Source organism: Amycolatopsis tucumanensis (assembly GCF_021654135.1).
GTDB lineage: Bacteria > Actinomycetota > Actinomycetes > Mycobacteriales > Pseudonocardiaceae > Amycolatopsis_E > Amycolatopsis_E tucumanensis.
This window is the reverse complement of sequence record NZ_JAKGSD010000008.1, coordinates 1-55,488: the sequence shown is the minus strand read 5'-3', so window position 1 is coordinate 55,488 and position 55,488 is coordinate 1. Positions and strand designations below refer to the sequence as shown.

Genomic DNA, 55,488 nt, shown 5'->3' with positions numbered 1-55,488 from the left:
GCGTGGGGCAACCGCGACCACGACGAGTCGGTCCGCATGATCCACACGGCGCTCGACGCGGGCATCAACTTCGTGGACACCGCCGACATGTACTCCGACGGCGAGAGCGAGGTGATCGTCGGCAAGGCGCTCAAGGGGCGCCGCGACGACGTCGTCCTCGCGACCAAGGGGCACTTCTACGGCCTGAACAGGCCCGGCAGCAGCTCCCGCCGCTGGCTGACCCGGGCGCTGGACGACAGCCTGCGCCGGCTCGGCGTCGACCACGTCGACCTCTACCAGGTGCACCGCCCCGACCCCAACACCGACATCGACGAGACCCTGTCGGCGCTCTCGGACTTCGTGCGGGCGGGCAAGGTGCGCGCGATCGGGTCGTCGGTCTTCCCGCCCGAGCAGATCGTCGAGGCGCAGTGGGTCGCGGAGCGGCGCGGGCACGTGCGGTTCCGCACCGAGCAGCCGCCGTACTCGATCCTCAACCGGGGCATCGAGGCGCACGTCCTGCCGACCGCGCAGCGCTACGGCATGGGGGTGCTGACCTGGGGACCGCTGTCCGCGGGCTGGCTGTCCGGTAGGTACTCCACACCGTCCGATGTGGACTTGCAGGCCGGCCGGGTCGCGCTGCAGAACCACAAGTTCGACCCGGCCCTGCCCGGGAACGCGGCGAAACTGGCGGCCACCAACGAGCTGAAGAAGGTCGCCGCCGACCTGGGCCGCCCGCTCACGCACCTGGCGCTCGCGTTCGTGCGGTCGCACCCGGCGGTCACCTCGGCGATCATCGGCCCGCGCACGCCGGAGCAGCTCGCCGACCTGCTGGCAGGCGCGGACCTCGTGCTCGACGACGACGTGCTGGACCGGATCGACGAGATCGTCCCACCGGGCGTCGACCTCAACCCCATCGACCCGGACTACACCCCGCCCGCGCTCACGGACAAGTCGCTGCGCCGGCGCTGATCCCTGGTGGAGGCCACCCGCGGCGGGTGGCCTCCACCCGATCACTTGCCGCCGCGCGCCATCCGGAGCACGTCGAGGGCCTCGTCGAGCTGGGCCTCGGTGAGCTTGCCCTGCTCGATGTAGCCGCGCTCGACGACGACGTCGCGGATCGTCTTCAGCTCCTTGAGCGCCTGCTTCGCGACCGCGGCCGCCTCTTCGTAGCCGATGTACTTGTTCAGCGGCGTCACGATCGACGGCGAGCCCTCGGCGTAGGCCTTGGTGCGCTCCTCGTTGACGGTGATCCCGGCGATCACCTTGTCGGCCAGCAGGCGGGACACCGCGGCCAGCAGGCGCGCCGACTCCAGCACGTTGCGCGCGATCACCGGCAGGTTCACGTTGAGCTGGAAGTTGCCCTGCGAACCGGCGTAGGCCACCGCCGCGTCGTTGCCGATCACCTGCGCGACCACCTGCAGCGTCGCCTCCGGGATCACCGGGTTGACCTTGCCCGGCATGATCGACGAACCCGGCTGCAGGTCCGGCAGCTGCAGCTCGGCCAGGCCGGTGCGCGGACCGGAGCCGAGCCACCGCAGGTCGTTGGCGATCTTGGCCAGTGACACGGCGACCGTGCGCAGGTGCCCGGAGGTCTCGACCACGCTGTCCTGGCTGGCCTGCGCCTCGAAGTGGTTGCGTGCCTCGGTCAGCGGCAGGCCGGTCACCTTCGCCAGCTCCTCCGCCACCGCGGCGCCGAAGCCCTCCGGCGCGTTCAGGCCGGACCCGACCGCGGTGCCGCCGATGGGCAGCTCGCCCAGCCTGCCGAGCCCGGACTCCAGTCGCTCGATGCCGAACCGGACCTGCGCCGCCCACGCCCCGGCCTCCTGGCCCAGCGTGATCGGCACGGCGTCCATCAGGTGGGTGCGGCCGGACTTGACGATGTCCTGCCACTCCGCGGCGCGGCCCTCGATGGTCTCGGCGAGGTGCTGCAACGCCGGGATCACGTCGGTCAGCACCGCTTCGGTGGCGGCGATGTGGATCGTCGTCGGGAACGTGTCGTTCGACGACTGCGAGGCGTTGACGTGGTCGTTCGGGTGCACGTCGCTGCCCAGCGCGCGGCTCGCCAGGGTCGCGATGACCTCGTTGGCGTTCATGTTCGACGAGGTCCCGGACCCGGTCTGGAACACGTCGATGGGGAAGTGCGCGTCGTGCCTGCCCTCGGCCACCTCGTCGGCCGCCGCCGCGATCGCGTTCGCCAGGTCGCCCTCCAGCACGCCGAACCGGGCGTTGACCCGCGCCGCCGCGGCTTTCAGCAGGCCGAGCGCGCGGATCTGGGCGCGCTCGAGGCCCCGGCCGGAGATCGGGAAGTTCTCGACGGCGCGCTGGGTCTGTGCCCGGTACAGCGCGTCGACGGGCACCTTCACCTCGCCCATCGTGTCGTGTTCGATCCGGTATTCAGGTTCAGCCATAACCCGAGTCTGGCCCTTCCGCCGGGCGCTCGCTCCGTGTGTTTGCGCACCCGGAATGGTTAGATCGGTGGTGACTTGGATCACGGCGGAAGGGCGGCGGCCCATGGCTCTGTCAGTGGACGTCCTGATCGTCGGCGCGGGCCCGACCGGCCTGTTCGCCGCGTACTACGCCGGGTTCCGCGGGTTGTCGACGGCGGTCGTCGACTCGCTGCCGGAAGCCGGCGGGCAGGTCACCGCGATGTACCCGGAGAAGTTGATCTACGACGTCGGCGGGTTCCCCGCCGTGCGCGGCCGCGACCTGGTCAAGGGGCTGGTCGAACAGGCCGCGCCGTGGAACCCGGCCTACCTGCTCGGGCGCAAGGCCGAGGAGCTGCGCCGCGGTGACGACGGTCTGGACGTGGTGCTCGACGGCGGTGAGGTCGTGCACGCCAGGGCCGTGCTGATCACCGCGGGCATCGGCGAGTTCACGCCGCGGCCGTTACCGGCCGGGGACGGCTGGCTCGGCCGGGGGATGGTCCACTTCGTGCCCTCGCTGGACGCGCACGCGGGGCAGGACGTCGTGGTCGTCGGCGGCGGCGACTCGGCGTTCGACTGGGTGCTGGCGCTGCACCCGCTCGCGTCGAGCGTCACGCTGGTGCACCGGCGCGCCAGGTTCCGGGCCGCGGAGTCGATCGTCAACCAGGCCCGTGAACTGGGGGTGCGGATCATCACCGACGCCGAGGTCACCGCCCTGCGCGAGGGGCCGGATGGCGCGCTCGCCGAGGTCGAGGTGCAGGTCAAGGGCGAGGAGCCGGTGGTGCTGCCCGCGCAGGCGGTGGTGGCCGCGCTCGGGTTCACCGCCGACCTCGGGCCCATCGAGAACTGGGGGCTGGACATCCACCAGCGCGCCATCCGGGTCGACTCGACCATGGCGACCGGCGTGGAACGGGTCTTCGCGGCCGGTGACGTGGCCGCTTACCCGGGCAAGGTCAAGCTGATCGCCACCGGGTTCGGCGAAGCCGCAACCGCGATCAACAACATCGCCGTCACCCTCGATCCGGAAGCGCACCTGTTCCCGGGGCACTCCAGCAACCTGTGAGTCAGGCGGGTGGCGGTGGTGTGGAGGTCGTCGTCGGGCTGGGGGAGGGGGACGGCGTGGGAGTCGGGGTTGGCGTGGGGCTGGGCGCCGGGGTCGGCGTTGGGCTGGGTGCCGGGGGCGGTGGTGGCGCGGTCTGCTCGGTGATCCACTGCGTGTACGCCAGCGCCGAGGTGTAGATCGACGGCGCGGTCGTGCAGGCCGGATCGTTGTTGCCGGAACGGCTGGTCAGGCCCAGCAGCAGCCACCGGTCACCGGCCCGGACCAGCTCCGGGCCACCCGAATCGCCGTAGCAGGCGCCGGCCGTGCCACCGGGCGAATCGGTGCACAGCTCGGTCGCCGGATCGATGGCCGCGCAGCGGGCCGCGTCGACCAGCGTCGTGTCCAGCTGCTGGAGGTCGATCGGCGCGGCGCCGCAACCCGGAGTCGGGCAGAGCTGGCCCCAGCCCAGCAGCCGCACCGACGTGCCCACCGCGGCCGACGTGCCGAGCCCGACCGGCGCGGCCTGCACCGGGGCGGCCAGGTGGACCAGGGCGATGTCCCCGCCCGGCCCGCTCGGGTTGTAGTTCGGGTGGGTGATGACCCGGTCCGGCTTCGCGACCTCACCGCCCTGCGTGCGGTCGTTGCTGCCGATCCGTGCGGTGAAGGTGCCCGCGGGCTGGTCGTGGACGCAGTGCGCCGCGGTCAGCAGCCACTGCGGCGAGATCAGGGACGCACCGCAGAAGTGTCTCCCCGCGGTCGTCTGCAGCGACGCGACGAAGGAGTAGGTCTGGTCGGCGGACACGCCGCCGACCAGGTCCGGCCGGGCCGCCGCCGACTGCACCACCCCGGTGACGGCGACCAGGCAGGCGGCGGCGATCAGCAGGAGGCGTTTCACGGCAGCGGTGGCACCACATCGTCGTCGGGGGCATCGGTCAGGACACCGTCGAAGTCGACGGAGGAGTACGCGCGGAGCTTGGTCAGGCGGTGGTAGCCGTCGATCAGCCGCACCGTGCCCGACTTGGAGCGCATCACGATCGACTGGGTCGTCGCGCCGCCGGAGCGGTAGTGCACGCCGCGCAGCAGGTCGCCGTCGGTGACGCCGGTCGCGCAGAAGAACACGTTGTCGCCGCGCACCAGGTCGTCGGTGGTGAGCACGCGGTCCAGGTCGTGCCCGGCGCCGATCGCCTTCTCGCGCTCGGCGTCGTCCTTCGGCCACAACCGGCCCTGCAGCTCGCCGCCGAGGCACTTCATCGCGCAGGCGGTGATGATGCCCTCCGGCGTGCCGCCGATGCCGAACAGCATGTCGACACCGGTGGTCGGGCGGGCCGCGGCGATCGCGCCCGCCACGTCACCGTCGGAGATGAACCGGATCCGGGCGCCCGCCTCGCGGACCTCCTTGACCAGCTGCTCGTGCCGCGGGCGGTCCAGGATGCACACCGTCACGTCGGAGACCTCGGTGTGCTTGGCCTTCGCGACCCGGCGGATGTTCTCCGCGACCGGCGCGGACAGGTCCACCACGCCCGCGGCCTCCGGGCCGACGGCCAGCTTCTCCATGTAGAAGACGGCCGACGGGTCGAACATCGCGCCCCGCTCGGCGACCGCGAGCACAGCCAGCGCGTTCGGCATGCCCTTGGACATCAGGGTCGTGCCGTCGATCGGGTCCACGGCGACGTCGCAGGCCGGGCCGTCCCCGTTGCCCACCTCTTCGCCGTTGTAGAGCATCGGGGCTTCGTCCTTCTCGCCCTCGCCGATGACGACCACACCGCGCATCGACACGGTCGAGATGAGCTGGCGCATCGCGTCGACGGCCGCGCCGTCGCCCGCGTTCTTGTCGCCCTTGCCGACCCAGCGGCCCGCCGCCATGGCGGCTGCCTCGGTGACGCGCACCAGTTCCATCGCGAGGTTGCGATCCGGCGCTTCTTTGCGTCTGGTCGAGCTCGGGGACTGGGTGCCGCTGGTCATTGCTGCCCTCCAGGGTCGTGCTGGCGCGGGTAACGATTCTCTCAGACTCGCGCGGGCTCGCAGGGCAGCGTCGTGATGGCGAATGTCACCCTTCGTCGCTGGTTTCGTCCTCGACGGACTTGAGCGCGTCCTCGATCCGCTCGCGCGCGCCTTCCAGGTGACGCTCGCACAGCTTGGCGAGGTGCTCGCCCTTCTCCCACAGCGCCAGCGACTGCTCCAGGGACAAACCGCCCGCCTCCAGCTCGCGGACGACCTCGATCAGCTGGTCGCGGGCCTGTTCATAGCCGAGTTCTTCGGTCACCGGGTTGTGCTCCTCGCGGGTCGACGAGCGCACACTACCGCGCTCGCCATCGCGTGGTCGTAACCGGCGAACGCCGTGGCGAACTCCTGGCCGTCACCCTCGGTGATCGCCAGTTCGATCGACCCCTGCGCCTGCGCGACCCGCCTGCGGTGCGGCGCGCCCTCGTTGAACCACCACTTCACGCCCACGAAGGCCGAGGTCGCTTCCGACAGCTGACGCAGGCGCGCGTCCAGATCCCAGCGGCCCGGCACCGCGCACCCGGCCAGCAGCGACGCCCAGCAGGCGCCGGCCGCGGCCTCGGCGGCGCCCGCCCGGTCGAGAACGGCCTGCGCCCCGGCCCGGGCCGCGGCGTCCGTGGTGAGCGGGAGGAACGTCGCCCGAGCGGAACGCAGCACTTCCTACTCCCCTGGTTCGGTGGACTTCGCGACCGCGTGCACCGCTCCGTCGACGACGCGCACGCGCAGCGGAGTTCCGTCCGCTACTTCAGAGATGTGCCGGAGTACCTGGAGGTTGCCTGCGTCGTCCCGGTATTGCACGACCGCGTACCCGCGTTCGAGGGTCGCGGCCGGTCCGAGCGCGGTCAGCTTGCCGCGCGCGCCGGAGATGGCGGCCTGCTCGTGCGAGACCAGGTTGAGCACCGCGCGGCGGCCGCGTTCCCGGTGCAGCTCGACCTCGTCGGCGCGCCGGTTGATCGGGCCGAGCGGATCGGCCAGCACGGGGCGGCTGCGCAGCTGGTCGAGCAGGCGGCACTGGGTGTCCACCCAGCCGTGCAGCGCGCGGCGGGCCCGGTCGCGCATCTGCCGGACCCGCTCGGTCTCCTCCTTGACGTCCGGCACGACGCGCTTGCCCGCGTCGGTCGGGGTCGAGCAGCGCACGTCGGCGACGTGGTCGAGCAGCGGCGTGTCCGGTTCGTGGCCGATCGCGCTGACCACCGGGGTCCGCGCGGCGGCGACCGCGCGGCACAGGGTCTCGTCGGAGAACGGCAGCAGGTCCTCGACGCTGCCGCCACCCCGCGCGATGACGATGACCTCGACGGACGGGTCGGCGTCGAGCATCTTCAGCGCCTTGACGATCTGCGGCACCGCCTGCACGCCCTGCACGGCGGTGTTGACCACCTGGAACGGCGCGGCCGGCCACCGGGCGTGCGCGTTGACCAGCACGTCCCGTTCGGCGGCCGACGCGCGGCCGGTGATCAGGCCGATGCCCTTGGGCAGGAACGGGAGGCGGCGCTTGCGTTCTTTGGCGAACAGGCCCTCGGCGGCGAGGAGGCGGCGCAGCCGTTCGATGCGGGCGAGCAGCTCACCGATGCCGACCGCGCGGATCTCGGTCGCGCGCAGCGAGATCGTGCCGCGGCCCAGGTAGAACGTCGGTTTGGCGTAGACGACGACGCTGGCGCCGTCCCGCAGCGGCGGTTCGATGCCGCGCAGCAGGCCGGTCGGGCAGGTGACGGTCATGGAGACGTCGGCGGCCGGGTCGCGCAGGGTGAGGAACGCGGTCTGGGTGCCGGGGCGGGCGTTGATCTGCGTGACCTGGCCCTCGACCCAGACCGAGCCGAGCCGGTTGATCCACTCGGCGATCTTGCGCGCGACGGTGCGGACCGGCCACGGGTTCTCCGCGGAGGTGGGTTCGGCGCTCACTCCGCCTCGGTGTCCCCGGTGGCGTTGGCGCGCTGCACGTTGGTGATGCGGCGGGCCAGCATGCCGACGAACTGCGCGCGGTTCTCGTGGGCGCGCTCGTACTCCAGCAGCTCTTCGAGCTCTTCGAGGGAGAAGCGGCGCAGGCGGGCGCGCAGCTGCGGCAGGGTGAGCTCGTCGTAGTTGGACAGGCCGAGCGGACCCTCGCCGGTGCCGGCCGGGCTATCGAACTCGCCCTCGACGTGCTCCTCGCCCAGCGCGCGTTCCTCCTGTTCCCAGGGGCTGTCGCCGACGTCGGCGAGCACCGCGTCCGGGCGGTGGCCGTTGCGGTCGGCGCGCGGCTGTTCGGTCGGCTGGTCGGCGGGCAGGTCCTCGTCGAAGGTGGCCCAGCTCGGGGCGTCCTCGACGGGGCGCAGCGAGGCGAGGGCGTCGTCGCCGCGGATGGCCAGCTCGGTGACGTGCTGCTGCATCCGCATGGAGAACTGGAGCACGCCGGAGATCACCGTGACGGGCAGGCCGAGCAGGGTCTTCGGCAGGTCGCGGGCGCGTTCGGCGGCGGTGACGGCCAGGCCCGCCGCGACGCGGAGGGGAAGCGGGAGTGGCTTCATGGGTACAGCGTGCCGCACCTTGACGGTTCAGCCCAACCGGCGCGGCGTGGCGACGTGACGGGATGCACACAATTCGGGCGAGGGGTGCCCGGTGGGGGCGGGGTTCGCCTGCCGCGCGGCCCGTACCCTGGACGTATGACTGCTGTCTCCGAGCCCGTCAAGCGTGTGTTGCTGGCCAAGCCGCGTGGCTACTGCGCCGGCGTCGACCGCGCCGTGGTCGCCGTGGAGAAGGCCCTGGAGCTGTACGGGCCCCCGGTGTACGTGCGCAAGGAGATCGTGCACAACCGGCACGTGGTCGAGTCGCTGCGGGAGCGCGGGGTCATCTTCGTCGAGGAGACGTCGGAGGTGCCCGAGGGCGAGCTCGTCGTGTTCTCGGCGCACGGGGTGTCACCGGCCGTGCGCGCGGAGGCGGAGGAGCGCAACCTGCGCACCATCGACGCGACGTGCCCGCTGGTGACGAAGGTGCACAAGGAGGTCAACCGGTTCGCGCGTGAGGACTACGACATCCTGCTGATCGGCCACGAGGGCCACGAGGAGGTCGAGGGCACCGCCGGCGAGGCGCCGACGCACGTGCAGCTGGTGGACACGGCCGAGGACGCGGCGAAGGTCGAGGTGCGGGACCCGTCGAAGGTCGTGTGGCTGTCGCAGACCACGCTGAGCGTCGACGAGACGATGGAGCGTGTCGACCAGCTGAAGGGCCGCTTCCCGAACCTGGCGGACCCGCCCAGCGACGACATTTGCTATGCCACGTCCAACCGCCAGACCGCGGTGAAGGCGATGGCGGCGGAGTGCGACCTCGTGCTGGTGGTCGGGTCGAAGAACTCGTCGAACTCCCAGCGCCTGGTGGAGGTCGCGAAGCAGGCCGGCGCCAGGGACGCGCACCTGATCGACTTCGCCCGCGAGGTCGACGAGAAGTGGCTGGAAGGCGTGACGACGGTCGGCGTGACGAGTGGCGCGTCGGTGCCGGACGTGCTGGTGATGGACCTGCTGGCGTGGCTGTCCGAGCGCGGCTGGGGCGAAGTGCAAGAAGTGACGACCGCGAATGAGAAGATCGCCTTCGCGCTCCCCCGAGAGCTGCGAAGCGTCTGACCACGCCGGCCGGTGGTGCCGGTCGGATTCGGCGGGCGGCGGTTGGTCGGTTCCGGGACAAGCCCTGTCCTGGAACTGCCTCTTGCCCTGCGCCCGCAACCCTGAACCGCCGAGGTTGTTGAAGGCGGCTAGGTCCCTGCCCAGCTCGGCGCGCTGCGTCTGGCCGAACTCTGCGCACCGGTTGCTCCGGTACTGACTTCACAGCGCTGCGGCACCGATTCCACAGCCCCGACGCCAATCCCGCTGAAGTCCGCGCTAGTCCCGCTGCAGCCCACGCTTGTCCCCGCTGCAGCCTCGACGTCCGTCGGCCCCACGGCCCAGGCGCTCGTCCTACCGGAGCCCGGCGCGGTCGCCTCAACGTCAGCACGCCGTGATCTGGCGCTTCGCAGGAGCCCGGCCCCCCTGGGTCAGTCGGCCGATTGCGGTCTCGGGTCTGGAGCCCGGCGCGCTGCCGCAGCCGCCAGCCGCGCGCTCCGATTTCAGGTGCCGTCTCCGTAGCCCGGTTCCTTGCTTTAGCCCGCGCGCTCCGGTTTCACGAGTGGTCGTGTCTTGAGCCCGGCCCGCTGCCTCAGCAGACAGACCGCACTCTCAGGCGTCGTCGTTCCTGAGCCGGCAGACCGCCCGCTCAGGCGTCGTCGTTCCAGGGGCGGCGGCGTGGGGGGGTTCCGCGGCGGCCTTCGGGGGCTCGGCGCGGGTCCAGGCGTGGGTCACCGCCTCGTGGGGGGACGCGGCGGGGGCGGTCGGCAGCCGGGCCGCCGGTGCGTGGTTCGCCGCCGCGGCGGTCGGCTTCCTCCGGCGGCACACCGCGCTGCCGCGGGCGCCGTCCCGGAGGCGGCGTCTTGCCGCCGCGGGCCTCACGGCGCGGGTCGTCCCGGAGGCCCGGGTCCCGGCGTGGGTCGTCCTCCGCCGGACGTCGCGCGCCACCGTCCGCACCGCGCCGACCGCGCCGAGGCGCGTCGTCCGCGGCGCGACGCGGGTCGTCGTCGACCGGGCGTCGTCCAGGACGTCGCCCCGCCACACCACGCCCGGCCGCGACCGCACCCGCGGCAGCGCCGTCACCACCCGGACGGTCCTCCGAGCCGGCACGGTCCTCCGCGGGACGACGCCGACGCGGCGCATCACCCCGCGGCGCACCGCCGCGAACCTCGCCGCCGGGCCGCTTCGGGTCCGTGGGCCGCTTGCCGTCGCCGGCCTTGGGCTTCGCGTCCGGGTCGCGCTCGCGGTAGATCCGGACGATGCCCAGCACCAGGGTGCAGCCCGTCGTGATCGCCATCGTCGGGAAACCGTTGATCAGCGGCGTGCCGACCGCCAGCACCTTCGTCAGCATGTCGCTGTTGTCCGGCAACCCGGAGACCAGCAGCACGACCCCGGGCACGGTGATCCCCAGAATCAGCGGGGGCTGCACCATCGGCCCGAACAGACTGCGCCGTTGCACACCGCACACCGCGCCCACCGCGCCGACGAAGTACGCGCCCTGGAACAGCCAGCCGAGCTTGTTCTGCGTCTGCATGTCGATGACCGCGCCGATCACCGCCAGCCCGAAGGCGAGGAGCACGGCACCCCACCACGGCAGGCCCCGGCGTTCACCGACGATGGGACGCTGATCCCACGGCACGGGGATGTCGTCGGCGTCGGAATCGCTCCGGCGATCGGGAATGGCGGTCACGAGGCAACACCGTAACCTGTAGCCGGCCCCACTGGCTCCCCATCCCGGCGAGGATGCGGTTCAGACCACTGGCGCGCCCCCACGGGAACCCGTCGTGATCAGGGGTTTCGGCTCGTCCGGCCGTGTTGGCAACGTGCCGGTAACGCGAATTTTTCGCTAGCTCGCGGCTATCTCGTCCCCCCTTCGGATGGGCGCCACCTCGGTCGGGCTGGCGGCCGCGTCCGACAGTGGCGCCACGGCTGCCCGGAACCCTTCGAGCGCCTCCATCTCCCGCCGGCGCGCCGACAGGAACCGCTGCAGGTGGGTGCTGCTGAGGTTGAGAGCCTCGACAGCGTTGCCCGCTGCCCGGTGCGCGGCCGCCGCGCCGGCCCGCACCCGCTCGATGTCGTCCACCACCGCCCGGTCGCTCGCGGCGAACAGCGCGGCCGACGCCACCACCGCGAACCCGGTCGGTCCGCACAGGAACACTCGCCGGTCGAGCATCCAGCGCAGCAGTTCGGGATCGGTGTCCAGCGCCGCCACGACGGCCGCGTCGGACGGCACGAACATCACCGTGCCGTAGATCGCGTCGGCCCAGCGCTGGTACCCCTTGCCCGCGAGCTCCGCGGCCCGGGAGCGGAGGTTGCGCACGTGGACCCGCAACGCGTCCATCCGCTCGTCCGGATCGTCGGTTTCGACCGCTTCCGCCCAGCAGGCCAGGCTCGCCTTCGCGTCGACCGGCACGGCCCGGTCGCCACCGACCCGCAGCACCATGTCGGGTTTGGCCGATCCACCGCCACCCAGGTCCGTCTGCAGTGTGTAGTGCAGCCCCTCGCGCAATCCCAGCGCCCGCGCGGTCTCCGCCAGTACCTGCTCGCCCAGCTCGCCCCTGCCGGTGATCGAGGCGAAGGCCACTTCGTACCTGCGCAGCGCGGCCTGCTGCTGATCCACGCGTGACCGCTCGGCTTCGACCTGGCGGGCCGCCGCGTCCGCGCGGCGCATGCTGTCGCCGTAGAGCCGCCACAGCAGAGCGACCGCCACGACCAGGACCAAAGCGATCGCGACGGCTGCCGTGCTGATCACGGTGGAGGCCACTGCCGCCCTCCTTTCTTGATCGTCGAGAACGTGACCGCATCATGACGGAGGGCACCGACAAAAACGGGGCCCGGCCGCGCGGATCCACTCCGAACACACGTTCGGGTGAAGCATCGCGGTGTGTCTGCGGGATTCTGTCGGACCCCCCTCCTAACTTGGGCCACGTGAGACTCCTGCACACCTCCGACTGGCACGTCGGACGCACCTTCCACGGGCTGGACCTGCTCGCCGAGCAGGACGCCGTGCTCGCGCACCTCGCGGACGTGGTGGCCGCCGAGGGGGTGGACGTCGTCCTCGTGTCGGGCGACATCTACGACCGCGCCGTGCCGTCCGCCGAGGCGGTGCAGGTCGCCAACCGCGCCCTGAGCCGCCTGCGGCACGCCGGCGCGCACATCGTCCTGACCTCCGGCAACCACGACTCGGCCCCGCGGCTGGGCGCGTTCGGCGAGTTCGCCGCCGCGGGCGGTCTGCACCTGCGGACCACGATCGACCGGATCGCCGACCCGGTCCTGCTCGACGACGAGCACGGGCCGGTCGCGCTCTACGGGATCCCTTACCTGGAGCCGGAACCGGCGCGGCACGCGCTCGGCGTTACGGGCGCGCGCGGGCACACGGGCGTGCTCACCGAAGCGATGCGCCGCATCCGCGCCGATCTCGCGGATCGCGCGCCGGGAACCCGCTCGGTCGTGCTCGCGCACGCGTTCGTGACCGGCGGCGCGCCGACCGAATCGGAGCGGTCCATCGCGATCGGCGGTGTGGAACAGGTTCCCGGCGCGGTCTTCGACGGCGCGGACTACGTCGCGTTGGGACACTTGCACGGCCCGCAGACGCTCGCCGAGCACCTGCGGTACTCGGGCAGCCCGGTCGCCTACTCGTTCTCCGAGGCGCAGCAACGGAAATCGGTGTGGATCGTGGACCTCGACGCGTCCGGCCTCGCCGGCGTGCGGCGGCACGAGCTGCCGGTTCCGCGCCGGCTCGCGAAGATCACCGGCAGGCTCGCGGACCTGCTCGCCGACCCGGCGCACGACGAGCTGGCCGAGTGCTACCTGTCGGTCACGCTCACCGACCCCGTCCGTCCGGTGGACGCGATGCGGTTGCTGCGGGAGCGGTTCCCGCACGCCGTGCATCTGGAGTGGCAGCCGGAGAACGGTAAGACGTCCGCCGCGTTGCGGTACGCCGCGGCGGTGCGGGGCCGGTCCGACGAGGAGATCGCGCACGGTTTCCTCGACGACTGCCGTGGCGCGCCGCCGAACGAGCGTGAAGCCGCGCTGCTCCGGACGGCCCTGGAGAAGGCGGACAGGGAGGACGCGGCATGAGACTGCACCGGCTGGAGGTGGCGGCCTTCGGACCGTACCGGTCCCGCGAGGTCGTCGACTTCGACGCGCTCGGCGCAGACGGGCTCTTCCTGCTGCACGGCGACACGGGCGCGGGCAAGACGACGCTGCTGGACGCGGTGGCGTTCGCGTTGTTCGGCACGGTTCCCGGTGCGCGCGGTCAGGTCAAGCGCCTGCGCTGCGACCTGGCGGATCCGGACGAGCCGACCGAGGTCGTGCTCGAACTGACCGTGCAGGGGCAGCGGCTGCGGTTGCAGCGCAGCCCCGAGTACCAGCGTCCGAAGCGGCGTGGCGAGGGAACGACGACGCAGCAGGCGAAGGCGGTGCTCCGGTGGGTCGGTCCGCCGCCCGCCGGCCAGCCCCCCGAGGGCCTGACGCGGATCGACGAGGTCGGCCGCACGGTCCAGCGCCTGCTCGGGATGAGCGCGGAGCAGTTCTTCCAGGTCGTGCTGTTGCCGCAGGGCGAGTTCGCCCGCTTCCTGCGCGCGGACACCGACGAGCGCGAGAAGCTGCTGGAGCGGCTTTTCGGCACCAAGCGGTTCGCCGAGGTCGAGGGCTGGCTCCGGGAGCGGCGGGCGGACCGGCGGCGCGAACTCGACCAGCAGCGCCAGGACCTGCGCGAGTGGACGGCGCGGTTCGCCCAGGTGGCCGGGGAGGACGTGCCTGAAGAGGACGTCGCGGGCTGGGTCGCGCGCACCGGCGAGCGGATCCGCTCCAGTGTGGAGCAGGCCCGCGAGGACGAGAAACGTGCCAGGGCGGCGCGTGAATCGGCTGACGAGCTGCTGGCCGAGCGGCTGTCGGCGGCGGAACGCGTGCGCCGGGTCCGGGAGGCGCACCGGCGGCTCGCGGCACTGGCCGAGCAGGAAGAGGAACGGCAGCGCTGGGCCGCCGAGCTCGAGGCGGCGAGGCGCGCGGCGGCAGTGGTGGGTGTCGCGGCACAGGCGGACCGGTGCGCGACGCAGCTGGACGAAGCCCGCGTGGCCGAGGAGCGCAAGGCAGCCGCCCTCGTGGCGACCGGTTTCACGGACGCGCAGGCGGACACCGCGGAGTTGCGCAAGCTGTCCGGGAAGCTGCGCGAGGAGGCCGGTGCGCTCGCCGGGCTGGTGGCCGAGGCCGAGCAGCAGGTGCGCGATCGACGGGACATCGAGCGCTACGCCGAGGCCGCGAGCGAGGCCAGGGCCCGCGTCCAGGTGCTCGGGGAGAAGCTGGCGGGCATCCCGGAGCGCGTGCGGGACCTGCGGGGGCGGCTCGACGTCGCGATCGACGCCGAGGCGAAGCTCGGTGAGGTCCGCAAGCGCGAGTCCGAACTGGTCGCCGCGGTCCGGGACGCGGAACGCCTGCCCGCGGCCGAGCGCGTCGTGGCGGATGCCGGAGCGGCGGCGCGCGAGGCCATCGACCAGCACCAGGAGGCGCGTGAACGGTTCCTCGAACTGCGGAGGTGGCGGCTCGACGGGATGGCGGCCGAGCTCGCGTCCCGGTTGACGTCCGGCTCGCCGTGCCCGGTGTGTGGTTCCTCTGACCACCCGGCTCCGGCCATGGCGGCGCCCGAAGCTGTTTCACCGGAGCAGGAGCAGGCGGCCGAAGAGGCGGAGAGCCGGGCGGAGCGGCGCCGGAAGGCGGCGGAGGCGGCCAAGCACGAAGCCGAAACGAAGCTCGCGGCGTTGCGTGAGCGTCTGCGGGGCCGGGACGGCGCACAGCTGACCGAGGAACTTTCCTTGCTGCGCAGGGAGATCGCGGGTCTCGACGCGCTGGCGAAACAGCGGGCGCCGCTCGCGAAGCAGGTGCAGGCGGCCGAGACCGAGCAACGGGAACTGGAAGAGAAGCGCGCTGCCGAACTGCAGGCGGCCACGGCCGCCGAGACCCAGCACCGGGCGCTGACCGAGCGCGTCGCCGAACGCGCCCGGCGCCTGGAGGAAGCGCGAGGTGAGCACCCCGACGTCGCCGCCCGGCGCGCGCACCTGACGGGAATCGTGCGAGCGCTGGACGCCCTCGCCGAGGCGCGGTCCGCGGCTGCGAGCGCCGCTGAGCAGCTCGAGCGTCAGCGCGCTGAGGTTCGGGAAGCGCTGTGGAGAGCCGGTTTCGAGACCGTGGAGGAGATGCGGGCCGCCGCGCGTGACGAGGCGACGGTCCGTGATCTGGAGAAACGGCTGGCTGACGCCGGGAAGGCAGAGGCAGCGGCGCGGGCCACGCTGAACGAGCCCGAGCTGTTCGGGGTCGGGCCGGACGACGAGGTGGACGTCGAGTCGGCGAGGGCGAAGGCCCAGGCGGCGCGGGAACGAGCCGAGGCCGCGGTGGCTGTGCTGCGGTCGGCGGCCGCCCAAGCCGACGCCCTGGGCACGCTGGCCGAGCGGCTGGCGGCCGCGACCGAGCGGCTGCGGCCGCTGGAAGAGGAGTTCGCCGAGCTCGACGCGCTGACCGACGTGGTCAACGGGCGCGGGCAGAACGCGCGGAAGATGTCGCTGCGGTCGTACGTGCTGGCGGCCCGGCTGGAAGAGGTGGCCATCGCCGCGACGGCGCGGTTGCAGACGATGAGCCAGGGCCGCTACTCGTTCGTGCATTCCGATGCGGCCGGATCGCACGGCACGAGGGGCGGCCTGGGACTGGACGTGCTGGACGACTTCTCCGGCACGGTCCGTCCGGCGAAGACGCTGTCCGGCGGGGAGTCGTTCCTCGCGTCACTCGCGCTGGCCCTCGGGCTGGCCGACGTGGTCGCGGCGGAGACCGGCGGCTCGCTGCTGGACACGTTGTTCGTCGACGAGGGCTTCGGGACGCTCGACTCCGAAACCCTCGACGTAGTGATGAACATCCTCGACGAGTTGCGGGCCGGAGGCCGAGTGGTCGGCCTGGTGTCCCACGTGGAGGAGCTGCGGCAGCGGATCCCGACCCGGTTGCGGGTGCGCAAGTCCCGCACCGGGTCGAGTTTGGAGCTGCAGATGGCGTGAACTTCAGGAGCGGTACGGGGTTTCGTGGTCGAGCAGCCAGCGCTTGACGTCCACGCCCCAGCGGAAGCCGCCCAGCGCGCCACCGATGCGGAGCACCCGGTGGCAGGGCACGAACAGCGCCGCGGCGTTGCGGGCGCAGGCCGAGGCCGCGGCGCGGATGGCGGCGGGGCGGCCGGCGAGGGTGGCGTACTCGGTGTAGGTGACCGGCTTGCCGGCGGGCACCGTGCGCAGCACGTCCCACGCGTGCTGCAGGAACTCGCCGGACCGCTGGCGCACGGGGATGTCGTCGATCGCGTCCAGTTCGCCGTCGTGGTAGCGGCGGATCGCGGTGCTCACCGCGCCGAGGTCGCGCTTCTCGCGGAGGTCGGACGGGCGCAGTGAGGGGGAGATCTGGGGAGTCAGTTCGCCGAGTTCGGCGGTCCAGCCGGAGGCCAGGACGGCGCCGTCGCTCGCGACGATGGCGGTGAACGGTCCGATCCGGGTGTCGGTCGTGGACCAGTGGGCGATGCTCATGTCGGTTCTCCTTGACGGGGTTCAGGCTTGGCTCGAGCGCCACAGGTACATGCCGGCGTAGGACCGCCAAGGTCGCCACGCCTGTGCGCGTTCGGTGAGTGCGGGGATGTCGTCGGCGATGCTGAGGGCGGCCGCGCCCTTGCGGAGGACGAGGTCGCCGGTGAGCAGCACGTCGGGAGCGCCGAGGACGCGCATCAGCACGTAGTCGGCGGTCCACGGGCCGATGCCGGTGAGGGCGAGGAGTTCGGCTCGCAGCTCGGCGGGGTCGCGTCCGACGTGCACGTCGACGTCTCCGGAGGCGAGTGCGGCGGCGGCGCCGAGGATGGCGTCGGTCCGGCGCTTCGGGCCCCGCAGCACCTCGTGACCTCGCTCGGCCACCGTCTCGGCGGTGGGGAACAGCAGGAGGTCGGGCTGCCACGGGACCGGCTCGCCGAGCGCGGCGGTGAGCCGGCCGGCGGCGGTGCGCGCGGCGGCGACGGAGACCTGCTGGCCGAGCATGGCGCGTAGCACCAGCTCGAAGCCGTCGGCGGCGCCGGGGACGCGGATGCCCGGGGTCGCGGCGACCGCCGGGGCCAGTGCCGGGTCGGTGGCGAGCACGCGCGCGACGGCCTCGGGGTCGGCGTCCAGGTCCAGCAGGCGCCGGGCCCGGGTGACCGCCGCGCCGAGGTCGCGGACGTCGGCGAGCCGGAGGTCGCAGCGCACGTGCCCGTCCTGCGGCGTCAGCGTCACCGTCGCGGCGCCGTGCGGGAGCCGGAGGGTGCGGGCGTAGCTGTGCTCGTCGACGGACTCCACACCGGGCACGGCCCGGGCGGCGAAGAAGCCGAGGAGCCCGGCGGCGTCGAACGGCGGCCGGAACGGCAGCCGCAGGGACAGCCGGGTCCCGGCCGTGCCCGCTTCGGGCTCGGCGGCGCCGGCGCGGCGGCGTGCTGCGGCGGCGGCCGTGCGCAGCTGCGACGGGGTGCGGGCGAAGACCTCGCGGATGGTGTCGTTGAACTGCCGCACGCTGGCGAAGCCGGCCGCGAACGCGACGTCGGCCAGCGGCAGCTCGGACAGCTCGATGAGCAGCCGCGCCGAGTGGGCCCGGTGCGCGCGGGCCAGTGCCAGCGGTCCCGCGCCGAGTTCGGCGGTGAGGACCCGGCCGAGCTGCCGCTCGGAGTAGCCGAGGCGGCGGGCCAGGCCGGGCACGCCCTCGCGCTCGACGACGCCGTCGGCGATCAGCCGCATGGCCCGTGCGGCCAGGTCGGCGCGCACGTTCCACTCGGGTGAGCCGGGCACGGCGTCGGGCAGGCAGCGGCGGCAGGCGCGGAAGCCGGCGGCCTGCGCCGCGGCGGCGGTCGGGTAGAACCGCACGTTCTCCTGCCGCGGGGTGAGCGCCGGGCAGGACGGCCGGCAGTAGATGCCGGTCGTGCGCACGGCCGTGATGAACTGGCCGTCGAAGCGGGCGTCGCGCGAGGCGACGGCGCGGTAGCACCGCTCGTTGTCGCGCCAGAGCGCCTGCTCGGCCGGTGCGGCGATCGCTGTCATGGGTTCGATCCTGCCAGCAGGTCAGGCGCCTGACTGGCGGAATTCCGACATGGCCGTGAACGGGCGGCCGGGCCGGGTGGTGGGCCCGCCCCGTAGACTTCGGGCCGTGAGTCTGACCCTCGGTATCGTCGGCCTGCCCAACGTCGGCAAGTCGACCCTGTTCAACGCGCTGACCCGCAACGACGTGCTCGCCGCGAACTACCCGTTCGCCACCATTGAGCCGAACGTCGGCGTCGTGCCGCTGCCCGACGAGCGTCTGGACAAGCTCGCCGAGATGTTCAGCTCCGCCCGCACCGTGCCGGCCACGGTGTCCTTTGTGGACATCGCAGGCATCGTCAAGGGCGCGTCCGAGGGTGCCGGCCTCGGCAACAAGTTCCTCGCGAACATCCGTGAGGCCAACGCGATCTGCCAGGTCATCCGCGTGTTCGACGACCCGGACGTGGTGCACGTCGACGGCCGGGTGGACCCGTCGTCGGACATCGAGACGATCAACACCGAGCTGATCCTCGCCGACCTGCAGACGCTGGAGAAGGCGCTGCCGCGGCTGGAGAAGGAAGCCCGGACGAAGAAGGAGAACCGGCCCGCGCTGGAAGCCGCGCAGAAGGCGAAGGACATCCTGGACAGCGGACGGACATTGTTCTCCGCGCAGAAGGAGGTCGACACCGCGCTGCTGCGTGAGCTGAGCCTGCTCACCCTGAAGCCGTTCCTGTACGTCTTCAACGCCGACGAGGGTGTGCTGACCGACCAGGCGAAGCGCGAGGAGCTGACGAAGCTGGTCGCCCCCGCCGACGCCGTGTTCCTGGACGCGAAGGTCGAGGCCGAGCTGCTCGAACTCGACGACGAGGAGTCGGTGCGCGAGCTGCTGGAGTCGGTCGGCCAGACCGAGCCCGGCCTGCACGCGCTGGCCCGCGCCGGGTTCCACACGCTCGGGCTGCAGACCTACCTCACGGCGGGCCCGAAGGAGTCCCGCGCGTGGACGATCCCGCAGGGCGCCACCGCGCCCCAGGCCGCGGGCGTCATCCACACCGACTTCGAGCGGGGCTTCATCAAGGCGGAGGTCGTGTCCTACGACGACCTCGTCGAAGCCGGCTCGATGGCCGCCGCGCGCTCCGCCGGCAAGGTCCGGATGGAAGGCAAGGACTACATCATGGCCGACGGCGACGTGGTGGAGTTCCGCTTCAACGTCTGACCCGGCCTACGGCGCCGATCGCTCCGGCGGGGCCGACACCCGGTGGTCGGGGGTCGGCGTGTCTCGCAGGAGGGCCGGCATCCGGGCGTCGGCGAGTTTGAACAGTGCCGCGAACGCCGGGGCGAGCACCACGACGAGCCCGCGTTGCGGATGGCTGCTCCGAGGCCCAGGTCCGTCACGTCCCAGGAACGGGTACGGGTACCAGTCGGTGAAGGCGCCCTGCGTGAAGATGTAGACGAGCCACGCCAAGGGCCACACGAAGGCGCCCGCGACCGTCGACCACGAGATCCGCGGGCGCGGCCCGAACAGCAGCCACGCCGCGATCGTCGCCCACGGGGAGATGTAGTGGAAGCCGACGGTCGCGGCCAGGGCGGCTCCGGTGAGGTGCACCTGGGGCGCCAGCATGATCGCGAAAACCAGCCCGGTGATGAGGATCCCCAGTAGCGCGTCCAGCCGCACCACGCGCCAGACCGGGCCGTCGAAGGTGGGGCGCCACACGAGCACCAGCGCGGCGGCGAGCACGAGCAGGTTGCTCTCGATGGTGAAGTAGCTGAAGAGCCGCCACAGGCGGACCCCGAGGCGGAGCGCCTCCCCGGTCTGGCCGGAGTTCGCGTCGGCGCCGCCGGTGAAGATCAGCGCCAGCTGGACGGCGAGCGAGGCGATCACGACGAGCGCGACGGGCCCGTGCCACCAGCGGGACACGGTCCAGGACGTTCGAGCCGCGGGAATCAGGTGACCGAAAGTAGCTCCTGGGTCCACGGAGCGCGAGCTCATGGCGCCGGGCCGCGGTCTCCGGGCGCGGCGGGGTGGGGTGGGGCGGCGCGAGGGCCGTGGGGGGTGTGGGGCTGGTGGGCGGTGCGCGGGCTGGCGGGCGGTGCGCGGGCTGGCGGGCCGGTGAGCCGTTGGGGGTGTCAGGGGCTGGTGGGCGGTGCGCGGGCCGGTGAGCCGTGGGCGATGTGTCGGCTGGCGGGCTGGTGGGCTGTGGGGGTTCCAGGGGTTGGTGGATGGTGTGCCGGCTGGCGGACCGGTGGGCCGGGGGGTGTCAGGGGCTGGTGGATGGTGTGCCGGCTGACGGGCCGGCGGGCTGTGGGGGTGTCAGGGGCTGGCGGGCCGGTGGGCCGTGGGGTTCCAGGGGCTGGTGGGCGGTGCGCCGGCTGGTGGGCGGTGCGCGCGCCGCAGGGCGGGTGGACCATGAGCGGTGGGGCGTGCTGAGGTGGCAGGGCGCCTGCTCAGGGCACAGCGGAGCCCGCCGCCGGCGGCTGGGCGACACCGAAAGAACAAGAGAACGCCCAGGCCGGGGAAGCCTGGGCGTTCTCTCGTGAACTGCGGGCGTCGAGCCCGTAACCCGCGCCGATCAGCAGGTCACGTTCACCGATCCGCTCGACTCGAACGACACGTGCACGTGGTCGTAGTGGTTGGCCGTGGCGTCGCCGCGGTCTTCCATCGTCGACCAGCCGCTGCCGTCGTTGTAGCGCTGCCTCCAGATCACGTACTTGACGTTGAACTCGGACTGGTTGGCCAGCAGGTAGTCGGCGATGGCGTTGCCCGTGGACGTGTCCACCATGAAGTCCAGCGCGAGGCCACTGGGGTGGTCGCTCGTGCCGGAGCGGCCCGCTCGGCCGCCGATGTCGTCCACGCCGAACTTCGCGGCGATGTGGTTGCCCACCTTCGCCACGTGCGGCAATGTGCCCTCGAGCACCGACGAGCAGGCGTTCGCCGCCTTGGTCGTCGTCTTCGGGGTCGTCTTCGTGGACTTCGGCGTCGACTTCGAAGTGGTCGACGGCGGGGGCGCCACCGGCGGCGTCGTCGTCACCGGCGGGGGAGGCGGTGGCGGCGTCGTCGTGCTGCTCGACGTGCTCGTCGGGGCCGAGGTCGTCGGCAGCGGCTTCATCTGCGCCGCCATGCTGGCCGTGTCCTGCCTGCTGAAGTTGCCGGTCAGCCAGACCGCGAAGCCCAGCACGAACGCCGCGGCCAGGCCGATCGCCAGGGGGACTCTCAGCGATTTCGCTTTGGATCTATGTCGACCCACCATTCGGAAGATCACCATTTTCGGGGAGGGGACTTTTCGGCCGTTCGGGGGATGGCCGCCCGTGACATTACGAATAGGACACGGAAAAGTCACCAACGAGTGGTCATGGACACAGATCAACTGCGCGTGAAAAAGGCCCGCCGGGGTACCGGCGGGCCTTTGACCTGCTGGAACTCAGCCCAGCGCGGCGAGCACGAGAACGGCGAGCAGGGTGATCACGGTGGCCAGAGCGGTGACCCAGGCGCGCTGGGCCGGCGACAGGGCGGGCGTGGTGTTCATGGCGGCGAACCTCGGGGTGAGCAGGGACTTCCGCGCGTGACAGCGCCCGCGACACCCCTGTCGTTACAGACCGGCGGCCGACGTGACCGAAATCACTCCTGCGGTCCCCGATGTCGCGCCGTGTACCAGAACACGGCCCCCGCCGCGGCGATCATCAACCCGAACGCCAGCGTCCCGACCACCACCGCGCGCGTCTCGCCCGGCGGTTCGACGGCGGTGGACGTGACCGCCGAAGCGGTCCCGGCGAGCACTCCCAGCAACAAGGCGACGGCGGCCGCCACGGCGGCCAGTCGCGTGACAACCTTCCTCATGGTGCGTTCCCTCCACCAGGGGCAACGCACGGGACCGGCCGCGAAGTTGCCGGTCCGGCCTAGATCACAGCGCGTCGATCGTGCCGTCGATCTGTTCGGCGAGCGACACGTCCTTCGCGGTGATCCCGCCCGCCGAATGGGTGCTGCACCGGAACGTCACGGTGCGCCACCGGATGTCCATGTCCGGGTGGTGGTTCACGCCCTCGGCGATCTCGGCGACGCGGTTGACCATCGCGATGGCCTGCGGAAAGTCGGCGAGTTCGGCCGTGCGCTCCAGCGCGTCGCCCGCGCGCTGCCAGTACGGCAGCTTGTTGAGGGCCTCGGAGATCTCGGTTTCGCTCAGTAGTTCCGCCATGTGCTCCATGGTGGTACGGCGGCGGGTACGCTGCACGGTTGCCACGGGAGTCCGGGTCCACCGGGCTGAGAGGCGGGTTCGCCCCGCGACCGTTCGCACCTGATCCGGATCATGCCGGCGCAGGGAGGGCCCCGACCTTTCTCGCCGGAACGAGCGAGGAGTGGTCATGAGATTCCGCACGGGCGTCCTGGTCGGCCTTGTCGCCGCCCTGACCGCGGGCTGCACGCTGGCCGGCAACGACGCGGAGGACGGCCCGGCCGCGGTCACGCTCGTCACCCACGACTCGTTCGCCGCGCCGCAGCAGGTGCTCGACGCCTTCCGGCAGCAGACCGGCATCACGATCAACGTCGTGAAGAAGGGCGACGCGGGCGCGCTCACCAACACCCTGGTGCTCACGAAGGCCAACCCGATCGGCGACGCGGCGTTCGGCGTCGACTCGACCTTCGCCTCGCGCGCGCTCACCGAAGGCGTCTTCGCGCCCTACACCAGCCCCGAGGCCGATCGCGGCCCGCAGCGCTACGCCGTGGACTCCGAGCACCGCCTGTCCGCCGTCGACGTGGGCGACGTCTGCGTCAACATCGACACCACCTGGTTCGCCGAGCGCGGCATCCCGGAGCCCGCGACCTACGACGACCTGGTCAAGCCGGAGTACAAGGACCTGCTGGTCGTGGAGAACCCGGCCACCAGCTCCCCCGGACTGGCGTTCCTGCTCGGCACCATCGCCCGCTACGGCGAGCAGAACTGGCAGGCCTACTGGACCCAGCTGAAGGACAACGGCATGCGTGCCGTCGCCGGCTGGGAGGAGGCCTACGGCCAGGACTTCTCCGGCTCCTCCGGCAAGGGGCCGCGGCCGATCGTGGTGTCCTACGCGTCCTCGCCCGCCGCGGAGATCGGCGAGGACGGCAAGCCGCGCACGAAGGCGCTGCTGGACACCTGCTTCCGCCAGGTCGAGTACGCCGGTGTGCTGGCCGGCTCGCCCAACGCGGCCAACGCGCAGAAGGTGATCGACTTCCTGCTGTCCCAGCAGTTCCAGGCCACAGTGGCGGAGAACATGTACGTCTACCCGGCGCGGGAGGGCGTGGCGTTGCCCACGGCGTGGACGACGGCCGCCCCGCTGCCGCCGAACCCGGCGAGCCTGCCCGCCGAGACGGTGCAGGCCGGGCGCGAGCGGTGGATCGAGCAGTGGCGCTCCTTGCTCGGCCAGTGAGCCGTGCCGGGCTCGGGCTGGCGGCACTGGCCGTGCTGCCGCTCGGGTTCCTGGTCGTCTTCTTCGCCTGGCCGGTCGGCGCGATCCTGCGGCTGGGCTTCGTCGACGGCGAGGTGCTCGCCGCGCTGGCCGAGGGCGAGACGTGGCGGCTGGCCTGGTTCACGGTCGCGCAGGCCGCCGGTTCGACCCTGATCGCCGTGGTCGCCGGCCTGCCGGTCGCGTTCCTGCTGGCGCGCGTGCGGCTGCCCGGGGTGGCGGTCGTCCGGACGCTGGTGCTCGTCCCGTTCGTGCTGCCCACCGTGGTGGTGGGCCTGGCGTTCCGGGCGCTGTGGACCGACGGCGGCTGGCTGTCCATCGTGCTGGCCAACGCGTTCTTCAACGTCGCCGTCGTCGGCCGCACGGTCGCCGGCCTGTGGGCGTTGCTGGACTCGCGGGCCGAGGACGCCGCCCGCGCGCTGGGCGCGTCCCGCTGGCGCGCGTTCCGCTCGGTGACGCTGCCCGCGCTGATGCCGGCGATCACGTCCGCGGCCGCCGTCGTGTTCCTGTTCTGCGCCACCAGTTTCGGCGTGGTGCTGATCCTCGGCGGCGCGCGGTACCGCACGCTGGAGACCGAGATCTACCTGCGCACCGAGAACCTGCTCGACCTGACCGGCGCGGCGGCGCTGTCGCTGGTGCAGATCGCCGCCGTGCTGGGCGCGCTGCTGCTCGGCGCAGCCGCTCGCCGCCGCCGGGAGAGCGCATTGCGGCTGCGGTCGCGCCGGGAGACCGCGCGCCGCCCGGTCGGCGGGGAGTGGGCCGTGGTCGGCGCGGCGGTGGTCGTGCTCGGCCTGCTGCTGACCCCGATCGTCGCGTTGCTGGTGCGCTCGGTGTCCACCGCGGACGGCTGGAGCCTGGCCGGTTACCGGGCGCTGTCCAGCACCGGCAACGACGGCACGCTCCAGGTGTCCGGCTGGGACGCGGCGCTGAACTCGCTGCGCACCGCGACCGACGCGACGGTGCTGGCGATGGTCATCGGGGTGTCGGCGTCGGTGCTGCTGGTCGCGTTGCGCCGGTCGCCGGGACGGCTCGCGCGCGGCGTCGGCGAGTCGATGGACGCCGCGCTGATGCTGCCGCTCGGCGTGTCCGCGGTGACCGTCGGGTTCGGCTACCTCATCACGCTCGACGCGCTGCCCGGCGACCTGCGCCGGTCGCCGCTGCTGGTGCCGCTCGCGCAGGCGCTGGTGGTGATCCCGCTGGTGATCCGCACGGTGCTGCCCGTGGTGCGGTCGATCGACGACCGCCTGCGCCAGGCCGCGGCCACCCTCGGCGCGAGCCCGGCGCGGGTGTGGCGCGAGATCGACGTGCCGCTGGCGTTCCGCGCCGTCGTCGCCGCGGCCGGGTTCGGCTACGTCGTCGCGCTCGGCGAGTTCGGCGCGACGAGCTTCCTGGCGCGCCCGCAGACGCCGACCCTGCCGGTTGCGATCGCGGCGCTGATCGCGCGGCCGGGCCAGCTCAACAACCAGATGGCGTACGCGGCGTGCGCGCTGCTCATGCTGGTCACCGCGGCCGCGGTGATCGTGATCGACCGGCTCGCGTCCGGCCGGGTGGGGGAGTTCTAGCCATGGCGTTGACCGTGTCCGGCCTGACCGTGCGGTACGGCCCGTTCACCGCCGTCTCCGGCGTGGACCTGGAGATCGCCGACGGCGAGGTGCTCGCGCTGCTCGGCCCGTCCGGCTCCGGGAAGTCGACGCTGCTGCGCGCGATCACCGGTCTGGAGCCGATCACCGCGGGCAGCGTGCGCTGGGACGGCGCCGACCTGGCCCGCGTGCCGGTGCACAAGCGCGGGTTCGGGCTGGTGTTCCAGGACGGCCAGCTGTTCCCGCACCGGGACGTGGCCGGGAACATCGCGTTCGGCCCGCGGATGCACGGGATGCCGCCGGCTGAGCGCGCGGAACGCGTGAGCCGGCTGCTCGGCCTCGTCGGCCTGGCCGGCTACCAGAAGCGGCGGGTGACCGAGCTGTCCGGCGGGGAGGCGCAACGCGTCGCGCTGGCGCGCGCGCTCGCGCCGGAGCCCCGCCTGCTGCTGCTCGACGAGCCGCTGTCCGGTTTGGACGCCGGGTTGCGTGAGCAGCTGGCCGTCGACCTGGCCGAGATGCTGCGCAGCGCGAAGATCACCGCGCTGCTCGTCACGCACGACCAGGAGGAGGCGTTCACGCTCGCCGACCGCGTCGCCGTGCTGCAGGCTGGGAAGATCCGGCAGGTCGGGGCGGTGCGCGAGGTGTGGCGGCGGCCCGCGGACGAGAACGTGGCGCGCTTCCTCGGCGTCACCACGGTCGTCGACGGCGAGGCGGCGGACGGGATCGTGCGCTGCCCGTTCGGCGAGGTGGCCATCCCGGAGGCCGCGGACGGGCCGGTCCGGCTCGGCCTGCGCCCCACCGGGCTGCGGCTCGCGACCGCCGGGATCACCGGCGAGGTGCTGAGCAAGGTGCACCGCCGCGACAACGTCCGCCTGTCCGTGCGCACGAGCGCAGGCACGGTGGACGCGGTCGCGGCGGTCTCCGCCGACGTCAACCCGGGCGACGAGATCAGCATCGCCCCCGACCCGGACGGCGTCGCCCTGATCGGCTAACCGTCCTTCGTGGACAGCCGCGCGTAGGCCAGGGACAGGCCGATCACGACGTAGCACGCGGCGCGGATCGCGCCCTCGCCGAGCTGGTCGGCCGGGATCGGATCGCGCAGGATGTCCGCGATCGCGGTCCAGGACTGCGGCAGCAGGAACGGGTGCAGCCAGTCCACCGCCGACAGCAGGAGCAGCACCGTCGACACCACGACGCCGGCCAGCATCGACACCACGACGACCATCGGGTGCTCGGTGCACGCCGAGATCGCCAGCGCGATCGCCCCGACCGCCCACAGCTGCAGCGTCACCCACACCGCCGCCAGCGCGACCCGGCCCAAGGCGTCCACAAAGGACAGGGTGTTGCCGGACAGCGTGAACAGCGATCCGGTCCCGTTGATCACCAGCCCGGTCACCATCGCGACCACGGCCATCAGCAGCGCTGCGGCGAGCGTGAAGGACGCCACCCCGAGCGCCTTCATCAGCAGCAGCCTGCCGCGGCTCACCGGCGCGAGCAGCAGCCCGCGCAGCGTGCCCACGGCCGATTCGCCGGCCAGCGCGTCGCCCGCCGACATCGCCGTGACCAGCGGCAGCATCAGGTTCAGCGTCAGCCCGAGCGTGGCCAGCGGCAGGACCAGCGCGTTCCCGGCCGCGGACGCCAGCAGCGCGTTGTCGCCCTCACCGCCGCTGGGCCCGCCGCCGCTGTCGCCCGCGATCGTCAGCCCGATCCCGACGATCACCGGGATCAGCGCGAGCAGGCCCAGCACGATCAGCGTGCGCGGGCGGCGGAAGATCCACCGCAGCTCGGCGCGGTAGAGCCGGTGGAACGGCACACTCCACCGTTCCACCGGCGCCGCGTCCAGTGTCGCCGTCATGACGCCCCTTCGTCCACATCCGGCAGGCCCCCGGTTTCGGAATCCCGTTGCGTCAGCCGCGCGAACAGGTCCTCCAGCCCGGTGCGGGCCCGCTTCGCCTCGTGCACGGACACCCCGGCCCGCACCAGCGTCTCGATCACCTGCGGCGCGGTCGCCGCGCTCAGGTCCGCCCGCACGCCCTCCGGCGTGAGCCGGCCGGGGATGCGGTTGTCGCGCAGGGCGGTGAGCGCCTTGTCACCGTCCGGAGTGGACACGACCAGCGACGGCGTGCCGGACTCCAGCAGCTCGTCCAGCTCGCCCTGCGCCACCACCGTGCCGTCGTGCAGGACCGCCACGTGCGTGCAGGTCGCCTCGACCTCGGCGAGCAGGTGCGAGGACACCAGCACGGTGACGCCCTCGGCGTGCAGCTCGCCGATGATGTTGCGGATCTCCCGCGTGCCCGCCGGGTCCAGGCCGTTCGTCGGCTCGTCCAGCACGACCATCCGCCGCGGCACGAGCAGCGCCGAGGCGAGCCCCAGCCGCTGCTTCATGCCCAGCGAGTACCCCCGGTAGCGCCGGTGCGCGGCGTGCCCGAGCCCGACCCGCTCCAGCGCGTTCTCGACCGCGCGGGGGATCGCCGCCGACGACAGCCGCGGCTCGGCGGCCGCGACGCGGCGCAGGTTCTCCCGCCCGGACAGGAACGGGTGGAAGCCCGGCCCCTCGACCAGCGCGCCGACATCCGGCAGCGCACGCGGCGCGCCGTCGGGCATCCGGTGACCGAGCAGCTCCACCTCGCCCTCGGTCGGGCGGACCAGGCCGAGCAGCATCCGGATCGTGGTGGTCTTGCCCGACCCGTTCGGCCCGAGCATGCCCAGCACCGCGCCCTCCGGCACGTCCAGATCGACCTGGTCCACCGCGACCGCGGTCCGGTACACCTTGCGCAGCCCCCTGGTCCGCGCGGCGAGTGCCGGACCCGCGGTGGGCGCTTCGACCGAAGCGCCCACCGGCAGTGTCTCCGTCATTTCGCTCCCAGAGCCTCGATCAGCACCTGCTCCGGCACCGCGCCGACGGCGAAGCGGCCGTCGTCGGTGACCAGCGCGGTGCCGACCTTCGTGGTGATCACGTAGCCGGTGCCGAACGCGCCGCTGACCGGCTTGCCGAACTGCGCCAGCAGGGCCTTCGGGTCCACGTTCTGCCCGCGCTCGCCCTGCTGCGGCGCCAGCGCCTCGGCCGGGAACGAACCGGTCAGGACGCTGTCCCAGCCGTCACCGCTGACCTGCACCGCGTCCTCGACGGCCCGCTGGTCCGGGTGCTCGGCAGGCGCCTGCTCCTCGGTCACCTTCGCGCCCTGCGGCGGGGTGAACTGGAACTCGCTCGCCGGCTGCGGCGCGAACGCGATGTCGCTGAACGCCACCTGGAACGCCGGGTCCGACGTGCCGTAGGTCATCACGGCCAGGCGCAGCGGCACGCGCTTCTCGGCGTCGACCGCGACGCGCACCTCGCGCAACAGCGTGCGCTCGGTCGGCTTCGGCGTCAGCACCAGCTCGTACGCCGCGCGTCCGGCGACGCGGGCGGTGCCCTCGACCGTCACGGTGCTGCTCTCGCGGACCTTCGCGAGCACCTGCGTCGTCGCCGTCGCCGGGTCGCTGAGCTGGTACTCCTCCGGCTTCTGCAGCGCCTCCGGCGGCACCGTGACCTTCGTGGCCTCGTTCGACGCCGAGTTGTACGTCCACACGGTCGCCCCGTTGCGGACGACGGTGTGCTCGCTGGCCCCCTGCTCGATCGCGAGCTTGCTGTTGCCCGCGCCGTCGTTGTAGACGCGGGCCGCGTCGATGTCCAGGCTCGCGCCCCCCGGCAGGGTCGAGACCGGCAGGCCCAGGTTGTTGTCCACCTCGACCGTGCCCGCCAGCGCCGGCGTCTTGGTGGTGGCCACCGACTGCACCAGCTCCTCCGCGCTGATCGGCGGCAGCTCGGGCGCCTCGCCCGCGGCCGCGGGCATCGCGAGCCAGGCGAGCCCGGCGGCGCCGAGCGCGGACCCGGTGACCGCGGCGGTGATGGCCTTCGTCTTCGGCTGCATCTCTTCTCCCTGTGTCAACCGAGCACCAGTGTGCTCTTTCCCCGCCGCTGACACTCCTCGATCCGCCCTGAGATGGCCCTGAGATGCTGAGAGACCGCTGAGAGCGCGCGCCCGAGCTGGAAAAACCGGGCATGCTAGACAACCGTGAACCCTCGGATCCTCGTGGTGGACGACGAGCCCGGTGTGCGCAAGGCGCTGCACCGCGGGCTGCGCGCGGAGGGCATGGACGTCGTCACCGCCCCCGACGGCCCGAGCGGCCTGCGCCTCGCGCAGACCGGGTCGTTCGACGTGCTGTTGCTGGACATCATGCTCCCCGGCCTGTCCGGGTACCGGGTGCTGCAGGCGCTGCGCGCGCAGGGCATCACCACGCCGGTGCTGATGGTGTCGGCCAAGGACGGCGAGGTCGACCAGGCCGACGGGCTCGACCTGGGCGCCGACGGCTACCTGGTCAAGCCGTTCTCGTTCGTCGTGCTGGTCGCGCAGATCCGCGCGGTGCTGCGGCGCGCCTCCAGCGAGGGGACGCGCGGGCCGCTGCGGATCGGCGGTCTCGTCGTCGACCGCGCCACCCGCGAGGTGCACTGGCACGACGACCCGGTCGCGTTGAGCCCGCGCGAGTTCAGCCTGCTCGAAGTGCTGGTCGGGCGAGCCGGGACGGTCGTCACCAAGGACGAGCTGCTGCGTGCGGTCTGGGGTGACGAGCAGGCCGCGACCCGCAACGTCGTCGAGGTCTACGTCGGGTACGTGCGCCGCAAGCTCGACGCGGTCGGGGCGGGCGCGCTGGTGCGGACCGTCCGCGGCCACGGCTACCTGGCCTCCGACGCCGCGCTGGACGAGGTCCTGCCCGGGTGAGCTTCCTCCGCCGGTGGTGGGAACGCCGGTCCATGCAGTTCCGGATCACGGCGCCGGCCGCCGCGGTCACGCTCGCGTTCCTGCTCGGCCTCGCCATCGTGGCGGGGCGCGGCCTCGGTCCGCTGCGCGACTCCTCCGTCGACACCGAGCTGTCCGAGGCGCTCGCTCCCGCCGCCGCGGCCGTGTCCGCGGGGCAGCTGCCGGTGCCGCCGGACGGCGTGACTCTGCGCGTGCTCGACACCGCGGGCGCGCCGGTCGACGGCGGCCCGGCGGCCTCGCTCGGGCCGGGTGACGTGCGCGCGCTCAAGGCGGGGCAGTCGGTGACCGTGGACCGGATGCGGTGGCTGGGCGCGGTGGTGACCGCGCCGGACGGGCAGCTGCGGCTGGTCGCGGCCGGGACCGGGCTGGTGGGCCAGCGCGCGGCCGTGCACAAGGCGGCGACCTGGTTGCTGTGGGCGGCCGGGATCGGCGCGGTGCTGGCCGCGATCGCGACCTGGCTCGTGGTGCGGTTCGCGTTGCGGCGGGTGAGCCGTCTGCGCCGCACGGTCCGCGCGCTGCCGCCGGGGGAGCGGGTGCCGCTGCCCGAGGCCGACGACGAGGTGCGTGCGCTGGCGGCGGACTTCAACGCGCTGCTGGCGCGGCAGGAGGAGGCGGCGCAGCGGCTGCGGCGGTTCACCGGCGACGCCGCGCACGAACTGCGCTCGCCGGTCGCGTCGATCCGCGTGCAGGCCGAGGTCGCCGTCGCGAACCCCGATCCGGAGCTGGCGCAGGAGACGCTGGCCGACATCCTCGCCGAAGCCGAGCGGCTGTCCGCGCTGCTGGACGGGCTGCTGACACTGGCCCGGTCGGACGCCGGGGAGCTGCCGCCCGCCGAAGCGGTCGAACTGCTCACCGAGGCGCGCGCGGCCGCGGACCGGCTGCCGCCCGGATCGCCCGCCGTGCGCGTCACCGGGGTGGTCGGGCAGGCGTGGGCGCACGCGGCGCACTCCGAAGTCGAGCTGGTGCTGAACAACCTGCTGCGAAACGCCTGCCGGTACGCGTCATCGCAGATCGTGGTGTCGGTGCTGCCCGGCCATTCCACGGTGCGGCTGGTCGTGGACGACGACGGGCCGGGCATCCCGCCCGAGCACCGCGACCGCGTGTTCGACCGGTTCTACCGGGTGGGCGACGACCGCGCCCGCACCTCCGGCGGCACCGGGCTCGGGCTCGCGATGGTCGCCGAAGCGGTGCGGCGGCGCGGCGGGCGGGTGTCCGTCGGCGAATCCCCCGACGGCGGTGCCCGCTTCCAGATCGTCTGGCGATCGGCCGGTAACGTCTCCACCTCGTGAAGGTGATCGTGGGAGCGGCCATCGTGCGGGGCCGGTCCCTGCTCGCCCAGCAGCGCGCGTACCCGCGCGAGGTGGCCGGGCTGTGGGAACTGCCCGGCGGCCGCGTCGAACCCGGCGAGTCCGAAGTGGACGCCCTGCGGCGGGAGTGCCGCGAGGAGCTCGGGGTGGATGTCGTGGTCGGCTCGCGCGTCGGGCCGGACGTGCCGCTGCGGGCCGGGCTGGTGCTGCGCGTGTTCGCCGCCGCGCTGACCGACGAGCGCGCCCGGCCGGAGGCGCTGGACCACAAGGCGTTGCGCTGGCTCGACGCGGACGGCCTGGACGGCGTCGAGTGGCTGCCCGCGGACCTGGAACTGCTCCCGGACCTGCGGCGGTTGCTGACCTAGTCAGCGTCCGGTTGCGCCGTCGATCAGTTCGCGCAGGATGTCGGCGTGCCCGGCGTGGCGCCCGGTCTCCTCGATCAAGTGGGTGAGGGTCCAGCGCAGGGACGGCGCCGCGCCACGCCGCCCGCCCGGTCGCGGTCCGGGCGCGGACAGGTCCGGGCAGGCGGCGATCACGTCATTGGCGCTGGCCGTGGTGTCCCGGTAGGCGAGGACGACGTCGTCGGCGCTCTCGTCCGGTTCCGGGTGGAAGGTGGCCGCCCAGTCGTGAACCGGCTCGCCGAGCAGCCAGTGACGTTCGACGTGGGTGAGGTGCTTGACGAGGCCGAGCAGGTTCGTGCCCGACGGCACGCCGGGGGTGCGGACCTGCGGTTCCGGGACGCCCTGCGCCTTCGCGACCACTGCGCCGCGCAGGTAGTCGAGAAAGCCCACGAGCACGTCCCGTTCCGCGGGCCCGGTCCTCGGCGGGCGAGCGTCGCGGCGGCGCTTGGTGGACGGCATGGCCGCCACCCTGGCACGGGCTCTCCCCGGCGGGCACGGAAATTTGCCGGATCAGCAAGCTCGGGTCACCTGCCCGCGCCGACGAGCCGCATCGCCGAAGTCAGGCGGTGCTCGCCGCGTTCGGCGGCCCGGCTCGCGCCCTCCTTGCGGATCCGCGTCAGCTCCGCCGGGTCCGCCAGCAGCTCCAGCGTCCGCTCGCGGATCGGGCGCAGCGTCTCGACCACCGCCTCGGCCACGGTCTCCTTCAGCGCCCCGTACGAGGAGAACTCCGCCGCCACGTCCGCGGGCCGCTCGCCCCGGCAGCCGGCCAGGATCTCCAGCAGGTTCGCGACCCCGGGACGCTCCTCCGGCGCGTACTCGACCCCGCTGAACCCGTCGGTGACCGCGCGCCGCACCTTGCGGCGGATCAGGTCCGGCTCGTCCAGCACGAACACCACCCCGGCCGCGTCACGCGCGGACTTCGACATCTTCCGCGCCGGGTCGCTCAGGTCCCGCACCCGCGCGCCCGTCGGTGGCAGCACCGGCCGCGGCACCGTGAACACCTCGCCGTAGGTGCCGTTGAACCGCCGGGCCAGCGCCCGCGCCAGCTCCACGTGCTGGTTCTGGTCCTCACCGACCGGCACCTCCGCCGCGCCCTGCAGCAGGATGTCGGCGGCCATCAGCACCGGGTAGGTCAGCAGGCTCAGCCGCACCCCGGGCCGGCCGCTGCCCTTCTCCTTGAACTGGATCATCCGCGCGGCCTCGCCGTAGCTGCAGGTGCACTCGAGGATCCAGGTCAGCGCGCCCAGCTCGCGGGACAGGTCCGACTGCACGAACACCCGCTCGGCGGGGATCCCGGCCGCCACCAGGATGGCCAGCATCTCGCTGGTCCGGCCGCGCAGCTTCCCCGGGTTGTGCGTGGTCGTCATGGCGTGCAGGTCGGACACGAAGTACAGGTCGTCCGGCCCGCCGTCGGTCACCCAGCGCTGGATCGCGCCCAGGTGGTTGCCGAGGTGGGTGTGGCCGGACGGGGTGATCCCGGAAATTCGCATCGGTTGCTTCCTCGGGTCGGTGGCCACCCCCGCCACGGCCCCGGGAACGACGAAGGCCGCCTGCGCGGGCGGCCTTGTCGTGGGTTTCAGCGCACGTCGGAGGGACCGCCTGCGGGCGGCCACCAGAAGTTCACGATCGTACGCACACCGGCAGCGTAGCAGCGCCCGAAAGTAATATCCACATTGCCTTCCGGAAAGCAATTCTTTGGAATGTCGAACCGCTGTTGCACAGATTACTGGCAAATGGCTGAGAATTGTTTCCCGGGGGTCCTCGCCGGGGCTACCGTGAAGGTATGTACATCGTGCTGATCGACTACACGGCCCCGGTGGAGGAAGTCGACTACTACCTGGCCGACCACGCGAAATGGCTGGACCGGCACTTCCGGTCGGGCGAGTTCCTGACGGCCGGGCGGCGCACGCCGCATTCCGGTTGCGTCATCATCACGCGGCCGATGCCGCGGGTGAAATTGGAGGCGATTCTGGCTTCCGACCCGTTCCGCCTGCGCCGGCTCGCGCGACACGAAATCGTCGAATTCGGCGCCACCCGCACCGCGCCGGAACTCCGGCTGGTGAACGAGGCGCTCGCCGTCTAGGCCGCCTTCTTGATGTCCGCCTTCGCCCGCTGGAGTGCGAGGACCGGGCACTTCTTGCAGCGGGGCTTCGAGCGGCAGCACTTCTTCTTGACCTTGCCCGCCTTCATGAGCTTGCGCACGACCTTGCGCGGGTCCGCGTCCTTCTTGCCCAAAACCACCACTCCACGACTCGGGGGTGTCCTCAGGTTAGGTGAGCCTAAGTGATCATCCACCGTGGCACTGGTCACAATGTGGTACCGGGTATCCTGAACGGGATCGCGTATGCCAAAGCGGGCCCGCGATTCATCCCTTCGAAATGTTCAGGAGCCCTCGCGTGCCCACAGCTACCGCCGAGAAGGTCCGCACCGACCTCCGCAACGTCGCCATCGTCGCGCACGTCGACCACGGGAAGACCACCCTGGTCGACGCCATGCTGCGGCAGTCCGGCGCCTTCGGCGAACGTGCCGAGCTCGTCGACCGCGTGATGGACTCGGGCGAGCTGGAACGTGAGAAGGGCATCACGATCCTCGCCAAGAACACCGCCATCCGCCGCCAGACCGCCGACGGCCCGGTCACCATCAACGTGATCGACACCCCCGGCCACGCCGACTTCGGCGGCGAGGTCGAGCGCGGCCTGTCCATGGTCGACGGCGTCCTGCTGCTGGTCGACGCCAGCGAGGGGCCGCTGCCGCAGACCCGGTTCGTGCTGCGCAAGACCCTGCAGGCGGGCCTGCCGGTCGTGCTGGTGGTCAACAAGGTCGACCGCCCGGACGCCCGCATCGCCGAGGTCGTCGAGGAGACCCACGACCTGCTGCTCGACCTGGCCGGCGACATCGAGGACGCCGACCTGGACGCGGTCCTCGACCTGCCGGTGATCTACGCCTCCGCGCGGGCGGGCAAGGCGAGCCTGGAGCAGCCCGCCGACGGCGCGCTGCCGGACAGCGAGAACCTCGACCCCCTGTTCGACGTCCTGCTGCGCCACGTCCCGCCGCCCAAGGCCGACCCGGACAGCCCGCTGCAGGCGCTGGTCACCAACCTCGACGCGTCGAACTTCCTCGGCCGCATCGCGCTCATCCGCATCCACGCGGGCAAGCTCCGCAAGGGCCAGACCGTCGCGTGGCTGCGCGAGGACGGCTCGGTGCAGAACGTCCGGATCTCGGAGCTGCTGGTCACCGAGGCGCTGGAGCGGGTGCCCGCGCAGGAGGCCTCGGCCGGTGACCTGGTCGCCATCGCCGGCATCCCGGACATCACGATCGGCGACACGCTGGCCGACGTCGAGAACCCGGTGGCGCTGCCCCGGATCACCGTCGACGAGCCGGCCATCTCGATGACCATCGGCGTGAACACCTCGCCGCTGGCTGGTCGCAACGGCGGCGACAAGGTCACCGCGCGCCTGGTCAAGGCGCGGCTGGACCAGGAGCTGATCGGCAACGTGTCGATCCGCGTCCTGCCCACCGAGCGCCCGGACACCTGGGAGGTCCAGGGCCGTGGCGAGCTGGCGCTGGCGATCCTGGTCGAGCAGATGCGCCGCGAGGGCTTCGAGCTGACCGTCGGCAAGCCGCAGGTGGTCACCAAGACCATCGACGGCAAGCTGCACGAGCCGTTCGAGCGGCTCACGCTGGACATCCCCGAGGAGCACCTCGGCGCGGTCACCCAGCTGCTCGCCGCCCGCAAGGGCCGCATGGAGGACATGAGCGGGCACGGCACCGGCCGCATCAAGCTGGAGTTCGTGCTGCCCGCGCGCGGCCTGATCGGGTTCCGCACCGACTTCCTGACCGAGACGCGCGGCACCGGCATCGCGAACCACGTGTTCGAGGGCTACCACCCGTGGGCGGGCGAGATCCGCACCCGGCACAGCGGTTCGCTGGTCGCCGACCGGTCCGGACCGGTCACCTCCTACGCGATGATCCAGCTCGCCGACCGCGGCACGTTCTTCGTCGAGCCGGGCGCCGAGGTGTACGAGGGCATGGTCGTGGGCGAGAACCCGCGCGCCGAGGACCTCGACATCAACATCACCAAGGAGAAGAAGCTCACCAACATGCGCTCCTCCACCGGCGACGAGCTGGAGCGCCTCGCGCGCCCGCGCAAGCTGGGCCTGGAGGAGGCGCTGGAGTTCTGCGCCGCCGACGAGTGCGTCGAGGTCGCGCCGAACGCGGTGCGGGTGCGGAAGGTGACGCTGGAGATCACGCAGCGGGCCAAGGAGCGTTCGCGCGCCAAGTCGCGCGGCTGAGTTCGCCGGGCCGGGGGACGTCCATCGCGGTGGGCGTCCCCCGTTCCGTTTCCGGGGGGAACCACGACACGCTCAGCAACGTCAACCTTTCGGCGGTACCTGATCCGGTGACAGCGAGTCCCGGCCGGTCTGGCAATCTCGGTACCGCGGCTACAGGCCTTGTGACACCATCATGGGCTCATCAGGGGAGGCAGCGTGCGGGGAAGCGGTAAAGCGGCGGCACTGGTCACGGTGCTGCTGACCGCACTGGCCGCCTGCACCAGCACCCCACCGCCGCCGGTCGTGACGTCGCCGGTGGCCCAGTCGTCGAGCCCCGCGGCGCCGACTGCGTCGCAGATCGTGATCGGCGTGGACGACATCGCGGGCGGTTACAACCCGCACAACCTGGCCGACCAGTCCACGATCACCACGGCGCTGTCGCAGATGCTGCTGCCGTCGGTGTTCCGGCCCGACGCCAACGGCGAGAACCAGCTCGACACCACGCTGATGCGCTCGGCCGAGGTCACCTCGACCGACCCGTTCACGGTCACCTACCTGATCCGGCAGGACGCCTCGTGGTCCGACGGCGCGCCGATCGCGGTGGAGGACTTCGTCTACCTCGCCGAGGCCATGCGCGACCAGCCCGGTGTCGTGCAGCCCGCCGGGTACCGCCTGATCAGCAACATCCAGCCCAGCGAGGGCGGCAAGGGCGTCCAGGTGACGTTCTCCGAGCCGTACCCGGGCTGGCAGACGCTGTTTTCGAACCTGCTGCCGCAGCACCTGCTGAAGGACGCGCCGGGCGGCTGGCAGGGCGCGCTGCAGGACAGCTTCCCGGCCTACGGCGGGCCGTTCTCGATCAAGACGCGGGACAACGCGCGCGGCGAGATCATCCTGGAGCGCAACGAGCGCTACTGGGACAAGCCGGCCGCGGTCGACCAGATCGTGCTGCGCCGGTCCGACGCCACCGGCCTGGCCGGCGCGCTGCGCAGCGGCAACGACCAGTTCGTCATGTCCCGCACCGACAGCGCCGGCCTGAATCAGTTCCAGGTGCTCGGGCCGAGCGTCCAGCTGGCCACGGTGGCCAGCCCGCGGGTGGCCGAGGTGCTGTTGCGCCCGGCGAACGGCCCGCTGGTCGACGACCAGGTGCGCGAGGCCGTGTCGGCGATCATCGACCGGAACAAGCTGATCGACGAGGGCACCGGGGGCGGTCCGTCGGCCGCCCTGCGGGCCGACGCGCAGGTGCGGTGGCCCTCGCAGGCCGGTTACGCACCGACGATCCCCGCCGGTTACGGCGTGCCGGACCCGGCGAAGGCGGAGTCGCTGCTGACCGCGGCGGGCTACGTCAAGGAGGCCGGGATCTGGCGCAAGGACGGCAGGGCGCTCACGCTGGTCGTCGCGTCGCCGGGGCAGCAGGAGCCCTACGCGAGCATCGCGAAGGAGCTGAGCAACCAGCTCATCGCGGCCGGCATCCAGGTGAACACGCTGAACGCCCAGCCGCGGGATCTGTTCGCCAACCTGCTGGCGTTGCCGGTGAGTCAGGGCTCGACCGCCCCGACGGGCAACTCCGGCGCGGTGGGGGTCGACATCGCGGTGGTGCCGCTCCCGGTGGGCGGCGACGCGGCGACGGTGCTGGCGTCGACGTTCGGCTGCCGCCCCGGGCAGTCCACGCCGTCGGCGAACGTGGCCGTGATCCCGGCGAACCCGGCCGCCGTCTGCGACGAGAACCTGCAGACGACGATCGAAGAGGCGCTGACCGGGGAGAAACCCCTGGCGGACGCGCTGGCCGAGCTGGAGCCGAAGCTGTGGGCGCAGCACACGGTGCTGCCATTGTTCCAGCTGGCCGACACGCTCGCCACGGGACAGGGCATCTCCGGGATGACCGCGGGCCCGCCGCTGCTGGGCCCCTTCAGCGAAGCCGTGAACTGGACCCGCAGCCCCCGCTGACCCCGCAACGACGAAGGCCCCCGGGCGGAACCGGGGGCCTTCTTCTCGCACGAAACAGACCACAACCGCCACCCGGCAACGCCACGCACCAACCCCTTCGAGCCACCCCTCTCCCGCAACCCGATCCCCAGCCAAATCGGTTGCCGAGCCACCGGGTCAAGGCACGCTTTCCCGCCTTGACGCGGTGTCTCGGCAACCGAACACTGAAAGATCGGGTTCGGGAGGGACTCTCTCGATCGGGGCGTAGCGAAGCGAAGCGAAGCCGGCGATTGAGAATCAGATCAGCTGCCGCGCCCGCGCGTAGTGGCAAGCCGCCGGGTGGCCCTGCCCTCGGTCGACGAGCAACGGCTCCTCGTCGATGCACTTCGAGCGCTCCGCATCCGTCAGCTCGTTCGCGAACTTCGGGCACCGCGTGCGGAACCGGCAGCCGCTCGGCGGGTTCGCCGGGCTCGGCACGTCACCGGTGATCACGATGCGCTCCCGCGAGCGTTCCTTGCGCGGGTCGGGCACCGGGATCGCCGAGATCAGCGCCTGCGTGTACGGGTGCGCCGGGTTCTCGAACAGCTCCTCCGACGGCGCCGTCTCGACGATCTTGCCCAGGTACATCACCGCGATGCGGTTGGCGATGTGGCGGACCACGGACAGGTCGTGCGACACGAACAGGTACGACAGCCCGAACTCCGACTGCAGGTCCTGCAGCAGGTTCAGCACACCGGCCTGGATGGACACGTCCAGCGCCGACACCGGCTCGTCCAGCACCAGCAGCTTCGGCTGCAGCGCGAGCGCCCGCGCGATGCCGATGCGCTGCCGCTGGCCGCCGGAGAACTCGTGCGGGTACCGGTTGCCGTGCTCGGGCCGCAGGCCGACCGTGGCGAGCAGCTCGCGCACCCGCTCCCGGCCGCCCTTTTCGTACAGGTTGTGGATCCGCAGCGGCTCCGCGATGATCTCGTTGACCGGCATGCGCGGATCGACCGAGGCGTACGGGTCCTGGAACACGATCTGCATCTGCCTGCGCAGGGACTGCATCTGCTTGCGCTGCAGCTTGCTCAGCTCGGTGCCCTCGAAGAACACCTCGCCCGCGGTGGCCGGCTGCAGGTTCAGCACCACCCGCGCGGTGGTCGACTTGCCGCACCCCGACTCGCCGACCAGCGCGAGCGTCTCCCGCTCGTAGATGTCGAACGACACCCCGGACACGGCCTGGACCTCGCCGATCTGACGCCGGATCAGCCCGCCGCTGCGCACCGGGAAGTGCTTGACGACGTTGCGGGCCGACAGCACGGGGGTCCGCTGGTCCTGCTCGGGCAGCACGCCGGCTGCGCTCTCGCTCATTCGGTCTTCTCCCCGGGGGTCACCGCGGCCACCGCGTCGACGTCGTCGACCGAGGTGGGGTTGAACAGATCAGTGGCTTCGCGGCCGGCCAGCTCGTCGCTGAAGTGGCAGGCCGCCTTGTGCAGACCGTCGGTGGTCGGCGCGAGCACCGGCTCCTCCCGGTCGCAGATGTCCTGCGCCATCGGGCAGCGCGGGCTGAACGGGCAGCCCGGCGGCATGTTGACCACCGAGGGCGGCGAACCCGCGATCGGGGTGAGCCGGTCGGTCTTGATGTCCAGCCGCGGCAGGCTGCCGAGCAGGCCCAGCGTGTAGGGCATGCGCGGGGTGTAGAAGATGTCGTCGACCGTGCCGGCCTCGACCACCTTGCCCGCGTACATGACCTGCACCCGGTCGGCCTGCCCGGCGATGACGCCGAGGTCGTGGGTGATCAGCACCATCGCGGCGCCGGTCTCCTGCTTCGCCGCCTGCAGCGCGTCCAGCACCTGCGCCTGCACGGTCACGTCCAGCGCGGTCGTCGGCTCGTCGGCGATGATCACCTCGGGCCGGTTGGCGATCGCGATCGCGATCACCACGCGCTGCCGCATACCGCCGGAGAGCTGGTGCGGGTACTCCGTGGCCCGCTGCTGCGGGTTCGGGATGCGCACCAGGTCCAGCAGCTCCACGGCCTGCTTGCGGGCCACGTCCTTGCGCACGTCGTGGTGCGCGGTGATGGCCTCGGCGATCTGGTCGCCCACCGGGTAGACCGGGTTCAGCGACGTCATCGGGTCCTGGAACACCATCGCGATGCCGCTGCCGCGGACCCGCGTCATCTCCTTCTCGGACAGCTCCAGCAGGTTGCGGCCCTTGAAGTTGATCGTGCCCCTGACGCGCGCCGAGCGGGGCAGCAGGCCCATGATCGCCAGCGAGGTCACCGACTTGCCGGAACCGGATTCACCGACGACGCCCAGCACCTCACCGCGGCCGAGCTGGTAGCTCACACCGCGGACGGCCTGAACCAGGCCGTCGTCGCTGGGGAACTGGACGGTGAGGTCCTCCACCGAGAGGACGGGGTCGGCCGTCGTCTGGGAGTCGAACGAGGTCATGCGCGCACCTTCGTCTGCTGGGGGTCGAACGCGTCGCGGAGCCCGTCCCCGATGAAGTTGATCGTCAGCGCGATCAGGATGATGAACAGGCCCGGGAAGTAGAACAGCCACGGGCGGGTGTCGACCGCCGTCTGCGCGCTGCTCACCAGCAGGCCGAGCGAGGTGTCCGGCGGCCGCACGCCGAAGCCGAGGAACGACAGCGCGGTCTCCAGCAGGATGCCGATGGACACCAGGATCGTCGCGTTCACGATCACCGAGCCGAGCGCGTTGGGCACCAGGTGCCGGAAGATGATCCGGCCGTCACCGGCGCCGAGCGCGCGGGCCGCCTCGATGAACTCCTTCTCCCGCAGCGACAGCACCACGCCGCGCGCGACGCGGGACACGTAGGCCCAGTACAGGCCGGCGATGACGACCGCGATCAGCCACCAGCTGCCGCCCGCGTTGTGGCCGAGCACGGCGGCGACGGCCAGCAGCGGCAGGGTCAGCACGAGGTCGGCGATGCGCATCAGGACGGTGTCGATCCAGCCGCGGTAGTAGCCGGCGACCGCGCCCCAGATCGTGCCGACGACCGTGGAGAAGATCGCGACCAGCACGGAGATCTGCAGCGAGATCTGGGTGCCGCGGAGCACCTGGGCCAGCATGTCCTTGCCGACCGCGTCGGTGCCGAACGGGTGCGCCAGCGACGGCGCCTCGGAGTTGTCCGGCGTGATGTCCTCGGGCCCGTACTTCCAGAGCCAGCCGCCGACGTAGGCCAGCAGCACGATCACGATCAGCAGGATCAGGCTGGCCACGGCCAGCCGGTGCTGCATGAAGCGGCGCAGGACCAGCTGGAACTGGCCGCGCTCCTGGACGGTGAACTCGCGCTCGACGGTGCCCTTGGGGCTGTCCTGCAGCTGGGCCGTCGCGGTGGTTTCGGTGGTCGAAGGCTCAGGCATGGCGGATCCTCGGGTCGAGCACGCCGTACAGCAGGTCGGCGACAAGGTTGAACAGGATGACGAAGGTCGCCGAGATCAGCAGCCAGGCCTCGACGGCGTAGACGTCGCTCTGGGCGATGGCGTCGAGCAGGAAGGTGCCCGCGCCCTGCCACTGGAACACCTTCTCGGTCACGACGGCGCCGGAGATGATGGACGCGAGGTCCAGCGCGGTGACGGTGGTCAGCGGGATGAGGGCGTTGCGCAGCGCGTGCCGCCGCATCACGACGCCGCGGGACAGGCCCTTGGCGCGGGCGAGCCGCACGTAGTCGCTGTTGAGCACCTCGAGCATCGACCCGCGCTGGAAGCGGCTCCAGGAGGCGTAGGAGATCAGCGCCAGCGAGATGGTCGGCAGGATCATGTGCCCCAGCACGTCCGTGAAGTGGGCCCAGAAGCCGCCCTTCACGTAGATCGAACTCGCGCCGATCGTGTAGAAGACCTGGTCGCCGACGGCGTTGTTGATGTTGATGCCGGCCTGCTTCAGGAGCACCGCGAGCCAGAACGCGGGCATCGACAGGAAGAGGAAGCCGAAGAAGGTGGCCGTGTAGTCCAGCTTGGAGTACTGCTTCACGGCGCTGACGGCGCCGACGACGATCGCCAGGATCAACGCGATGACCATCGCGAGGAAGATCAGGCGGAACGTGACGCCGAAGCGGGAGATGACCTCGGAGCCGATGTCCATCGTCGAGTTGACGGACGGGCCGAAGTCGCCGCGGAAGATGCCGGTGATCCAGTTCCAGTACCGCTCCATCAGCGGCTGGTCCAGGTGCAGCCGGTGGGTCTCGGCGGCGATGGTCTGTGGTGGCGGTGGCGGATTTCGGGTGATGAGGTTGCTGAGCGGGTTGGCCGACAGCGACACCATCACGAAGACGACGAACGTCGACAAGATGAGGATCGGCACCGACACGAGCAGCCGGCGCAATGCGAAGGCGAGCATGGAGGTCTTCCTGCTGAAGTTCGACCAGCACGCCGCTCGTGACGGCGGAACCGGGCGGCGCGACCTGTCTAGTTGTGGTGGTTTTGTGCGGTTAGGGGGTGGGGGAGACCGGCGTCGCCGGTCTCCCCCACCGAATTACTTCTCAGTAATGTACTCCGGTCAGGGGGTCAGCCCTTCCGGATGCCCCATTCCTGCATGTTGTAGACCGGCCCGTCGAGGGTCGAGTTGTTGCGGATGTTGGCGATGTTGTCGTACGACGCGATGAAGGTCGGCTTCTGGTACAGCGGAAGCACGTACGCGTCGTCGGCCATGATCTGGTCGGCCTGGTTGAGCAGCTCCGCCGCCTTGGCCTGGTCGGTCTCGGCGTTGGCCTGCGCGATCAGGTTGTCGACCTGCGGGTTGGAGTACTCGCCGTAGTTGCTCTCCGAACCGGTGGTCCAGTTCTGCTGAGCACCGGAGAACGGGAACGGCGAGGCGACCCACGCGAACACGATGATGTCGAAGTCACCGTTGCTGGTGGTGTCACCGAGGTCGTCGGTGGGGATGATGTCCACCTTGACGCCCAGCTGGCTGGCGGCCTGCTGGAACAGCTCGCACTCGTTCTGGCGGATCTGGTTGCCCACGGTGTAGCGCATCCGCAGGGTCGGCACCGCCGCGCCGCTCGGGTCGATCAGCTGGTCGCCCTGCAGCTTGTAGCCGGCCTCGGTGAGGATCTGCTTCGCCTTGTTGATGTCACCCGTGCCCTGGCCGGTGGACGAGATGACGTCCTTGTAGCCCTCCTGGCCCGGCATGAAGTTGTGGTTCTGCAGCGGCTTCACCTTGTCGGTGAACTGGCCGACGGTCTTGTTGATGATGCCCTGGACGTCGACCGCGGTGTAGAGCGCCTGGCGCAGCGCCTTGTTGGCCAGCGCCGGGTTCTTCAGGTTGAAGTCGAAGTGCTCCCAGGTCAGGCCGAGGCCGATGTAGGAGGACACGTTCGGGATGTTGCGCACCTGGTTGACCAGGTCGACCTGCGGCTGCGGGTAGATGACCTGGACCTCGTTGTTCTGCAGGGCCGTCGGCTCCTGCGAGGCGTCGGTGATGATCCGGAAGATCACGCGCGACAGCTTCGGCTTGGCGCCCCACCACGCGGGGTTCGGCACCATGGTGACCGACACGTTGTTCTGGAAGTTGTCGATCTTCCACGGACCGCCGGACCAGGTCGGGACGGTCTCGCCGAACCACTTGTACGACTCGGCCAGGCCGGCCGGGGTGTTCAGGTCACCGTGCTGGGCGGCCAGGTGCGCGGGGTACATCGCACCGGTCGAGCTCCACAGGACCTTCCAGTCGGTGAACGGGTCGGTGAAGGTCACCGTGACCGTCTTGCCGCCGTCCGAGCCCACGACCGAGGCGATCCGGTCGTAACCGGAGGTGCTGGCGGGGGCGCAGTCCGGGCAGTCCTTGCCGTTCTGGACCTTCCAGTTGTAGATGAAGTCGTCCGCCGTGATCGGCGTGCCGTCGGACCACACGGCCTTCGGGTTGATCTTGTAGACCACCGTCTGCGGGTTCGTGCTGGTGATGTCGGCCGAGGTCACGAAGTCCGTCGCCAGCGTCGGCTTGAGGTCCGGCGTCGTGTAGAAGGTGTAGGGCAGGATGCCCTTGGTCACCATGCCGGTCTCGAAGACGTTGCCCTCACCGGACGTGACGTTCCAGTTCGGGATGTTCTTCTCGATCGCGAAGGTGACGTCACCGCCGTCCTGCAGCTGGTCAGCGGCGGCCGAGTTGCACGCGTTGGCGTTGGCGTCGCACTCGGCGAAGGCCTGGCCGGTCTGCACACCGCTGTTGTCACCACCGCCGCCGCCACACGCGGCGAGGACCAGCGCGGCGGTCGCGGCGAGCGCGCCGATTCTGGCGGCACGTGACTTGGTCTTCCCTAACATTCATTCTCCTTGCTCGACGCCGTCGTGGGTAGCGAGGCGGCCTCGTCCTGTGGCGGCGAACTGTCGAGGTGATCGAGTTTGCCCACCGTAGTCGTGCAACCTAGGCAGCGGAACAGCCGAGACGGCCACTCAGCGTGAGATTGTGATGGAACAGTGACGCGCGGTCCCTCACTCGAACGGGGGACGAGTGTCGCCGTTCGTGGCCGCCGGTCCTGCCCACCGGATCTCGGTGCACGGGCACCCCTTCTTGGATTTCCCCTGCTACGGCGCGGTGCGTAGCTCGGGGGAGAATAACCGACGCGTCCCACTTTGTGGACCCCACGAAAGGACTAGTCATACGCCTGTGACAGGAACGCCACACAATCTTCTAATTAACCTGAAGTCGTGACCGCTACCTCCGCACGCAGGCTCCTGCTCGTCCACGCCCACCCCGACGACGAGAGCATCACCACCGGCGGGACCATCGCCCGCTACGCCGCCGAAGGGGTCGAAACGACCCTCGTGACCTGCACACTCGGCGAGGAGGGGGAGATCATCCCCAAAGCGCTCGACCAGCTCGGGGCGTGGGCGGCGGACCAGCTCGGGGGCTACCGAGCGGGGGAACTGGCCTCCGCCGTCCGGGCGCTCGGGTTGACCCGTCAGTGTTATCTGGGAGGTATCGGGCGCTGGCGTGATTCGGGCATGGCGGGCACGCCCTCGGCCGACCACCCGCGGGCGTTTTCCGGAGGAGATCCACATGAGCAGGCCGCCCAGTTGCGGGCCGTTCTGGACGAGACGCGGCCCCATGTGGTGGTGACCTACAACGACTTCGGTGGGTATGGGCACCCGGACCACATCCGGGCACACGCTGTAACCATGCTCGCCGTCGAGGATGCCCCCTACGTGCGGCGGGTCTTCCACATCGCCGCGTCCCGCGACGCGCTCGCCCGCGGGGTGGCGCGCCTGCGCGAGGAGCCGGGCCTGCCGTGGCGGCTGCCAGCCGACGGCGAGCTCCCGGTCACCCCGGACGAGGAGATCACCACCGCGATCGACGTGCGCGACCACCTCGACGCCAAGATCGCGGCGCTGGCCGCCCACGAGACGCAGATCAGCGTGCGGCCCCCGGCGTTCGCGTTGTCCAACGGCATCGCGCAGCCCATCGACGAGGTCGAGCACTATGTACTCGTGCGCGGCCCGGCGGAGGGCGCGGAGCGCGACCTGTTCGGAGGGCTGTAGGTGTCCAGGCTGCTGCTGGTGCTGCTGGTGCTCGACGCGGCGCTGCTGGCGGTGCTCGAGTTGTTCTTCCTGCCGCTGTACGTCGGCGGGACCATCCCGTTCCCGGTGACCGTGCTCGTCGCGGCGCTCACCACCCCGCTGCTCGTGCGGCTGGCCGGGCGGCTGGTGGCGCCGCGGGCGGCGTTTGCGCCGCTCGTCGCGTGGGTACTGGTCATAGTGATCGTCGGGCTGTTCGGGCCCGGCGGGGATCTCGTGCTGCTGCAGGACTGGCGAGCGTTGCTGCTCATCGCCGGCGGGGCACTGCCGGCGGCCATGAGCCTCGGTGGCGCGCTCGCCGTACCGCCGAAGAAGGGTGCTGCCAGCCGTGGGTGAAGCGATTTCCGATCGTCAGGTCGTCGGCGTGCTGCGCCCGGTCGTGCGCGCGTCCGGCCCGGTGCTGCACGCGCTCCGCACGCCGGGACGGCTGGAGGGCCTGGCTTCGGTGCGGGTGCCCGGTTCGGCCGCGTGGGAGGCGACCGACCGCGACGGCCACATCGACTGGTGGGTCAACCGCCTCGGCAGGCTGACGTCTCTGGTCACCTCGATCCCCGGCCTCGGCGGCGCGCTCGCCGACCGGCTGCCGGTGCAGGACGCGCTGGGCACGGCCGCGCAGGCGCTGCTGCTGACCGCCATCGCGGAGGAGTACGGCGTCCGCGACGTCGGCGAGAAGGTCCGGCTGGTCGCCTGGGTGCTCTTCCAGCGCGACATCGACCCGGCGCTCGCCGCGGGCAAGAACGAGGAGTTCGACGCCGCCGACGAGGACGCCGAGACCGCGAAGCTGGCCGGCGAGTTCTCCCAGGCCGAGCACCGGCCGCGCCGCATCACGCTGAAGTCGGCGGGCAAGACGCTGTGGCGCATGGGCCGCTCGCTGCTGGCCATCACCGACGAGCTGGAGAAGCGGCCGCACGGCCGGTTCTACCACCGGGCCGTCGGGATGCTGCCGGTGGTCGGCCTGGTCGGCGACTACCTCGGCGAGCGCAGCGGGCTGAAGCGGGTCGTGCGCCGCGCGGACGAGTGGCTCGCCCGCGCGGCCTGAACCTCAGTGGCGCCAGAACAGGAAGGTGTACTGGCCGACCGCCGCCGCGACGTCGTCGCCGCCGACCGCTCCGTAGATGAACGTGACCAGGTCCCAGAACGCGTCGCCGACCGCGGGCACCGCGAACAGCAGGGCGAACAGGACCAGCGGCGCCCACGGCCGCGCCTTCGCGCCGAACTCGCGCGCCTCCGGTGACAGGTACGGCTCGATCGCGCCGTAGCCGTCGAGCCCGGGCACCGGCAGGATGTTCAGCACGAACGTCGCGATCTGCAGCAGCGCCAGGAACGACAGGCCCGCCAGCAGGCCGATCGGCATCGGCACCAGCATCACGACCACGGTCAGCACGATGCCGATCAGCAGGTTGGACAGCGGCCCGGCGAGCGACACCCAGGACGCGACGCCGCGGGTGCGCAGCGCCCAGCGGTTGATCCACACCGCGCCACCGGGCAGCGGGATGCCGCCGATGAGCAGGAAGACGAGCGGCAGCACGATCGACAGCACCGGATCGGTGTAGTGCCGGACGTCCATCGACAGGTAGCCCTTGGAGGCCACCTCGTAGTCGCCGCCCTTGAAGGCGACGAAGGCGTGCCCGAACTCGTGCAGCGTGAGTGAGAGCACCCAGCCGGCGATCACGAGGATGAAGACGCCGGCTACCACCATCGGGTCTTGGTCGGAAGTGAGCAGTGTGCTCGCGTCACCGAACGCGGCCAGTAGGCCACCCACTACGGTGAGTGCGAGAATGCCGAAGAAGACAGGACTTGGTCGGACCGCGGATCGTTGCACGGGGTCCAGTCTGTCGCATCCTGGCGAGTTGATGTTCGGCGTGTCCGCTTGCGCGACGGGGCAGAAGCATCCCCCAACCTCGCTACTCCGCTTGACCTAGCCTCATTACACGGGTGTAATCACAGTGCTGTTATTCGTTGCTGCAAGGGGGCGACGGTGACGGCGATGCAAGACCGCCAGCCTGGGGAGTGCGTGGAAGCAGAGGAGGCGGACGTGCGGTTGGAATCCGACGGAAGGGATTGGGGGAACGTCGTGGAGTGGCGAGAAGGCCCGGAGGTGGAGCTGGGCGAGCTCGTCGACCTCTTCGACAACGACGAGCCCCCCGAGTGGCAGGACCGCGCACTGTGCGCGCAGACCGATCCAGAGGCGTTCTTCCCGGAGAAGGGCGGCTCGACCCGTGAGGCGAAGCGGATTTGCCAGGGCTGCGAAGTGAAGGGCGAATGCCTGGAGTACGCGCTGGCGCACGACGAGCGCTTCGGCATCTGGGGCGGTCTGTCCGAACGGGAGCGTCGGAAGCTCAAAAAGCGGGCTGTGTAAGGAAATTTAACGCCTGCTTCACAACGAGGTGACAGGTCTCCGCGTGCTCGTGCGGGTGCGTGGAGTCACGGTCGGCTCAGCTAGGCTGGCGCGGCAGAAGATCCTCACCGATCGCCGCCGCCCACTGGAGAAGCCTTGCCCGACAACGTGAACGTCCCGGACAGGACCTCGAAGGTGGCCAGGATCGCCCCGGTGGCGGGCGTTTTCGTGGTGCTCGCCGCGCTGGGGCTGTCGGTGAACGCGGGACGACTGGGGTTCGACCTCGCCGGCGGACGGCTCCTCGAAGCCGGTTCGCTGAGCGAGGTCTGGTCGGCTTACCTCGCGGGCTGGCACGCCGTGAACGGTGGCACCGCGAGCGCCGCGCCGGCCGCGCTGGCCGTGCTCGGCACCTTCGGTGCGGTGTTCACGCCGCACGGGTTCGTGTCGTTGTTGATGATCGCCGACGCTCCGCTCGCCGGGGTGTCGGCGTTCTTCGCGACGCGGCGCTTGCCGGTGCAGCCGTGGGTGCGCGCGGTGATCGCCGCCGCCTACGGGCTGCTGCCCGCCGCGACCGCCGCGGTGTCCCAGGGCCGGCTCGATGTCGTGGCCGCCCACATCCTGCTGCCGCCGGTGATCGCAGGCATCGCGGGCGTGCTCGCCGATCCGGGGCAGCGGTGGCTGCACTCGTCGTCGCTGTGCGCGCTCGGCCTGGCGTTGCTGGGCGCGTTCTCGCCGCTGGCGCACCTGCTCGCGCTGGCCGGGCTGCTCGTCGGGTTCGTCGTGCTGCCCTCGCCCGCGCCGCTGCTCAAGCGGGCCGCGTCGGTGGTCATCGTCGTGCTGGTGCCGCTGGCGTTGCTGATGCCGTGGCCGACCGTGCTGGTGAACCACCCGGCGCTGGTGCTGCACGGGCTGAGCGGGCCGGGGGATCCGGTGACCGCGGTCGACCTGGCCGGGCTGGACCCGGGCGGCGCCGGGGCGTGGCCGGTCGGGCTCGCGTTGCTGCTGGCGGCCGTGATCGCGTTCGCGGTGCGGCCGGGCCGGGCCGCCGGTGCCGGGCTCGCCGTGGTGGTGCTCGGCGTCGCCGGGCTGCTGGTCGTGCGGCTGGTGGAAGTGGCGCCGCTGCAGGGCGGGCCGGTGTCGCCGGGCTTCGCCGGGGTGCCGCTGCTGGTCATCGGGGCCGGGCTGCTGTGGATCGTGCTGTCGGCCTGCCGCGGCGCGGTCGGAAGGCCCTTTCTCGCCGGTGCCGGGGTGCTTTTGGTGGCGCTGGCCGTCGGGGTCGTCGTGGCGGGCAGCGGCGGGCCGCTGCACTCCGGTGGCGGGCCGGCGCTGGCGCAGGACCAGGCCGACGAGCTGGCCCGCACCGGCCGGTCGGTGCTGGTCCTGGACGCCGGGGACGCGCCCGCGCTGCAGACGGGCGGCCGGATGCCGCGGTTCGGGGACGAGCAGCTGGCGGTGAGCGCGGCGACGCCCGCCCGGCTGGCCGGGTGGCAGGACGCGCTGACCGACCCCGAGCCGGGCCGGACCAGGGCCGCGCTGTCCGGCGCCGCGGCGTCCGGGGCGCTGTTCGTGGTGCTGCCCGCGGGCGCCGATCCGCGACCGATCGTCACGATGGCCGGTGACCTGGCGTCGTCGGTGGCGCCGACGTCCGACGGGCGGCCGGTGCTGCGGCTGCTGGAGCCGGGCGGGCAGGTCGTGTTGATCCCGCCCGGGGTGGCGCGCCAGGCGGTGACGTCGCAGGCGCCGACGAGCACGCTCGGGGTGACGCCGGTGGACGCGCAGCTGCCGGACGTGCGGGTGCGGGTGTCGGAGGGCGTGCCGGGGCGGCTGCTGGTGCTGGCCGCCGAGCACGAGGACGGGTGGCGCGCGCAGGTGGACGGCAAGCCGGTGCCGGTCGTGCCGGCGTGGGGGCACCAGGTGGCGGTCGCGGTGCCGACCAGCCAGGCCGAGGTGACGCTCGAGCACCCGTCGACGCTGCGGGACGTGCTGCTGCTGGTCCAGATCGCGGCCGCGCTGTTCACCCTGCTCACCGCGGTGCCGACCAGGCTGCGCGAACCACGCCCACTGGAGCCGACAGCGGAGCCGGCGCACTCCTGAGCGATCCGGCAGGCCCGTGCAGCCACTGCGCCCAGGAGCCGGCCGGGGCCGCGCTACCCACCCGAGAACCAACGGCCCGAAAACCACTCGTTCCGGGCACCGGGAACTACTCGCCGCCCTCGATGATGTCCGGTTCGACACCCAGGTAGCCCGCCACCTGCTCCACCAGCACGTCGTGCACGAGTTCGGCCAGTTCGCCCGGGTCCTTGGCACGCGCCTCCAGCGGCCGCCGGTACAGCACGATCCGCGCGCGCGTCGGCAGGCCGACCCGGTCGACACCCGCCGGGACCAGGCGGGACAGCGGCACCGCCCCGTCGTGGAGCACCCCGTCGTCCGCCGGGCCGCCCGCGCCGCGGATCTCCGGCACGTCGTCGACCGCCACGTCGAGCTTGGTCAGCTGGTCCCGCCACCTGGCCTCGATCGGCTCCAGCGCATCGAGCACGAGCTGGTCGAACTTCTCCGCGCGGCTGGCCGCGGCCGGCAGGGTCGCCGGGTACAGCGGCCCGCGCAGCCCGCGGCCATGCCGGTCCCGGCGGACACGCCGCCGGTGCCGGGAACTTCGAGCCATAGACACATCCGGAAGGTTACGCGTTGGCCTCGGTCGGTGGCCTGCACCGGTGCGCCTGCGCGCACTTGTCAGGGGGAAGCGCTATCGTCCCTGATCGTGTCGAGCGTACGAAAGTGTTCGCGAACGGGGTGCCTGAACCCGGCCGTCGCCACGCTTACCTACGCCTACAGCGATTCGACCGCGGTGGTCGGTCCCCTCGCGACGGCGTCCGAGCCGCATTCCTACGACCTGTGCGAGGCGCACGCGCTCCGCCTGACCGCGCCCCGGGGCTGGGAGGTCGTCCGGCACGAGGGCGAGTTCGCCGCCCCGGACCGGTCCGACGACGAGCTCACGGCGCTCGCCGAGGCCGTCCGGGAGGCCGGCCGGTCGGACAAGCCCGCCCCGCCGCCGGAACCGGAGGGCCCCTCCGGCCGTCGCGGCCACCTGCGGGTGCTGCCCGACCCGATCTCGTAGGTCACGCCACATCCGCCTGGCGTTCCCCCGGTAGGCTCTCGGGTATCCGCAGCCCATGGACAACTCTCGGGGAGAGCGCGTGTCAGACCTGTCGGCCATCGTCAAGGCCTACGACATCCGGGGCGTCGTCGGCGAGCAGCTGGACGCCGGCCTCGTACGGGACTTCGGCGCCGCCTTCGCGCTGCTGATCAAGCCGGAGTCGCCGTCGGTGGTGATCGGGCACGACATGCGCGAGTCCTCGCCCGGCCTGGCCGCCGCGTTCGCCGAGGGCGTCACCTCGCAGGGCCTGGACGTCGTGTCGATCGGCCTGTGCAGCACCGACCAGCTCTACTTCGCCTCCGGGTCGCTCAACATGCCCGGCGCGATGTTCACCGCGAGCCACAACCCGGCCAAGTACAACGGCATCAAGCTCTGCCGCGCGGGCGCCGCCCCGGTGGGGCAGGAGTCCGGGCTCGCCGAGATCCGCGACACCGTCGAGCAGGGGGTGCCGGAGTTCGCCGGCCAGCCCGGCAGCGTCACCGAGCGGGACGTCCTCCGCGACTACGCCGCGTACCTGCGCAAGCTGGTCGACCTGTCCGGCAGCCGACCGCTGAAGATCGCCGTCGACGCGGGCAACGGCATGGGCGGCCACACGGTCCCGACCGTGTTCGAGGGCCTGCCGATCGAGATCGTGCCGATGTACTTCGAGCTCGACGGCAGCTTCCCCAACCACGAGGCCAACCCGCTCGACCCGAAGAACCTGGTCGACCTGCAGGCCAAGGTCCGCGAGGTGGGCGCCGACGCGGGCCTGGCCTTCGACGGCGATGCCGACCGCTGCTTCGTGGTCGACGAGAACGGCGACCCGGTGTCGCCGAGCGCGATCACCGCGCTGGTCGCCGTGCGCGAGCTGGCCAAGGACCCCGGCAGCACGATCATCCACAACCTGATCACCTCGCAGGCCGTGCCGGAGATCGTCGCCGAGCACGGCGGCAAGCCGGTGCGCACCAGGGTCGGGCACTCGTTCATCAAGCAGGAGATGGCCGCCACCGGCGCGATCTTCGGCGGCGAGCACTCCGCGCACTACTACTTCCGCGACTTCTGGCGCGCCGACACCGGCATGCTGGCCGCGCTGCACGTGCTGGCCGCGCTCGGCGAGCAGGACCGGCCGCTGTCCGAGCTGACCGCGGAGTACTCGCGCTATGCGGCGTCCGGTGAGATCAACTCGACGGTCGACGACCAGGTCGCCAAGCAGCTCGCGGTCAAGGACGCGTTCGGCAGCCGCCCCGGCGTCGAGATCGACGAGATGGACGGCCTGACCGTGAAGCTGCCGAACAAGGCGTGGTTCAATCTGCGCCCGTCCAACACCGAGCCGCTGCTGCGGCTCAACGTCGAGGCCGCCGACGAGGACGCGGTCCGCGCGCTGACCGACGAAGTCCTCGCGATCGTTCGCAGCTAGGGAGGTTCCATGGCAGTCGCGCTCGATGCCCAGTTGCTGGAGATCCTGGCGTGCCCGTCCGACGACCACGCGCCGCTGCGCCCCGGAACGGCGAGCGACCCGGAGGCCGACGCGCTGACGTGCACCTCCTGTGGTCGCGAGTACCCGGTCCGGGACGGCATCCCGGTGCTGTTGCTCGACGAGGCCACGATTCCGGGTGAGTCCCGTGCCGACGGTGCTTGACGACACCCTCCTGGACGACCCCGCGCGCCTGGCGGAGGCCGACACTGCAGGACTGCTGAGGGCGGCGGCGATGGCTGGCGCCCAGGTGCGCTCCACCGCCGAGGTCGCCGCGGACGCCGAGCTGGCCGACCGGCTCGACCTCGGCCGTCCGCGGGCGCTGGTGCTCATCGTCCGTCCCGGGGTGAGCCGGAGCGTCGCGCGTCTGCTGTACGCACTGCTGGCGCCGGCCTGCCCGGCGCCGGTCGTGGTCAGCGAGGCGGTGCCGCCGTGGATCGGGGCGCTGGACGTCGTCTTCGCGCACACCGACGACCCGTTCGACCGCGAGCTGGCCGCCGGCGTGGAGCGCGCCGCGCGGTACGGGGCGACGGTCGTGCTGTCCGCGCCGAACGAGGGCCCGGTCGCGGCGTCGCTGGCGGGCAAGGGCGTGCAGCTCGTCCCGCGGGTCCCGGTGCCGCCTGAACTGACCTTCGCCCGCGGCCTGGCCGCCGGGCTGCTCACCGCGAACGCACTCGGCCTGCTGGTCGCCGACGTGCAGTTGCTGGCCGACCAGCTCGACTCCGAGGCCGAGCGCGGCCACCTCGGCCGCGACTCCTTCGCCAACCCCGCCAAGGCGCTCGCCCTGCGGCTCGCCGACCGGATCCCGCTGCTGTGGGGGCTGGACCCGATCGCGGTCGCGGTCGCCCAGCACGCCGGATACGCGCTGGGCTCGTTCGCCGGGGTGGTCGCCGACATCGCCGACTACCGGCAGGCGCTGACCCGTCGCGCTCTGCGCCAGGCCGCGGCGAGCAGCTCCGGCGAGCGGGACATCTTCGCCGACCCCGATTTCGACACCGACCTGCCGAACTACCGGGTGCTGCTGCTCGCGGTGCACAGCGGTCCGGCAGCCGACGCGGCGCGCCACGACGCTTCGCATACGCTTCCCGGGGCCGGAGTGGTCGCCCCAGCGGACGAGATCGTCGGTGACGAGCCCGTGCGCGCCGGGGTGCTCGCGCTACGGTTCGAGCTGGCCGCGGTCTACCTCGGGCTGGCGACCGCCACCACGGGTGGTGGCGGGCACTACGAGCCCGCGTCCGCCTGACGCCGGTTTCGGGCCCGATCCCGCGGGAATCGGGCGAGGGGTTGGAAGAGCCAAGGAGTTGAGAAGACAGTGGAGCTGCTGCGCAATGCGGTGCGGCCCTACGCCTGGGGGTCCCGGACGACCATCCCCGAGCTGCTGGGACGCGAGGTGCCCGCGCCGCACCCGGAGGCGGAGCTGTGGATGGGCGCCCACCCCGGCGACCCGTCGCGCATCGTCGGCCCGGACGGTGACGAGCGCAGCCTGCTGGAACTCGTCGAGGCCGATCCGCTCGGCCAGCTGGGCCGGGAGTGCGCCGAGCACTGGGGCAACCGGCTGCCGTTCCTGCTGAAGATCCTCGCCGTCGAGGAGCCGCTGTCGATGCAGGCGCACCCGTCGGCCGAGCAGTCGGCCGAGGGCTACGCCCGCGAGGAGGCCGCCGGCATCCCGCGGGACGCGCCGAACCGGAACTACCCGGACCCGACCGCGAAGCCCGAACTGGTGTGCGCGCTCACCGAGTTCCACGCGCTCGCGGGCTTCCGCAAGCCGGAGCGCACGGTCGAGCTGCTGCGCGCCATCGAGACCCCCGGTCTGGCGAAGTACACCGAGCTGCTGGCCGCCCAGCCGGACTCCGACGGCCTGCGTGCGCTGTTCACCACGTGGATCACGCTGCCGCAGCCGGTGCTGGACGAGCTGCTGCCCGAGGTGCTCGACGCGTGCGTGCTGCACGTGAAGGACCACGGCGAGTTCGACGTCGAGTGCCGCACGATCCTCGAACTGGGCGAGGCGCACCCGCGGGACGCCGGTGTGCTGGCCGCGTTGCTGCTGAACCGGCTGACGCTGAGCGCCGGCGAGGCGATCTACCTGCCCGCCGGGAACCTGCACCTGTACTTGCACGGCACGGCCGTGGAGATCCTGGCGAACTCGGACAACATCCTGCGCTGCGGGCTCACGCCGAAGCACGTGGACGTGCCCGAGCTGCTCCGCGTCGTCGACTTCACCTGCGCGGACATGCCGATCCTGCGCGGTGAGCCGTCCGCGTGCGGCGAGGTGTACACGACCGACGCGCCGGAGTTCGAGCTGTCCCGGTGCGAGTGGGAGGCCGGGGAGACCGGTTCGCTGCGCGTCGACAACGGCAAGCCGCAGATCCTGCTGTGCACGCAGGGTTCGGTGCGGATCAAGGCGGAGAGCGGTCAGGAGATCGAACTGCGCCGCGGGCAGTCGGTGTGGGTGCCGGCTTCGGACCCGGCGGTCGCCGTGCACCCCGCGGAGAGCGGCCGGACGCAGTTGTTCCGCGCCACATCGGGCTGCCTGTAGCGATGATTCCGGCGGTGCCGGAACGGTCGTATGCGGCATGACCGAAAACCTCTGGCCGCTGGTGCACGCCGAACGGAAGGCGCTCGCGGATGACCTCGCCGACCTGACCGACGAGCAGTGGGCGACGCCGTCGCTCTGCGCCGGGCTGTCCGTGCGCGAGGTGCTGGCACACCTCACCGCGTCGGCGAGCCTGACGCCCGTGCGGTGGCTGGCTGGGGTGATCCGCTGCCGCTTCGACTTCGACAAGCAGGTGGCGGTGCGGCTGGCCGAGCACCTCGGCGACGCGCCGGCCGACACCCTCGCGCGGTTCCGCCGGGTCGTCGGCAGCACGACCAAGCCGCCACTGCCGGTGATCGCCCTGCTCGGCGAAGCGGTGGTGCACGGCGAGGACATCCGGCGGCCGCTCGAACTGCGGCGGGACCACCCGGAACCGGTGCTGACGCGGCTGGCCACGTACTACGCGGGCTCGGACCTGGTCGTCGTCGCGAAGAGCCGCATCAGCGGGTTGCGGCTGGTCGCCACCGACGGCCCGTTCGCGACCGGCTCCGGCCCGCTGGTCACCGGACCCACCCTCGCGCTGATCATGGCGATGACCGGCCGCACGGCGTACTGCGACGAACTCGACGGCGACGGGGTGGCTCTGCTCCGCGACCGCTAGGCGAGTGATGCGTAACTCGGTCAGTGGTCGTAGGCGGTGAGGGATCGGGTGGCGGGTTGGC

The 55,488-nt window shown here is 71.9% G+C and carries 55 protein-coding genes and 1 riboswitch (1 of these 56 only partly in view); of the genes, 27 read left to right on the top strand and 28 right to left on the bottom strand.

The genetic code is table 11. The features are described from left to right. On the top strand, positions 1–948 hold the 3' portion of the coding sequence (locus L2C96_RS11070) for an aldo/keto reductase (protein ID WP_237336082.1). The gene continues 72 nt to the left of window position 1, outside the view; the window shows 948 of its 1,020 coding nt (coding positions 73–1,020); the start codon falls outside the window, past its left edge; the stop codon is at positions 946–948. A gap of 41 nt (positions 949–989) precedes the next feature. On the opposite strand, the gene L2C96_RS11065 is transcribed toward L2C96_RS11070, so the two are convergent. Next, positions 990–2,387, bottom strand: coding sequence for a class II fumarate hydratase (locus tag L2C96_RS11065; RefSeq protein ID WP_237336081.1), 1,398 nt, complete (start codon positions 2,385–2,387; stop codon positions 990–992). A 103-nt stretch (positions 2,388–2,490) separates the two neighbouring features. Between L2C96_RS11065 and L2C96_RS11060 the strand changes: the two genes are divergently transcribed. Next, a complete protein-coding gene (locus L2C96_RS11060; protein WP_237336080.1) occupies positions 2,491–3,465 on the top strand; it encodes an NAD(P)/FAD-dependent oxidoreductase in 975 nt (324 codons plus the stop codon). A gap of 1 nt (position 3,466) precedes the next feature. Here the strand turns inward: L2C96_RS11060 and L2C96_RS11055 are convergent, their stop codons facing one another. The 6 genes from L2C96_RS11055 to L2C96_RS11030 all read right to left on the bottom strand — a co-directional run bounded on the left by L2C96_RS11055 (position 3,467) and on the right by L2C96_RS11030 (position 7,949). Next, on the bottom strand, positions 3,467–4,339 hold the full coding sequence (locus tag L2C96_RS11055; protein ID WP_237336079.1) for a S1 family peptidase: 873 nt from the start codon (positions 4,337–4,339) through the stop codon (positions 3,467–3,469). Further along, on the bottom strand, positions 4,336–5,406 hold the full coding sequence (glpX, locus tag L2C96_RS11050; protein WP_027934110.1) for a class II fructose-bisphosphatase: 1,071 nt from the start codon (positions 5,404–5,406) through the stop codon (positions 4,336–4,338). Before glpX ends, L2C96_RS11055 begins: the two co-directional genes overlap by 4 nt. Before the next feature lie 85 nt (positions 5,407–5,491). Beyond that, positions 5,492–5,707 (bottom strand): exodeoxyribonuclease VII small subunit, encoded by a 216-nt coding sequence (locus tag L2C96_RS11045; RefSeq protein ID WP_020421454.1) that lies wholly within the window; start codon positions 5,705–5,707, stop codon positions 5,492–5,494. Then, the gene (locus L2C96_RS11040) at positions 5,704–6,102 is read right to left on the bottom strand and encodes a hypothetical protein (protein ID WP_020421453.1); all 399 of its coding nucleotides are present in this window, start codon (positions 6,100–6,102) and stop codon (positions 5,704–5,706) included. Before L2C96_RS11040 ends, L2C96_RS11045 begins: the two co-directional genes overlap by 4 nt. Before the next feature lie 3 nt (positions 6,103–6,105). Next, positions 6,106–7,344, bottom strand: coding sequence for an exodeoxyribonuclease VII large subunit (gene xseA, locus L2C96_RS11035; RefSeq protein WP_237336078.1), 1,239 nt, complete (start codon positions 7,342–7,344; stop codon positions 6,106–6,108). Continuing rightward, entirely contained in the window at positions 7,341–7,949 is a 609-nt protein-coding gene (locus L2C96_RS11030) for a lipid droplet-associated protein (protein ID WP_020421451.1), read from the bottom strand. Before L2C96_RS11030 ends, xseA begins: the two co-directional genes overlap by 4 nt. A 135-nt stretch (positions 7,950–8,084) precedes the next feature. Here L2C96_RS11030 and L2C96_RS11025 point away from each other — a divergent pair, with 135 nt between their 5' ends. Next, positions 8,085–9,038 carry a 4-hydroxy-3-methylbut-2-enyl diphosphate reductase gene (locus L2C96_RS11025; protein ID WP_039791852.1) on the top strand — a complete coding sequence of 318 codons (954 nt, stop codon included), beginning with the start codon at positions 8,085–8,087 and terminating at the stop codon, positions 9,036–9,038. A 625-nt stretch (positions 9,039–9,663) separates the two neighbouring features. Here the strand turns inward: L2C96_RS11025 and L2C96_RS11020 are convergent. Continuing rightward, a complete protein-coding gene (locus L2C96_RS11020; protein WP_237336077.1) occupies positions 9,664–10,704 on the bottom strand; it encodes a DUF6542 domain-containing protein in 1,041 nt (346 codons plus the stop codon). Between the two features lie 156 nt (positions 10,705–10,860). Then, positions 10,861–11,778: a DNA recombination protein RmuC gene (gene rmuC, locus L2C96_RS11015; RefSeq protein WP_020422321.1), complete on the bottom strand. Its 918-nt coding sequence runs from the start codon at positions 11,776–11,778 to the stop codon at positions 10,861–10,863. Between the two features lie 164 nt (positions 11,779–11,942). On the opposite strand from rmuC, the gene L2C96_RS11010 reads away from it, so the two are divergent. After that, the gene (locus L2C96_RS11010; RefSeq protein WP_020422320.1) at positions 11,943–13,094 is read left to right on the top strand and encodes an exonuclease SbcCD subunit D; all 1,152 of its coding nucleotides are present in this window, start codon (positions 11,943–11,945) and stop codon (positions 13,092–13,094) included. After that, positions 13,091–16,054, top strand: coding sequence for an AAA family ATPase (locus L2C96_RS11005; protein ID WP_237336076.1), 2,964 nt, complete (start codon positions 13,091–13,093; stop codon positions 16,052–16,054). Before L2C96_RS11010 ends, L2C96_RS11005 begins: the two co-directional genes overlap by 4 nt. A gap of 3 nt (positions 16,055–16,057) precedes the next feature. Here the strand turns inward: L2C96_RS11005 and L2C96_RS11000 are convergent, their stop codons facing one another. Beyond that, positions 16,058–16,567 (bottom strand): methylated-DNA--[protein]-cysteine S-methyltransferase, encoded by a 510-nt coding sequence (locus L2C96_RS11000; protein WP_237336075.1) that lies wholly within the window; start codon positions 16,565–16,567, stop codon positions 16,058–16,060. A 21-nt stretch (positions 16,568–16,588) separates the two neighbouring features. After that, a complete protein-coding gene (locus tag L2C96_RS10995; RefSeq protein WP_237336074.1) occupies positions 16,589–18,091 on the bottom strand; it encodes a DNA-3-methyladenine glycosylase 2 in 1,503 nt (500 codons plus the stop codon). 106 nt (positions 18,092–18,197) lie between these two features. Here L2C96_RS10995 and ychF point away from each other — a divergent pair, with 106 nt between their 5' ends. Continuing rightward, complete coding sequence (gene ychF / locus L2C96_RS10990; protein ID WP_020422316.1) at positions 18,198–19,280, top strand: redox-regulated ATPase YchF; 1,083 nt, start codon at positions 18,198–18,200, stop codon at positions 19,278–19,280. A gap of 6 nt (positions 19,281–19,286) precedes the next feature. Here ychF and L2C96_RS10985 read toward each other — a convergent pair whose 3' ends face one another. Both L2C96_RS10985 and L2C96_RS45040 read right to left on the bottom strand, forming a co-directional pair. Then, positions 19,287–19,982: a Pr6Pr family membrane protein gene (locus tag L2C96_RS10985; protein ID WP_237336073.1), complete on the bottom strand. Its 696-nt coding sequence runs from the start codon at positions 19,980–19,982 to the stop codon at positions 19,287–19,289. 652 nt (positions 19,983–20,634) lie between these two features. Next, positions 20,635–20,955, bottom strand: a complete 321-nt coding sequence (locus tag L2C96_RS45040; protein WP_308191146.1) for a VldE C-terminal domain-containing protein — start codon at positions 20,953–20,955, stop codon at positions 20,635–20,637. On the opposite strand from L2C96_RS45040, the gene L2C96_RS45035 reads away from it, so the two are divergent. Continuing rightward, positions 20,939–21,439, top strand: a complete 501-nt coding sequence (locus L2C96_RS45035) for a hypothetical protein (RefSeq protein WP_308191145.1) — start codon at positions 20,939–20,941, stop codon at positions 21,437–21,439. The two genes, L2C96_RS45040 and L2C96_RS45035, sit on opposite strands and share 17 nt — an antisense overlap. 241 nt (positions 21,440–21,680) lie before the next feature. Here L2C96_RS45035 and L2C96_RS10975 read toward each other — a convergent pair whose 3' ends face one another. After that, positions 21,681–21,899: a hypothetical protein gene (locus tag L2C96_RS10975; protein ID WP_237336071.1), complete on the bottom strand. Its 219-nt coding sequence runs from the start codon at positions 21,897–21,899 to the stop codon at positions 21,681–21,683. Between the two features lie 64 nt (positions 21,900–21,963). Then, complete coding sequence (locus tag L2C96_RS10970) at positions 21,964–22,254, bottom strand: 4a-hydroxytetrahydrobiopterin dehydratase (protein WP_237336070.1); 291 nt, start codon at positions 22,252–22,254, stop codon at positions 21,964–21,966. A gap of 33 nt (positions 22,255–22,287) precedes the next feature. Next, positions 22,288–22,398: riboswitch (TPP riboswitch) on the top strand. A 22-nt stretch (positions 22,399–22,420) separates the two neighbouring features. On the opposite strand from L2C96_RS10970, the gene L2C96_RS10965 reads away from it, so the two are divergent. Genes L2C96_RS10965 through L2C96_RS10955 form a run of 3 tightly spaced genes read left to right on the top strand, consistent with a single transcriptional unit; the run spans position 22,421 to position 26,069 of the window. Beyond that, a complete protein-coding gene (locus tag L2C96_RS10965; RefSeq protein ID WP_237336069.1) occupies positions 22,421–23,461 on the top strand; it encodes a thiamine ABC transporter substrate-binding protein in 1,041 nt (346 codons plus the stop codon). Next, entirely contained in the window at positions 23,458–25,059 is a 1,602-nt protein-coding gene (locus tag L2C96_RS10960; RefSeq protein ID WP_237336068.1) for an ABC transporter permease, read from the top strand. The genes L2C96_RS10965 and L2C96_RS10960 overlap by 4 nt, the downstream gene beginning before the upstream one ends. A gap of 2 nt (positions 25,060–25,061) precedes the next feature. Further along, positions 25,062–26,069 (top strand): ABC transporter ATP-binding protein, encoded by a 1,008-nt coding sequence (locus L2C96_RS10955; protein WP_237336067.1) that lies wholly within the window; start codon positions 25,062–25,064, stop codon positions 26,067–26,069. Here the strand turns inward: L2C96_RS10955 and L2C96_RS10950 are convergent. The 3 genes from L2C96_RS10950 to L2C96_RS10940 are packed head-to-tail and all read right to left on the bottom strand — an operon-like array spanning position 26,066 to position 28,988. Further along, the gene (locus L2C96_RS10950) at positions 26,066–26,932 is read right to left on the bottom strand and encodes an ABC transporter permease subunit (protein WP_020422305.1); all 867 of its coding nucleotides are present in this window, start codon (positions 26,930–26,932) and stop codon (positions 26,066–26,068) included. The two genes, L2C96_RS10955 and L2C96_RS10950, sit on opposite strands and share 4 nt — an antisense overlap. Beyond that, complete coding sequence (locus L2C96_RS10945) at positions 26,929–27,933, bottom strand: ABC transporter ATP-binding protein (RefSeq protein ID WP_020422304.1); 1,005 nt, start codon at positions 27,931–27,933, stop codon at positions 26,929–26,931. Before L2C96_RS10945 ends, L2C96_RS10950 begins: the two co-directional genes overlap by 4 nt. Beyond that, positions 27,930–28,988, bottom strand: coding sequence for a LolA family protein (locus L2C96_RS10940; protein WP_237336066.1), 1,059 nt, complete (start codon positions 28,986–28,988; stop codon positions 27,930–27,932). The genes L2C96_RS10945 and L2C96_RS10940 overlap by 4 nt, the downstream gene beginning before the upstream one ends. A 144-nt stretch (positions 28,989–29,132) precedes the next feature. Here L2C96_RS10940 and L2C96_RS10935 point away from each other — a divergent pair, with 144 nt between their 5' ends. From L2C96_RS10935 to L2C96_RS10925, 3 genes are read left to right on the top strand one after another with little or no spacing between them, the layout of a single operon-like run. Beyond that, positions 29,133–29,837 (top strand): response regulator transcription factor, encoded by a 705-nt coding sequence (locus tag L2C96_RS10935; protein ID WP_020422302.1) that lies wholly within the window; start codon positions 29,133–29,135, stop codon positions 29,835–29,837. Positions 29,838–29,869: 32 nt separating this feature from the next. Next, a complete protein-coding gene (locus L2C96_RS10930; RefSeq protein WP_237336155.1) occupies positions 29,870–31,165 on the top strand; it encodes a sensor histidine kinase in 1,296 nt (431 codons plus the stop codon). Then, positions 31,162–31,548: a (deoxy)nucleoside triphosphate pyrophosphohydrolase gene (locus L2C96_RS10925; protein ID WP_020422300.1), complete on the top strand. Its 387-nt coding sequence runs from the start codon at positions 31,162–31,164 to the stop codon at positions 31,546–31,548. Before L2C96_RS10930 ends, L2C96_RS10925 begins: the two co-directional genes overlap by 4 nt. Here the strand turns inward: L2C96_RS10925 and L2C96_RS10920 are convergent, their stop codons facing one another. Both L2C96_RS10920 and trpS read right to left on the bottom strand, forming a co-directional pair. After that, positions 31,549–32,043 (bottom strand): DinB family protein, encoded by a 495-nt coding sequence (locus L2C96_RS10920; protein ID WP_027936497.1) that lies wholly within the window; start codon positions 32,041–32,043, stop codon positions 31,549–31,551. A 65-nt stretch (positions 32,044–32,108) separates the two neighbouring features. Beyond that, on the bottom strand, positions 32,109–33,074 hold the full coding sequence (trpS, locus tag L2C96_RS10915; RefSeq protein ID WP_237336065.1) for a tryptophan--tRNA ligase: 966 nt from the start codon (positions 33,072–33,074) through the stop codon (positions 32,109–32,111). A 293-nt stretch (positions 33,075–33,367) separates the two neighbouring features. Between trpS and L2C96_RS10910 the strand changes: the two genes are divergently transcribed. After that, positions 33,368–33,667 carry a YciI family protein gene (locus tag L2C96_RS10910; protein WP_020422297.1) on the top strand — a complete coding sequence of 100 codons (300 nt, stop codon included), beginning with the start codon at positions 33,368–33,370 and terminating at the stop codon, positions 33,665–33,667. Here L2C96_RS10910 and L2C96_RS10905 read toward each other — a convergent pair. After that, entirely contained in the window at positions 33,664–33,825 is a 162-nt protein-coding gene (locus tag L2C96_RS10905; protein WP_157358800.1) for a hypothetical protein, read from the bottom strand. The genes L2C96_RS10910 and L2C96_RS10905 overlap by 4 nt on opposite strands. A gap of 137 nt (positions 33,826–33,962) precedes the next feature. Between L2C96_RS10905 and typA the strand changes: the two genes are divergently transcribed. Continuing rightward, positions 33,963–35,876 (top strand): translational GTPase TypA, encoded by a 1,914-nt coding sequence (gene typA / locus L2C96_RS10900; protein ID WP_085929378.1) that lies wholly within the window; start codon positions 33,963–33,965, stop codon positions 35,874–35,876. A gap of 195 nt (positions 35,877–36,071) precedes the next feature. Next, on the top strand, positions 36,072–37,799 hold the full coding sequence (locus L2C96_RS10895) for an ABC transporter family substrate-binding protein (protein ID WP_372491197.1): 1,728 nt from the start codon (positions 36,072–36,074) through the stop codon (positions 37,797–37,799). Between the two features lie 276 nt (positions 37,800–38,075). Here the strand turns inward: L2C96_RS10895 and L2C96_RS10890 are convergent, their stop codons facing one another. The 5 genes from L2C96_RS10890 to L2C96_RS10870 form a co-directional block, all read right to left on the bottom strand. Next, positions 38,076–39,128: an ABC transporter ATP-binding protein gene (locus tag L2C96_RS10890; RefSeq protein WP_020422294.1), complete on the bottom strand. Its 1,053-nt coding sequence runs from the start codon at positions 39,126–39,128 to the stop codon at positions 38,076–38,078. Beyond that, positions 39,125–40,210 (bottom strand): ABC transporter ATP-binding protein, encoded by a 1,086-nt coding sequence (locus L2C96_RS10885; RefSeq protein ID WP_020422293.1) that lies wholly within the window; start codon positions 40,208–40,210, stop codon positions 39,125–39,127. Before L2C96_RS10885 ends, L2C96_RS10890 begins: the two co-directional genes overlap by 4 nt. Next, positions 40,207–41,145, bottom strand: a complete 939-nt coding sequence (locus L2C96_RS10880) for an ABC transporter permease (RefSeq protein ID WP_020422292.1) — start codon at positions 41,143–41,145, stop codon at positions 40,207–40,209. The genes L2C96_RS10885 and L2C96_RS10880 overlap by 4 nt, the downstream gene beginning before the upstream one ends. Then, on the bottom strand, positions 41,138–42,118 hold the full coding sequence (locus tag L2C96_RS10875) for an ABC transporter permease (protein ID WP_020422291.1): 981 nt from the start codon (positions 42,116–42,118) through the stop codon (positions 41,138–41,140). The genes L2C96_RS10880 and L2C96_RS10875 overlap by 8 nt, the downstream gene beginning before the upstream one ends. 167 nt (positions 42,119–42,285) lie before the next feature. Continuing rightward, positions 42,286–44,037, bottom strand: coding sequence for an ABC transporter family substrate-binding protein (locus L2C96_RS10870; RefSeq protein WP_237336064.1), 1,752 nt, complete (start codon positions 44,035–44,037; stop codon positions 42,286–42,288). A 384-nt stretch (positions 44,038–44,421) separates the two neighbouring features. On the opposite strand from L2C96_RS10870, the gene mshB reads away from it, so the two are divergent. Genes mshB through L2C96_RS10855 form a run of 3 tightly spaced genes read left to right on the top strand, consistent with a single transcriptional unit; the run spans position 44,422 to position 46,327 of the window. Next, positions 44,422–45,252 carry an N-acetyl-1-D-myo-inositol-2-amino-2-deoxy-alpha-D-glucopyranoside deacetylase gene (gene mshB / locus L2C96_RS10865; RefSeq protein ID WP_020422289.1) on the top strand — a complete coding sequence of 277 codons (831 nt, stop codon included), beginning with the start codon at positions 44,422–44,424 and terminating at the stop codon, positions 45,250–45,252. Beyond that, the gene (locus tag L2C96_RS10860) at positions 45,253–45,624 is read left to right on the top strand and encodes a hypothetical protein (RefSeq protein ID WP_020422288.1); all 372 of its coding nucleotides are present in this window, start codon (positions 45,253–45,255) and stop codon (positions 45,622–45,624) included. It begins immediately after the preceding gene. After that, positions 45,617–46,327, top strand: a complete 711-nt coding sequence (locus L2C96_RS10855; RefSeq protein ID WP_237336063.1) for a hypothetical protein — start codon at positions 45,617–45,619, stop codon at positions 46,325–46,327. Before L2C96_RS10860 ends, L2C96_RS10855 begins: the two co-directional genes overlap by 8 nt. Positions 46,328–46,330: 3 nt before the next feature. On the opposite strand, the gene L2C96_RS10850 is transcribed toward L2C96_RS10855, so the two are convergent. Continuing rightward, the gene (locus tag L2C96_RS10850; protein ID WP_027936494.1) at positions 46,331–47,110 is read right to left on the bottom strand and encodes a site-2 protease family protein; all 780 of its coding nucleotides are present in this window, start codon (positions 47,108–47,110) and stop codon (positions 46,331–46,333) included. Between the two features lie 282 nt (positions 47,111–47,392). On the opposite strand from L2C96_RS10850, the gene L2C96_RS10845 reads away from it, so the two are divergent. Both L2C96_RS10845 and L2C96_RS10840 read left to right on the top strand, forming a co-directional pair. Then, complete coding sequence (locus L2C96_RS10845) at positions 47,393–47,647, top strand: WhiB family transcriptional regulator (protein WP_208400690.1); 255 nt, start codon at positions 47,393–47,395, stop codon at positions 47,645–47,647. Positions 47,648–47,782: 135 nt separating this feature from the next. Further along, on the top strand, positions 47,783–49,720 hold the full coding sequence (locus tag L2C96_RS10840; protein ID WP_237336062.1) for a hypothetical protein: 1,938 nt from the start codon (positions 47,783–47,785) through the stop codon (positions 49,718–49,720). A 106-nt stretch (positions 49,721–49,826) separates the two neighbouring features. On the opposite strand, the gene L2C96_RS10835 is transcribed toward L2C96_RS10840, so the two are convergent. Then, on the bottom strand, positions 49,827–50,288 hold the full coding sequence (locus tag L2C96_RS10835) for a metallopeptidase family protein (RefSeq protein WP_020422284.1): 462 nt from the start codon (positions 50,286–50,288) through the stop codon (positions 49,827–49,829). Positions 50,289–50,384: 96 nt separating this feature from the next. Here L2C96_RS10835 and L2C96_RS10830 point away from each other — a divergent pair, with 96 nt between their 5' ends. From L2C96_RS10830 to L2C96_RS10805, 6 genes are all read left to right on the top strand, one after another. Then, the gene (locus L2C96_RS10830) at positions 50,385–50,741 is read left to right on the top strand and encodes a DUF3499 domain-containing protein (RefSeq protein WP_084506208.1); all 357 of its coding nucleotides are present in this window, start codon (positions 50,385–50,387) and stop codon (positions 50,739–50,741) included. A 79-nt stretch (positions 50,742–50,820) separates the two neighbouring features. Then, positions 50,821–52,176: a phosphomannomutase/phosphoglucomutase gene (locus L2C96_RS10825; protein WP_237336061.1), complete on the top strand. Its 1,356-nt coding sequence runs from the start codon at positions 50,821–50,823 to the stop codon at positions 52,174–52,176. Positions 52,177–52,185: 9 nt separating this feature from the next. Next, on the top strand, positions 52,186–52,398 hold the full coding sequence (locus L2C96_RS10820) for a Trm112 family protein (RefSeq protein ID WP_020422281.1): 213 nt from the start codon (positions 52,186–52,188) through the stop codon (positions 52,396–52,398). Beyond that, entirely contained in the window at positions 52,382–53,476 is a 1,095-nt protein-coding gene (locus L2C96_RS10815; RefSeq protein ID WP_020422280.1) for a hypothetical protein, read from the top strand. Before L2C96_RS10820 ends, L2C96_RS10815 begins: the two co-directional genes overlap by 17 nt. Positions 53,477–53,545: 69 nt before the next feature. Further along, positions 53,546–54,769: a mannose-6-phosphate isomerase, class I gene (gene manA / locus L2C96_RS10810; protein WP_020422279.1), complete on the top strand. Its 1,224-nt coding sequence runs from the start codon at positions 53,546–53,548 to the stop codon at positions 54,767–54,769. Between the two features lie 37 nt (positions 54,770–54,806). Then, positions 54,807–55,427, top strand: a complete 621-nt coding sequence (locus L2C96_RS10805) for a maleylpyruvate isomerase family mycothiol-dependent enzyme (RefSeq protein ID WP_237336060.1) — start codon at positions 54,807–54,809, stop codon at positions 55,425–55,427. The last annotated feature ends 61 nt before the right edge of the window (positions 55,428–55,488 follow it).

Bases quoted from the DNA above. Each gene is read 5' to 3' on its own strand.
- L2C96_RS11065 (WP_237336081.1), bottom strand. From the start codon at position 2,387: ATGGCTGAACCTGAATACCGGATCGAACACGACACGATGGGCGAGGTG.
- L2C96_RS11060 (WP_237336080.1), top strand. From the start codon at position 2,491: ATGGCTCTGTCAGTGGACGTCCTGATCGTCGGCGCGGGCCCGACCGGC.
- glpX (WP_027934110.1), bottom strand. From the start codon at position 5,406: ATGACCAGCGGCACCCAGTCCCCGAGCTCGACCAGACGCAAAGAAGCG.
- L2C96_RS11030 (WP_020421451.1), bottom strand. From the start codon at position 7,949: ATGAAGCCACTCCCGCTTCCCCTCCGCGTCGCGGCGGGCCTGGCCGTC.
- L2C96_RS11025 (WP_039791852.1), top strand. From the start codon at position 8,085: ATGACTGCTGTCTCCGAGCCCGTCAAGCGTGTGTTGCTGGCCAAGCCG.
- L2C96_RS11005 (WP_237336076.1), top strand. From the start codon at position 13,091: ATGAGACTGCACCGGCTGGAGGTGGCGGCCTTCGGACCGTACCGGTCC.
- L2C96_RS11000 (WP_237336075.1), bottom strand. From the start codon at position 16,567: ATGAGCATCGCCCACTGGTCCACGACCGACACCCGGATCGGACCGTTC.
- L2C96_RS10995 (WP_237336074.1), bottom strand. From the start codon at position 18,091: ATGACAGCGATCGCCGCACCGGCCGAGCAGGCGCTCTGGCGCGACAAC.
- L2C96_RS10975 (WP_237336071.1), bottom strand. From the start codon at position 21,899: ATGAGGAAGGTTGTCACGCGACTGGCCGCCGTGGCGGCCGCCGTCGCC.
- L2C96_RS10970 (WP_237336070.1), bottom strand. From the start codon at position 22,254: ATGGCGGAACTACTGAGCGAAACCGAGATCTCCGAGGCCCTCAACAAG.
- L2C96_RS10965 (WP_237336069.1), top strand. From the start codon at position 22,421: ATGAGATTCCGCACGGGCGTCCTGGTCGGCCTTGTCGCCGCCCTGACC.
- L2C96_RS10955 (WP_237336067.1), top strand. From the start codon at position 25,062: ATGGCGTTGACCGTGTCCGGCCTGACCGTGCGGTACGGCCCGTTCACC.
- L2C96_RS10950 (WP_020422305.1), bottom strand. From the start codon at position 26,932: ATGACGGCGACACTGGACGCGGCGCCGGTGGAACGGTGGAGTGTGCCG.
- L2C96_RS10945 (WP_020422304.1), bottom strand. From the start codon at position 27,933: ATGACGGAGACACTGCCGGTGGGCGCTTCGGTCGAAGCGCCCACCGCG.
- L2C96_RS10940 (WP_237336066.1), bottom strand. From the start codon at position 28,988: ATGCAGCCGAAGACGAAGGCCATCACCGCCGCGGTCACCGGGTCCGCG.
- L2C96_RS10930 (WP_237336155.1), top strand. From the start codon at position 29,870: ATGCAGTTCCGGATCACGGCGCCGGCCGCCGCGGTCACGCTCGCGTTC.
- L2C96_RS10920 (WP_027936497.1), bottom strand. From the start codon at position 32,043: ATGCCGTCCACCAAGCGCCGCCGCGACGCTCGCCCGCCGAGGACCGGG.
- trpS (WP_237336065.1), bottom strand. From the start codon at position 33,074: ATGCGAATTTCCGGGATCACCCCGTCCGGCCACACCCACCTCGGCAAC.
- L2C96_RS10910 (WP_020422297.1), top strand. From the start codon at position 33,368: ATGTACATCGTGCTGATCGACTACACGGCCCCGGTGGAGGAAGTCGAC.
- typA (WP_085929378.1), top strand. From the start codon at position 33,963: ATGTTCAGGAGCCCTCGCGTGCCCACAGCTACCGCCGAGAAGGTCCGC.
- L2C96_RS10890 (WP_020422294.1), bottom strand. From the start codon at position 39,128: ATGAGCGAGAGCGCAGCCGGCGTGCTGCCCGAGCAGGACCAGCGGACC.
- L2C96_RS10885 (WP_020422293.1), bottom strand. From the start codon at position 40,210: ATGACCTCGTTCGACTCCCAGACGACGGCCGACCCCGTCCTCTCGGTG.
- L2C96_RS10880 (WP_020422292.1), bottom strand. From the start codon at position 41,145: ATGCCTGAGCCTTCGACCACCGAAACCACCGCGACGGCCCAGCTGCAG.
- L2C96_RS10875 (WP_020422291.1), bottom strand. From the start codon at position 42,118: ATGCTCGCCTTCGCATTGCGCCGGCTGCTCGTGTCGGTGCCGATCCTC.
- L2C96_RS10870 (WP_237336064.1), bottom strand. From the start codon at position 44,037: ATGTTAGGGAAGACCAAGTCACGTGCCGCCAGAATCGGCGCGCTCGCC.
- L2C96_RS10835 (WP_020422284.1), bottom strand. From the start codon at position 50,288: ATGGCTCGAAGTTCCCGGCACCGGCGGCGTGTCCGCCGGGACCGGCAT.
- L2C96_RS10820 (WP_020422281.1), top strand. From the start codon at position 52,186: ATGGCAGTCGCGCTCGATGCCCAGTTGCTGGAGATCCTGGCGTGCCCG.
- L2C96_RS10805 (WP_237336060.1), top strand. From the start codon at position 54,807: ATGACCGAAAACCTCTGGCCGCTGGTGCACGCCGAACGGAAGGCGCTC.